The sequence below is a fragment of the Streptomyces sp. NPDC056580 genome, assembly GCF_042793175.1.
Classification (GTDB): domain Bacteria; phylum Actinomycetota; class Actinomycetes; order Streptomycetales; family Streptomycetaceae; genus Streptomyces.
In genome coordinates this window covers 1-52,507 of the sequence record NZ_JBHTVE010000026.1, presented here as the reverse complement: position 1 = coordinate 52,507, position 52,507 = coordinate 1, and the positions used below count along the sequence as shown (strand labels likewise).

The 52,507-nt window shown below is 71.1% G+C and carries 43 protein-coding genes, 1 tRNA gene and 3 pseudogenes; 25 read left to right on the top strand and 22 right to left on the bottom strand.

Annotation, left to right across the window (positions count from 1 at the left end):
- The first annotated feature begins 1,046 nt into the window (after window positions 1-1,046).
- Window positions 1,047-1,331: a hypothetical protein gene (locus tag ACFQ9Z_RS36800; RefSeq protein WP_383030461.1), complete on the top strand. Its 285-nt coding sequence runs from the start codon at window positions 1,047-1,049 to the stop codon at window positions 1,329-1,331.
- A 371-nt stretch (window positions 1,332-1,702) separates the two neighbouring features.
- Here the strand turns inward: ACFQ9Z_RS36800 and ACFQ9Z_RS36795 are convergent, their stop codons facing one another.
- The 8 genes from ACFQ9Z_RS36795 to ACFQ9Z_RS36760 all read right to left on the bottom strand — a co-directional run bounded on the left by ACFQ9Z_RS36795 (window position 1,703) and on the right by ACFQ9Z_RS36760 (window position 11,190).
- The gene (locus tag ACFQ9Z_RS36795) at window positions 1,703-2,671 is read right to left on the bottom strand and encodes an electron transfer flavoprotein subunit alpha/FixB family protein (protein ID WP_383030458.1); all 969 of its coding nucleotides are present in this window, start codon (window positions 2,669-2,671) and stop codon (window positions 1,703-1,705) included.
- 34 nt (window positions 2,672-2,705) lie between these two features.
- On the bottom strand, window positions 2,706-3,491 hold the full coding sequence (locus ACFQ9Z_RS36790; RefSeq protein WP_383030456.1) for an electron transfer flavoprotein subunit beta/FixA family protein: 786 nt from the start codon (window positions 3,489-3,491) through the stop codon (window positions 2,706-2,708).
- A 173-nt stretch (window positions 3,492-3,664) separates the two neighbouring features.
- Window positions 3,665-4,672, bottom strand: coding sequence for an ABC transporter permease (locus tag ACFQ9Z_RS36785; protein WP_383030453.1), 1,008 nt, complete (start codon window positions 4,670-4,672; stop codon window positions 3,665-3,667).
- 172 nt (window positions 4,673-4,844) lie between these two features.
- A complete protein-coding gene (locus ACFQ9Z_RS36780) occupies window positions 4,845-6,416 on the bottom strand; it encodes a sugar ABC transporter ATP-binding protein (protein ID WP_383030450.1) in 1,572 nt (523 codons plus the stop codon).
- Window positions 6,417-6,421: 5 nt separating this feature from the next.
- Complete coding sequence (locus ACFQ9Z_RS36775; protein WP_383030447.1) at window positions 6,422-7,483, bottom strand: sugar ABC transporter substrate-binding protein; 1,062 nt, start codon at window positions 7,481-7,483, stop codon at window positions 6,422-6,424.
- Window positions 7,484-7,926: 443 nt separating this feature from the next.
- Window positions 7,927-8,889 carry a 1-phosphofructokinase gene (gene pfkB / locus ACFQ9Z_RS36770; RefSeq protein ID WP_383030445.1) on the bottom strand — a complete coding sequence of 321 codons (963 nt, stop codon included), beginning with the start codon at window positions 8,887-8,889 and terminating at the stop codon, window positions 7,927-7,929.
- Window positions 8,886-9,698 carry a DeoR/GlpR family DNA-binding transcription regulator gene (locus tag ACFQ9Z_RS36765; protein WP_383030443.1) on the bottom strand — a complete coding sequence of 271 codons (813 nt, stop codon included), beginning with the start codon at window positions 9,696-9,698 and terminating at the stop codon, window positions 8,886-8,888. The genes pfkB and ACFQ9Z_RS36765 overlap by 4 nt, the downstream gene beginning before the upstream one ends.
- 157 nt (window positions 9,699-9,855) lie before the next feature.
- Window positions 9,856-11,190 (bottom strand): L-fuculokinase, encoded by a 1,335-nt coding sequence (locus ACFQ9Z_RS36760; RefSeq protein ID WP_383030440.1) that lies wholly within the window; start codon window positions 11,188-11,190, stop codon window positions 9,856-9,858.
- A 170-nt stretch (window positions 11,191-11,360) separates the two neighbouring features.
- Here ACFQ9Z_RS36760 and ACFQ9Z_RS36755 point away from each other — a divergent pair, with 170 nt between their 5' ends.
- The 7 genes from ACFQ9Z_RS36755 to ACFQ9Z_RS36725 all read left to right on the top strand — a co-directional run bounded on the left by ACFQ9Z_RS36755 (window position 11,361) and on the right by ACFQ9Z_RS36725 (window position 19,930).
- A complete protein-coding gene (locus ACFQ9Z_RS36755; protein WP_383030438.1) occupies window positions 11,361-12,203 on the top strand; it encodes a class II fructose-bisphosphate aldolase in 843 nt (280 codons plus the stop codon).
- Between the two features lie 651 nt (window positions 12,204-12,854).
- Window positions 12,855-13,898 (top strand): LacI family DNA-binding transcriptional regulator, encoded by a 1,044-nt coding sequence (locus tag ACFQ9Z_RS36750; protein WP_383030435.1) that lies wholly within the window; start codon window positions 12,855-12,857, stop codon window positions 13,896-13,898.
- A gap of 411 nt (window positions 13,899-14,309) precedes the next feature.
- Complete coding sequence (locus ACFQ9Z_RS36745; RefSeq protein WP_383030432.1) at window positions 14,310-15,395, top strand: nitrilase-related carbon-nitrogen hydrolase; 1,086 nt, start codon at window positions 14,310-14,312, stop codon at window positions 15,393-15,395.
- 86 nt (window positions 15,396-15,481) lie between these two features.
- Window positions 15,482-16,489, top strand: a complete 1,008-nt coding sequence (locus ACFQ9Z_RS36740; protein WP_383030429.1) for an alcohol dehydrogenase catalytic domain-containing protein — start codon at window positions 15,482-15,484, stop codon at window positions 16,487-16,489.
- 99 nt (window positions 16,490-16,588) lie between these two features.
- Window positions 16,589-17,749 carry a Gfo/Idh/MocA family protein gene (locus ACFQ9Z_RS36735; protein WP_383030427.1) on the top strand — a complete coding sequence of 387 codons (1,161 nt, stop codon included), beginning with the start codon at window positions 16,589-16,591 and terminating at the stop codon, window positions 17,747-17,749.
- A 244-nt stretch (window positions 17,750-17,993) separates the two neighbouring features.
- The gene (locus ACFQ9Z_RS36730) at window positions 17,994-19,493 is read left to right on the top strand and encodes a GMC family oxidoreductase (protein WP_383030422.1); all 1,500 of its coding nucleotides are present in this window, start codon (window positions 17,994-17,996) and stop codon (window positions 19,491-19,493) included.
- Window positions 19,490-19,930 (top strand): hypothetical protein, encoded by a 441-nt coding sequence (locus ACFQ9Z_RS36725; RefSeq protein WP_383030418.1) that lies wholly within the window; start codon window positions 19,490-19,492, stop codon window positions 19,928-19,930. The genes ACFQ9Z_RS36730 and ACFQ9Z_RS36725 overlap by 4 nt, the downstream gene beginning before the upstream one ends.
- Before the next feature lie 213 nt (window positions 19,931-20,143).
- On the opposite strand, the pseudogene ACFQ9Z_RS36720 reads toward ACFQ9Z_RS36725, so the two are convergent.
- Window positions 20,144-20,301 (bottom strand): annotated as a pseudogene (locus ACFQ9Z_RS36720) (IS1380 family transposase); the annotation flags it as partial.
- A 39-nt stretch (window positions 20,302-20,340) separates the two neighbouring features.
- Between ACFQ9Z_RS36720 and ACFQ9Z_RS36715 the strand changes: the two are divergent.
- Window positions 20,341-21,318, top strand: coding sequence for an ImmA/IrrE family metallo-endopeptidase (locus tag ACFQ9Z_RS36715; RefSeq protein WP_383030416.1), 978 nt, complete (start codon window positions 20,341-20,343; stop codon window positions 21,316-21,318).
- Window positions 21,319-21,786: 468 nt separating this feature from the next.
- Here the strand turns inward: ACFQ9Z_RS36715 and ACFQ9Z_RS36710 are convergent.
- Window positions 21,787-21,860 (bottom strand) — tRNA-Met (locus ACFQ9Z_RS36710).
- Between ACFQ9Z_RS36710 and ACFQ9Z_RS36705 the strand changes: the two are divergent.
- Together ACFQ9Z_RS36705 and ACFQ9Z_RS36700 are read left to right on the top strand one after the other, a co-directional pair.
- A pseudogene (locus ACFQ9Z_RS36705) lies at window positions 21,824-22,192 on the top strand (hypothetical protein); the annotation flags it as partial. The gene ACFQ9Z_RS36710 and the pseudogene ACFQ9Z_RS36705 sit on opposite strands and share 37 nt — an antisense overlap.
- 27 nt (window positions 22,193-22,219) lie before the next feature.
- A complete protein-coding gene (locus ACFQ9Z_RS36700) occupies window positions 22,220-22,396 on the top strand; it encodes a hypothetical protein (protein ID WP_383030465.1) in 177 nt (58 codons plus the stop codon).
- A gap of 1,487 nt (window positions 22,397-23,883) precedes the next feature.
- On the opposite strand, the gene ACFQ9Z_RS36695 is transcribed toward ACFQ9Z_RS36700, so the two are convergent.
- Window positions 23,884-25,233: a hypothetical protein gene (locus ACFQ9Z_RS36695; RefSeq protein WP_383030463.1), complete on the bottom strand. Its 1,350-nt coding sequence runs from the start codon at window positions 25,231-25,233 to the stop codon at window positions 23,884-23,886.
- Window positions 25,234-25,468: 235 nt separating this feature from the next.
- Between ACFQ9Z_RS36695 and ACFQ9Z_RS36690 the strand changes: the two genes are divergently transcribed.
- The 6 genes from ACFQ9Z_RS36690 (at window position 25,469) to ACFQ9Z_RS36665 (ending at window position 29,129) form a co-directional block, all read left to right on the top strand.
- Window positions 25,469-25,888 (top strand): ATP-binding protein, encoded by a 420-nt coding sequence (locus ACFQ9Z_RS36690; RefSeq protein ID WP_383030413.1) that lies wholly within the window; start codon window positions 25,469-25,471, stop codon window positions 25,886-25,888.
- Complete coding sequence (locus tag ACFQ9Z_RS36685; RefSeq protein WP_383030411.1) at window positions 25,885-26,292, top strand: DUF6415 family natural product biosynthesis protein; 408 nt, start codon at window positions 25,885-25,887, stop codon at window positions 26,290-26,292. Before ACFQ9Z_RS36690 ends, ACFQ9Z_RS36685 begins: the two co-directional genes overlap by 4 nt.
- Window positions 26,289-26,666, top strand: a complete 378-nt coding sequence (locus tag ACFQ9Z_RS36680) for a hypothetical protein (RefSeq protein ID WP_383030408.1) — start codon at window positions 26,289-26,291, stop codon at window positions 26,664-26,666. Before ACFQ9Z_RS36685 ends, ACFQ9Z_RS36680 begins: the two co-directional genes overlap by 4 nt.
- Window positions 26,667-26,851: 185 nt before the next feature.
- A complete protein-coding gene (locus ACFQ9Z_RS36675) occupies window positions 26,852-27,073 on the top strand; it encodes a hypothetical protein (protein ID WP_383030406.1) in 222 nt (73 codons plus the stop codon).
- A complete protein-coding gene (tgmB, locus tag ACFQ9Z_RS36670; protein ID WP_383030404.1) occupies window positions 27,070-28,050 on the top strand; it encodes an ATP-grasp ribosomal peptide maturase in 981 nt (326 codons plus the stop codon). Before ACFQ9Z_RS36675 ends, tgmB begins: the two co-directional genes overlap by 4 nt.
- Window positions 28,047-29,129 carry a hypothetical protein gene (locus ACFQ9Z_RS36665; RefSeq protein WP_383030401.1) on the top strand — a complete coding sequence of 361 codons (1,083 nt, stop codon included), beginning with the start codon at window positions 28,047-28,049 and terminating at the stop codon, window positions 29,127-29,129. The genes tgmB and ACFQ9Z_RS36665 overlap by 4 nt, the downstream gene beginning before the upstream one ends.
- Before the next feature lie 232 nt (window positions 29,130-29,361).
- Here the strand turns inward: ACFQ9Z_RS36665 and ACFQ9Z_RS36660 are convergent, their stop codons facing one another.
- The 4 genes from ACFQ9Z_RS36660 to ACFQ9Z_RS36645 all read right to left on the bottom strand — a co-directional run bounded on the left by ACFQ9Z_RS36660 (window position 29,362) and on the right by ACFQ9Z_RS36645 (window position 32,310).
- A complete protein-coding gene (locus ACFQ9Z_RS36660) occupies window positions 29,362-29,505 on the bottom strand; it encodes a hypothetical protein (protein ID WP_383030398.1) in 144 nt (47 codons plus the stop codon).
- Window positions 29,506-29,515: 10 nt separating this feature from the next.
- Window positions 29,516-30,451: an ADP-ribosylglycohydrolase family protein gene (locus ACFQ9Z_RS36655; RefSeq protein ID WP_383030396.1), complete on the bottom strand. Its 936-nt coding sequence runs from the start codon at window positions 30,449-30,451 to the stop codon at window positions 29,516-29,518.
- Window positions 30,452-30,679: 228 nt separating this feature from the next.
- Complete coding sequence (locus ACFQ9Z_RS36650) at window positions 30,680-31,042, bottom strand: hypothetical protein (RefSeq protein WP_383030394.1); 363 nt, start codon at window positions 31,040-31,042, stop codon at window positions 30,680-30,682.
- Between the two features lie 14 nt (window positions 31,043-31,056).
- Window positions 31,057-32,310, bottom strand: coding sequence for a helix-turn-helix transcriptional regulator (locus ACFQ9Z_RS36645; RefSeq protein ID WP_383030391.1), 1,254 nt, complete (start codon window positions 32,308-32,310; stop codon window positions 31,057-31,059).
- Between the two features lie 245 nt (window positions 32,311-32,555).
- Here ACFQ9Z_RS36645 and ACFQ9Z_RS36640 point away from each other — a divergent pair, with 245 nt between their 5' ends.
- Window positions 32,556-32,987: an ATP-binding protein gene (locus ACFQ9Z_RS36640; protein WP_383030389.1), complete on the top strand. Its 432-nt coding sequence runs from the start codon at window positions 32,556-32,558 to the stop codon at window positions 32,985-32,987.
- 688 nt (window positions 32,988-33,675) lie between these two features.
- Here ACFQ9Z_RS36640 and mobF read toward each other — a convergent pair.
- A complete protein-coding gene (mobF, locus tag ACFQ9Z_RS36635; RefSeq protein WP_383030385.1) occupies window positions 33,676-38,472 on the bottom strand; it encodes a MobF family relaxase in 4,797 nt (1,598 codons plus the stop codon).
- A 561-nt stretch (window positions 38,473-39,033) separates the two neighbouring features.
- Between mobF and ACFQ9Z_RS36630 the strand changes: the two genes are divergently transcribed.
- Window positions 39,034-39,567 carry a hypothetical protein gene (locus ACFQ9Z_RS36630; RefSeq protein ID WP_383030382.1) on the top strand — a complete coding sequence of 178 codons (534 nt, stop codon included), beginning with the start codon at window positions 39,034-39,036 and terminating at the stop codon, window positions 39,565-39,567.
- Window positions 39,568-39,943: 376 nt separating this feature from the next.
- Here the strand turns inward: ACFQ9Z_RS36630 and ACFQ9Z_RS36625 are convergent, their stop codons facing one another.
- Window positions 39,944-40,096: a hypothetical protein gene (locus ACFQ9Z_RS36625; RefSeq protein WP_383030380.1), complete on the bottom strand. Its 153-nt coding sequence runs from the start codon at window positions 40,094-40,096 to the stop codon at window positions 39,944-39,946.
- A gap of 168 nt (window positions 40,097-40,264) precedes the next feature.
- Window positions 40,265-40,600 (bottom strand): methyltransferase domain-containing protein, encoded by a 336-nt coding sequence (locus ACFQ9Z_RS36620; protein WP_383030378.1) that lies wholly within the window; start codon window positions 40,598-40,600, stop codon window positions 40,265-40,267.
- Window positions 40,601-40,642: 42 nt separating this feature from the next.
- On the opposite strand from ACFQ9Z_RS36620, the gene ACFQ9Z_RS36615 reads away from it, so the two are divergent.
- A complete protein-coding gene (locus ACFQ9Z_RS36615; protein WP_383030375.1) occupies window positions 40,643-40,981 on the top strand; it encodes a hypothetical protein in 339 nt (112 codons plus the stop codon).
- A gap of 311 nt (window positions 40,982-41,292) precedes the next feature.
- On the opposite strand, the gene ACFQ9Z_RS36610 is transcribed toward ACFQ9Z_RS36615, so the two are convergent.
- Window positions 41,293-41,580: a hypothetical protein gene (locus ACFQ9Z_RS36610; RefSeq protein ID WP_383030370.1), complete on the bottom strand. Its 288-nt coding sequence runs from the start codon at window positions 41,578-41,580 to the stop codon at window positions 41,293-41,295.
- Between the two features lie 723 nt (window positions 41,581-42,303).
- Window positions 42,304-42,426: a hypothetical protein gene (locus ACFQ9Z_RS36605; RefSeq protein ID WP_383030368.1), complete on the bottom strand. Its 123-nt coding sequence runs from the start codon at window positions 42,424-42,426 to the stop codon at window positions 42,304-42,306.
- 1,201 nt (window positions 42,427-43,627) lie between these two features.
- Here ACFQ9Z_RS36605 and ACFQ9Z_RS36600 point away from each other — a divergent pair.
- The gene (locus ACFQ9Z_RS36600; RefSeq protein ID WP_383030365.1) at window positions 43,628-44,104 is read left to right on the top strand and encodes a hypothetical protein; all 477 of its coding nucleotides are present in this window, start codon (window positions 43,628-43,630) and stop codon (window positions 44,102-44,104) included.
- A 192-nt stretch (window positions 44,105-44,296) separates the two neighbouring features.
- Here ACFQ9Z_RS36600 and ACFQ9Z_RS36595 read toward each other — a convergent pair whose 3' ends face one another.
- The gene (locus tag ACFQ9Z_RS36595; RefSeq protein WP_383030363.1) at window positions 44,297-45,241 is read right to left on the bottom strand and encodes an EamA family transporter; all 945 of its coding nucleotides are present in this window, start codon (window positions 45,239-45,241) and stop codon (window positions 44,297-44,299) included.
- Window positions 45,242-45,327: 86 nt separating this feature from the next.
- Here ACFQ9Z_RS36595 and ACFQ9Z_RS36590 point away from each other — a divergent pair.
- A pseudogene (locus ACFQ9Z_RS36590) lies at window positions 45,328-46,940 on the top strand (PLP-dependent aminotransferase family protein).
- 222 nt (window positions 46,941-47,162) lie between these two features.
- Here ACFQ9Z_RS36590 and ACFQ9Z_RS36585 read toward each other — a convergent pair.
- A complete protein-coding gene (locus tag ACFQ9Z_RS36585) occupies window positions 47,163-48,614 on the bottom strand; it encodes a PucR family transcriptional regulator (protein ID WP_383030361.1) in 1,452 nt (483 codons plus the stop codon).
- 103 nt (window positions 48,615-48,717) lie between these two features.
- Here ACFQ9Z_RS36585 and ACFQ9Z_RS36580 point away from each other — a divergent pair, with 103 nt between their 5' ends.
- The 3 genes from ACFQ9Z_RS36580 (at window position 48,718) to ACFQ9Z_RS36570 (ending at window position 52,189) form a co-directional block, all read left to right on the top strand.
- Entirely contained in the window at window positions 48,718-50,253 is a 1,536-nt protein-coding gene (locus ACFQ9Z_RS36580; protein WP_383030359.1) for a purine-cytosine permease family protein, read from the top strand.
- Between the two features lie 78 nt (window positions 50,254-50,331).
- Entirely contained in the window at window positions 50,332-50,733 is a 402-nt protein-coding gene (locus ACFQ9Z_RS36575; RefSeq protein ID WP_383030357.1) for a nuclear transport factor 2 family protein, read from the top strand.
- 16 nt (window positions 50,734-50,749) lie between these two features.
- Window positions 50,750-52,189, top strand: a complete 1,440-nt coding sequence (locus ACFQ9Z_RS36570; RefSeq protein ID WP_383030355.1) for a gamma-aminobutyraldehyde dehydrogenase — start codon at window positions 50,750-50,752, stop codon at window positions 52,187-52,189.
- Window positions 52,190-52,507: the final 318 nt, after the last annotated feature.

Below are 52,507 nucleotides of genomic sequence, written 5' to 3'. Positions count from 1 at the left end.
GGAAGATCTTGGTCGATCCCCTGGATAGCAGAGGCCCGTCTCACGTCGCGGTCGTGCTTGACAACGTCAACTGAGCCTTAACTTCGTGGCATTGGTCGGTCAAGTGTGGCTGGCAGTTCCGCAGGCTGGGTACCGCAGGCGCGCGCCATCTGGTCGAGCTCGCCAAGGCCACTGCTGGATTCCGGGTCAGTGTGCGCTGCAAGATACACGCTGGCCAGTTGAGGCAGTGCTCCGACCGCCCCTGCTGCATAGGAGGAGCCGGCGCGCAGTGCCCAGTCCGCGGCATGCCTTCGGTCGGGGCGGGCTGGCTTGGCCCAGCAGAGTGACATCGAGCAGTTCAGCGGCGATCTCGTTGGCCGCGTTCCCGGGGGCTCTACGCAGCCATCGCGCCTGCTCCAACTCGCGCCAAGGATCTGGGGCGGCGTTGAGGCGGAGGCTGCGCAGCACGCCCTTGGGCAGCCGGACTTGCATCCTGGTGTTCATGCGGAACGCGCACTGCAGCGCGAGCAGGCGTGCGGCGGCCGAGGTGCCTGCCGGGAGCGCAGCGGCGAGGTAGCTGAGCATTTCGCAGACTCGGATCTTCTCACCCGGCCCTTTGGGGTGCCTGTGCCGCCGTGTGGTTGCCGGCTGCAGTGGTGCGTGGGCGAGGGCGGTGTCGGGTACGACGGCGGCCTGTGCTGTTGCTACGGCGCAGGCGCTGCAGGCGTCGACGAGCCGCCACAGCCGTCCGCCGCGTTCACATGCGAGGAGGAGACGGATGGGGCCGACGCATCCGCGGTGGCGGGAGTGCCAGCGGCAGCCGCGTTCGTGACACTGGCAGATCCGCAGGTGCGGGGGACGCAGGTCACCTCGCGCATGCCGTGCGAGGTGGGCCAGGGCAGCCGAACGAGCAGAGACTGCGGTGACCGGCGACGGGCGGCCGGCCGCCGTGCTTGCCCTTGCGGGCGGCGCTGACCGAGGACCTCGGCCCCGGGGAGCGTCATGATCTGGGGTTGGCGCTGTGTGTGAGGGCCCTGGACGGGAGCGCGAACAAGGACTGCCTCCCCGTGGCCGCCCTGCCGAAGGGCGGTGTGCTGGTGTCCTGGCTGCTCAGATCCAGAACCGGTGCTTCCGCACAGCTCACCACCGCCACCGGAGTACGCACCTCCCCCCTCACCTCGTCGTGTCGCGTCCTCGGCGGCACCCTGGCGCTGGAGGAGCAGTTCCCCTACCCGAGCAAGAAGAACGTCGTGTTGTCCGCGCACGCCTGTCTCGCCTCACCGGACGACGTGGTCGTCGACCAGACCATCGCGGTGCTCAACTCGAGCCACCTTAGGGGCGTCAGGGGCTGATACCCGCCATATGCGGGCACCGCTCGGCCGCCTCCCCTCACCGGCGCCACTATGCCGGCCGGTGTGCGGCCGTCCTGCCGGGCACCGCGGGCACCAGGCGCGTCACGGTCCGGATGTGACGGTCCGGATGAGGCGGCCCTGAGCCGGTGTCCGGCGGGGCGGTCGGCGGCCTGGGACCGCGGACGATGGCACGCGTACCCCCGGCAACGCCCCAATCACGGCACATGCCGAGCGGGCGGGCGTACACCGGCCGGCTACGGGGGCGTTCGTGCGGCACGGGCTGGGTCAGCCTTGCGCCCCGGTGGGCGCACCACGCCTTCCGGCCCCCTCCGGCACCGGCTTCCCGGGCCTGGGCCGACGCCCCGGTCCGGTCAGCCCTTGCGTGCCTTCACCTCGGCGGTGAGCTGCGGCAGCACCTGGAAGAGGTCGCCCACCACGCCGTAGTCGGCCAGGTCGAAGATCGGTGCCTCGGGGTCCTTGTTGACGGCGACGATCGTCTTGGAGGTCTGCATGCCGGCGCGGTGCTGGATCGCCCCGGAGATGCCGCAGGCGACGTACAGCTGCGGGGAGACGGACTTGCCGGTCTGGCCGACCTGGTGGGAGTGCGGGTACCAGCCGGCGTCGACCGCGGCGCGGGAGGCGCCGACGGCGGCCCCCAGGGCGTCGGCCAGCCCCTCCACCACGCCGAAGCCCTCGGCGGCGCCGACGCCGCGGCCGCCGGAGACCACGATGGCGGCCTCGGTCAGCTCGGGGCGGCCGGTGGAGACCCGCGGGGTGCGGGAGACGACCGTGGTGCCGGTGGCGGTGGCCGAGAACTCCACGGAGACGTTCTCCACCACGCCCGCGGCCGGGGCCGCCTCGGGACTGGTGGCGTTGGGCTTGACGGTGATCACCGGGGTGCCGTGCGTCACCCGCGAGGTGGCCTGGAAGGAGGCGGCGAACACCGACTGGGTCGCGACCGGGCCGCAGTCGCCAGCCCGCAGGTCCACGGCGTCGGTGATGATGCCGGAGCCCAGGCGCAGCGCGACCCGGGCCGCGATCTCGTTGCCCTCGCCGGAGGAGGTGACGAGCACCGCCGCCGCGCCGACGGCCTTGGCGAGCTGCGTCAGCGCGTCGACCTTGGGGACGACGAGGTAGTCGGCGAACTCCGGTGCGTCCGCCACGTAGACCGTGGCGGCGCCGTACTCGCCGGCCTTGGCGGCGATGCCGGCGGCGGCCTCGCCGGCGCCGAGGACCACGGCCGAGGGCTCGCCGATGCGGCGGGCCAGCGTCAGCAACTCCAGAGCCGGCTTGCGGACCACGCCGTCGACGTGGTCGACCAGGACGAGAACCTCACCCATTGCTTCGTGTCTCCTGAAATCTCGTGGTCGGCCGTCAGACGAGCTTCTGCGCGGCGAGGAAGGCGGCCAGTCGCGTGCCGCCCTCACCCTCGTCCTTGACGACGGTGCCGGCCTGGCGCGGCGGGCGGGCGGCGATGGTCTCGACGGCGGTCCAGGCGCCGGTCAGGCCCACCTCGCCGGCTTCGATGCCGAGGTCGTCCAGGTCCCAGGACTCCACCGGCTTCTTCTTGGCGGCCATGATGCCCTTGAAGGAGGGGTAGCGCGCCTCGCCGGACTGGTCGGTCACCGAGACCACCGCGGGCAGGGACGCCTCAAGGTGCTCGGTGGCCGCGTCGCCGTCGCGGCGGCCCCTGACCACTCCGCCCTCGACGCGGACCTCGGACAGCAGGGTGACCTGCGGCACGCCCAGGCGCTCGGCCACCAGGGCGGGGACCACTCCCATGGTGCCGTCGGTGGAGGCCATGCCGGCCACGACCAGGTCGTACCCGGTCTTCTCGACGGCCTTGGCGAGGATGGCGGAGGTGCCGATCACGTCGGTGCCGTGGATGGCGTCGTCGTTGACGTGGACGCCCCTGCCGGCGCCCATGGACAGCGCCTTGCGCAGCGCGTCCCTGGCGTCGTCCGGGCCGACGGTGAGCACGGTGACGTCGGCATCGCCGGATGCCTCGGCGATGAGCAGGGCCTGCTCGACCGCGTATTCGTCGAGTTCCGACAGGAGCCCGTCAACGGTCTCCCGGTCGGTCGTCGTGTCGTCCGCGAAGCGACGGTCGCCGGTCGCATCGGGCACGTACTTCACCAGGACAACGATTCTCAGGCTCACGGCCTGTCTCCCTCTTTACCGACTGGTGTGCAACGTTGGCGGCGGACACCCGCCGGACAGCTCATCGACGCGGCTCGGGAAGCCGGTGGCCGACGGGACCGCGCCCCGGGTTCCGCCCCGGACAGGCTCGGCCGCCGACGACGGGGCGCGGTCCCGGAAAGGGCGGCCACGGGTCACCGTGCGTCCTCGGTGCGGCCCGCTGCTCCGGAGGGCACCGGGCGGCGGACTCGCTGGAAGGCCGCCTGCAGCAACCGTCCCATCAGACGGTGACCGACACCGCTGGTGAAGAAGACCGCGACCAGGATCACCGCACCCTTGACGACGAGCTGCGGCTGGGCCTGGACACCGAGCAGATCCATGATGTTGAGGATGGTGCCGATGGTGAGGCCGCCGACGACGGCGCTAATCGGATTGCCGGTGCCGCCGAACAGCGACGCCCCGCCGACCACCACGGCGGCGATTGAGTTGAGCTCGTAGCCGTCGCCCACGATGGCGCTGCCCTCGGTGAGCTGGGCCGCGATCATGAGCCCGGCGAGGCCGGCGAGCAGCGCGGAGACCATGTAGGCCGACATCACGTCGCGCTTGACGGGCAGGCCGGACAGCCGGGCGGCCTCCGCGTTGCCGCCGATGGCGTACAGCCGCCGGCCGAAGGGGGTGAAGGCCATCACGAGCGCCGCTACCAGCATGACGAGGAAGGCGATGAGCACCGGAGAAGGCAGGGCTCCCAGGTCACCGTCGAAGACGGAGAGGAATCGCTGGTTGGAGATCGCGACCAGGTTGCCGGGCTGGACGATGTAGGCGATGCCGCGGGCGATGCTCATCATCGCCAACGTCACGATGAACGGGGTGATCCGGGCGTATGTGACGCACACGCCGTTGATCAGGCCGATGAGGGCCGCCACGGCCAGCGCGCCGAGGCCGGCGACGACGAACGGCTGCCCGTCCTTCAGCATGATCGCGCCGACGACGGAGGACAGTGCCGCCACCGAACCGACCGACAGGTCGATGCCGCCGGTGACGATCACCGTGAACTGGCCCACCGCCAGGACGGAGACGACGGACGCCGTGATGAGGACGGACAGCAGGTTCCGGCTCGTCAGGAAGTACGGCGACAGGCCGTTGCCCACCACGAGGACGGCGATGAGCACGACGAACAGGTAGGACTTGGAACCGAGTGCCACGGCACTGTCCCGTAGACGGGCCACTGGTGAGCCCGGGCCGCCATCGTCGGACGGTGCGGGACCGTGGGGCGGCCGGGAGATCCGGTCATCCCTCGACGGCGTGGCCGCCGGCGAGTCGACGTGCTTGGTCACGGTGGAATCGCGCTCAGACATGATCTCACTCACTTCTCGTTCAGGAGCACAGGTTCAAGATCGCCGACTCCCCGTCGCGATCGAGTTGGTCACGGTCCACGACTCCCGCCACACGACCGCGCTTCAGGACGACAGCCCGGTCGCACATGAGCGCTTCCTCGAGTTCGGACGTGATGATCAACACGCTGCCGCCATCGTGGACGAACCGGCGGATCAGGTCATAGATCTCCACCTTGGCGCCCACGTCGACGCCTCGGGTGGGTTCGGCGATGATCAGGGTCTTGACGCCGCTGATCAGCCACTTGGCGAGGACGACCTTCTGCTGGTTGCCTCCGCTGAGGTTGCCCACGGGCTGCGAGACGGTACTGGTCTTGATCGACAGTGACTCGCGCATCCGCAGCGCCGCGCGCCTCTCCGCCGGGCGCTGCAGGACGAAGTTGCGGGTGAACTGGCCCAGCGACGCCATGGTCACGTTGCTGCTGATCGACATTCCCAGGACCAGCCCCTGGCTCTTGCGCTCCTCCGGCAGCAGGCCGATGCCGAGGCGGATGGCGTGTGCCGGGCTCTTCAGGCGCCGTTCCTCGCCGTTGACCAGGAACCTGCCGGTGGTCATCGGGCGGGCGCCGAACAGGCAGGCTGCCAGTTCGGCCTGGCCGTTGCCCGCCAGTCCGGTGACGGCGAGCACTTCGCCCGCGTGCAAGCGCAGGTCGACGCCGTTGAGGACGCTGCCGTCACCGAGGCCCTCGGCCGCGAGGGTCACATCGGCGAGCGGCTTGCCGGCGCTCAGTGCCCGCATGCGGATGTGGCCCGGGTCGGCGGTGTCGACGGTCTCGGTGACCATGCGGCCGAGCATCGCCCTGACCACGGTGGCCGGTTCGCTGCCCGCCACGTCGTAGGTTCCGACGCGGCGCCCATCGCGGAACACCGAGACGCGCTGGCATATCTCGTACAGCTCGTCCATGCGGTGCGAGATGTACAGCAGCGTGATGCCGCGGGCCTGCAGGTGACGCAGCACCACGAACAGCCGCTCGACCTCGGGCTTGGACAGCGTGGCGGTCGGTTCGTCCAGCAGGATGACCTTCGCATTGCGGCCCACCGCCTTCGCGATCTCCACGGCCTGGCGCTGGGCCACCGGCAGGGCCTGGACGGGCGTGCGCACGTCGAAGTCGAAGCCGAGCGCGCTCAGCTCCTGACGGGCGCGGGCGCGCGCCGCACGCCAGTCGACGGCGCCCCAGGCGGTCCTGGGCAGGTCGCCCATGCAGATGTTCTCGGCGACCGACAGGTGCGGCACCAGGCTCAGCTCCTGCCAGACGGTGAAGATGCCGGCCTTCTGCGCGCTGTGCGGACTCGGGAAGTGAATGGGGGCGCCGTCGACCTCGATGACCCCGGAGTCGGGCTGTTCGGCTCCGGACAGCATGCGGATGAAGGTGGACTTGCCGGCGCCGTTCTGCCCGACGATGCCGTGAACCTCGCCGGGCATGACTGCCAGGTCCAGGTCGGTCAGTGCCCGGGCCCCCGGATACGTCTTGCTCAGACCGTGCACGGCGACGCGGGGCACCTGCCGGCCGTCCGGGCGGGCCGGGCCCTCGGGCATGGGGGTAATCGGTGTCATGGCTCTCATCCCTTGCCGTTGCCGCCGGCGAAGGCGAGCGAGGGGTCGACGAAGTTCTTGGCGTTCTGCGGGGTCACGACGAGCGGGGGGAGCACGCGTTCGGCCGGCGATCCGTTGCACTGCCCGGTCTTCTTGCCCTGGGCGGCGGCGATCGCCTCCTGCACGGCCATGGCGGCCTGCGTCGGGGGCTGGTTGAGACCGTCCGCGACCATCGGCGCCTTCGGATTGTCGGCCATCGAGCGGACCACATCCATCCCGCCGTCGAAGCTGGCGAGGATCACGTTCGTCGACCCGTCGGGCTTCATCAGTCCCGCGTCCTTGAGGGCCTGCTGGACCGCGGGGGTCACCACGTCGGTCTCGTTGAAGATCACGTTGACGTCGGGGTGAGCGGTCAGCGTGTTGCGCATGGCGGTCAGGGTCGCGTCGGGCAGGGCCTTGCCGTAGTTGTTGGGGATCAGCACGGTCTTCGGTCCTGGATGCTGCCGGAAGTAGCGGTTCCAGCCGTTCATGAAGCCGTTCTGGCGGGTCTCGGTGACCAGCTCCTGCGGGAAGAGCGCCTGCACGTACAGCTTCACTGTGTCGCTCGGCTGGTGGCGGGCGGCGACCGCCTTGGCGGTCGTCTCGCCCACCAGTTCCGCGGTGGCGGCGGCGTCGTCGTGGATGTTGCAGGCCACCCGCTTGGCGAGGTCGGGAGCGACCTGGTCGTTCACCATGATGACCGGAACGTGCGCCCGCTCGGCCTCCCGGATGCCGCCGGCCACCGCCCGGTCGTCGACGGGCTCGACGATGACGGCCTTGGCACCCTGGTTGATGAAGTTGCGGATCTGCTCGATCTGCTGCACGGCGTTGCCCTGGGCGTCCGCCGTCTGCACGCGGTACCCGCGCTTGGCGCCTTCGCTGGCGGCGCTGTGGGCCAGCGTGGCCAGCCAGGAGTTGCCGGCGATGAACCGATTGGTGAAACCGATCATGGGTCGGCTGTCCGCACGGGCGCCGGCGCCGCAGCCGGAGAGGGTCAGGGCCAGGGCCATCAGGCCGCAGACAGCCGTTGTTTTGTGAAGTCGCTTCATTGCGCTCTCCCTCCCTCGTCGAGGAAAAGGTGGGTGGGCCAGGCAGTGGGTGTGCGCACAGCGCAGACGTTCCTGCAGCACGAGCCGACGGCTCGGGGCGGTGTGGATCCAGCGCAGCGGTCGCCGTCAGCGCTGGGCACGTGTAGCAGTCCGGTCCCGTGGACTGTCCACACGGCGAATGGTGGGTACTCGCCGTCCTCTCAGCGGTGGCTCTCGAGGGGGGAGGTAATCGATGTCACAGAAGGTGCCTCACAACCTAGGCACGGCCTTGGGGAGTGTCAAGGGGTCTGCGCCAGGGCTTCGTCGCAGGTCATGGCCGTAAAAGCCGCCGGTGGGACGCGGCTGTAGGTGGCGCGGGGCGCGGCGGAGCCGTCCAGGTCGGCGCAGGCTCGACTGCGCTCCTGGAGCAGGCCGGATCCGGGCCGCGCGTCCGTCCGGGTCCATCAGCCCGGAGGGACGGGCCCGTAGCCCACGGGCTCGGCCAGCGGGCGGTCGCGGTCGATGTGGTCATGGATCAGCACGGGGACGGCCGGGTCGGCGCCGGTGAGCAGGGTTCCCTCGTGCTGGACGGCTGCCGCGGCCCAGCTCAGGGCCTGCCGCAGCGCGCGGTGCCCGCTCCCCCCGGCGGCCAGGAAGCCGGCGAGCAGGGCGTCGCCGGCGCCGACCGCGCTGACCACCCGCGTCACGGGGGCTTCCGCATGGAACACGCCGCTGTCGTCGACCAGGACGGCACCGTCGGCGCCCAGGCTGGCCAGGACGCAGCCGGCGCCCCGGGTGCGCAGGTGCCCGGCGGCGTCGACGACGTCGCCCAGGCACCGCAGGTGGCGTTCGGCCACCTCGGCGAGCTCGTGGGCATTGGGCTTGACGAGGTCGGGGCGGCCGCGCAGCGCGGCGCGCAGCGCGGGGCCGGAGGTGTCCACGGCGACCTTGACGCCCTGGCGGCGGGCCTCGTCGGTGAGCCTGGCGTAGAAGGTCTCGGGCACTCCGCCGGGCAGACTGCCGCCGCAGGCGAGCCAGGCGACGTCGTGCGTCTCCTTGAGCGCCGCCAGCATCAGCGCTTCCGCCTCGGCGGGGTCCAGGGTGGGCCCCGCCTCGTTGATCTTGGTGACGGTGCCGTCGGGTTCGACCAGGCTGATGTTGCTGCGGACGTCGTCGGCGATGGGCACAGTGCGGTGGGGCACGTCGGCGCAGCGCAGCATCTCGGCGAGCTGGGCGCCGGCGGGCCCGCCCACGGGCAGTACGGCGAGTACCTCCCGGTCGTGGGCGCGCAGGGCGAGGGCGACGTTGACGCCCTTGCCACTGGGCTCGCTGCTGCTGCGCCGGCTGCGGATGACGGTGCCCCGGGGCAGGGCGTCGACGAAGACGGTGCGGTCGACGCTGGGGTTGGGGGTGACGGTGATGATCATGTTTGTTCCACCTGGAGGCCCGCGGCCCGCAACGCCTTCAGCTCGGCGGGCGGCAGGCCGTTGTCGGTGATGAGCAGGTCGATGTCGGACAGGTCTGCGTGCTTGCACAGGCTCACGGCGCCCACTTTGCTGTGGTCGGCGAGCAGGATGCGGCGGCGGGCGCTGGCGGCCATCAGCCGCTTGACGGCCGCCTCCGCCGGGTCGGGGGTGGTCAGGCCCCGCTCGGCCGAGATGGCGTTGGTCCCGAGGAAGGCGACGTCGACGTTGATCTCGGCGAGCGCGCGGGCCGCCCAGTCGTCGACCTCGGCGAGCGTCACGGGCCGGACCCGGCCGCCCAGGGTATGGACGGTGAGCAGCGGGCGGTTGATCAACGAGAGCGCGATGGGCAGGGTGTTGGTGTAGACGGTGAGCTCACGGTCGCCGGGGATCAGCTCGGCGAGCCGGGCGGTGGTGGAGCCCGCGTCGATGAGGACGGCTCCGTGGGCCGGGAGATGGGCCAGCGCCGCCCGGGCGATGCGGGTCTTCTCCTCGGAGTAGTACGTACGGGAGGACACGGCCGGCTCGAAGGCGAGCTGCTCGACGGGGACGGCGCCGCCGTGCACGCGGCGCAGCAGCCCCTGCCGTTCGAGTGCGATGAGGTCCTTGCGGACCGTCTCCTTGGTGACGTCGAGGTGGGCGGCGATCTCGGCCGCGTCGACGCGCCCGGCGGCGCGCAGCCGGGTCAGGATGGCCTGCTTGCGCTCGGCGGCGTAGGGGGCGCGTCCGGACGGTGCGCCGGGGCCGTCGGACGACGGGACGGGGGGAGTCATCGGTGCTCCGGGGTCGGGGCGGGAAGGAACGGCGGTCGTGCCGTGGGCGCGGTGACCGGACCGGTGCGGATATGGCAGGTGCTCACCACGACCTGGTCCTTTCTCGCGGGCGGCGGTGGGGGCTCCGGTCTCGGGAGGGGCCGGAGCCGGGCGCGGTTCAGGGGAGAGCCGGGAAGTCCTCCGTGCCGGCGTAGACGCCGGCGGCCAGGCCGGCCAGCAGTGCGGCACCACGTGCGCCGGCCTCCTGGACGCGGGCGGTACGGAGCGGGCCGAGGACCCTCCGCTTCACGTCGAGCAGTCCCTGGCTGCGGGACCAGCCTCCGGTGACGACCAGTGCCTGGTGGTCGCCGACGGCCGCCGACATGGCCTGGTGCACGTGTGCGGCCTGGGCGGTGACCGCCTCCAGGGCCGCCCGCCAGACGTCGGCCGGACCGAGCCCCTGGGCGATGCCGGTGATGCTCAGGGAGTCGTCGTCGACGCCGGTGACGCTCAGGGCGCGCGGGTCACGCGCCAGCGCCTCCCTGTCCAGGTCGGGCAGGTCCTCCCTGGTCCGCCCCAGCAGGGCGAGGACCCGTTGGAGCGCCAGTCCGCCCTGCGTGCCGCCGAGCAGACACCACCGGTCCTCCAGAACGTGCCAGCCGGTGGTGATCCCGGCCCGGGCCAGCGTGCTGACCGCCGAGGGGGAGAGGCCGGCAGGGACCGTGCGGACCAGCGCCTCCGCGGTGCCGCAGGAGTCCAGCTCGTCCCCCGGGCCGCAGGCGTCGGCGCCGACGGTCGCGGCTTGGTGGTCATGGCCGGCGACGGTCACGGTGGCGCCCGTGAGGCGGGGAATGCCAGCGATGTCGGTGACGGTGCCCAGCGGCGTGCCAGCCGTGACGAGATCGGGCATCAGCGAGCGGTGCGCGCCGGACCACTCCAGGGCGGTGGGCCACCACTGCCGCGTGCTCAGCTCGAGCCAGCCGGTGCGGGAGGCCAGTGACTGCTCCGCCGCCTCCTGCCCGCCGAGCCCGCGGACCACCCACTCGGCGATGTTGAGCCGGCGGACCGCGGACTTGGTCTGGGGGTGGTGCGCCAGCAGCCAGCGGTGCTTGGTCAAGGACCACTGGCCGCGCAGCGGAAGTCCGGTGCGGGCGGCGAAGTCGTCATCCCCCACCGCCGCCCGCAGGTCGGCCACCTCCGCCTGGTCGCGGCTGTCGTGCCAGGCGATGACGGGGGCCAGCGGGGCGCCGTGCGCGTCCAGCAGGACTCCGGACTCGCCCATGCTGGTGACGCCGACGGCGAGAACGGGTCCCTGCGGTGCCTGGGCCACGGCTTTCGCCAGCGCCTCGCGGGCTGCCGTGAGCAGGGCTTCGGCACTCATCTGGGCCCCGTGCTCGGTGAGCGTCCATGGTGTGGCCGCGTCGGCCTGACCTACGGGACGGCCCTCGGTGGTGAAGACGACGGCCTTGCTGGTGGTCGTCCCCACGTCCAAGCCGACGAGCAGCGCAGTCATCCGTCCCGCCTTCACTTGTGATTGCTCACTTGGTATTCGATGGGTATCGTTGCGTTTCGTTGGAGGCGTGTCAAGGGCCGTCGTGACGTGCACCGTCCCGGCCCACACGCAGCCCGGCGCCGACCTCTGGCGCAGCGCCCGCGCGCCCGTCCCTCACTCGGAGGCAGGACATGCCGCTTGTTCCTACCCAGGTCATCGTTGACAAGGCCCGCGCCGAGGGCGTGGGGGCAGGAGCGTTCAACGTCATCACGCTGGAGCATGCCGAAGGCATCGTCGCCGGCGCCGAGCAGGCCGGGGCGGCGGTGATCCTGCAGATCAGCCAGAACGCGGTGGCCTTCCACGACGGCAGGCTCGCCCCCGTCGCCGCGGCCGCCGCCGCCGTCGCCGCCCAGGCCACCGTGCCGGTCTCCCTGCATCTGGACCACGTGGAGGACACCGCTCTGCTGCATCAGGCCGCCGACGCCGGTCTCAGTTCGGTGATGTTCGACGCCTCCAGGCTGGACTATGAGGCGAACGTCGCCGCCACCCGGGCCGCAGCCCGGTGGGCCCACGAGCGCGGCCTGTATCTGGAGGCGGAACTGGGCGAGGTGGGCGGCAAGGACGGCGCCCACGCTCCGGGCGCGCGCACCGACCCGGCGCAGGCCCGTGCCTATGTGGCCGCCACCGAGGTGGACGCGCTCGCCGTCGCCGTCGGAAGCTCCCACGCCATGACGACCCGGGCCGCCCGGCTTGACCACGCCCTCATCGCCGAGTTGCGGGAGGCCGTGCCGGTCCCGCTGGTGCTGCACGGCTCCTCTGGCGTCGGCGACGGGGAGCTGCGCTCCGCGGTCGCCGCCGGCATCGTCAAGGTCAACATCGGCACGCTGCTGAACGTCGCCTTCACCGCGGCGGTGCGCGAGACATTGGGCGATACGGCTGTGGTCGACCCCCGCGCCTACCTCGCCCCGGCCCGCGCGCAGCTGTCCGCGGTGGTGCGGGACCAGCTGCGCGTGCTGAGCTCGCGGCCGGCGTGAGCCCCGGCGGGCGGCGCGATGGCCGCCGACCGGCTGCGGCGCGCGCCGACGCCGGACACAGCACGCGACGCGCGCCGACGCCGGGCACGGCCTGCGCCGGCCCGTGCGAAGCCGCGCCGCAGGGGACGGCGGCCCGCCGGGCCGAGACCGGCGGCCAGGCCCGCAAGCGATCCGCTGAGCCCGTATCAGCAGGCCCTGCCCGCACGCCGCGCAGTGCGGGCGGCGGCTGGGGCGGCTCGGCATGCCCGGGGCCCGTGTCCGGCCACGAAGGCCGCACCGGCCCGGCGGGGCGCGAGCCTCGGCGAAGTGGCCCGAAGAGCCTTGACACCTCCCAGGGCCGTGCCTACGTTGTGTCCACCTTTTGACATCGATTACCTACCCGCGACGCACCCAGACGAGAGGAGGCGAGTCGCTTGATCCGTACCAGTGCGGACAGCCGGCTCAGCCGGACTGCCGCTGCGATCTTGGCGGCCGCCTGATGGGGGTGCGGGAACTCGCGGCGGTAGCGGCGGTCCTGCGCGGGACACGATCCGCGGCGCCGGATGCCATGGGCCGGGCTGCCCGCCACCGGGTTGGCGGCACGCCCACGATCCTCGGCGGGACGCGTGCGGTGGTACGGCGGCCAGGGCCGACGTGGAAGGGTGGGACGGCATGAACGCCGGCAGACCGGTGCGGCTCAAGGACGTGGCCGTGGCCGCGAACACGAGCAGCAAGACCGCTTCCCGGGTGATCAACGGAGACCCGCGGGTCGCCGCCGAGACGCGCCGGCGCGTCGAGGAGGCGGTCGACCGGCTCGGGTATCGCGTCGACCCGCTTGCCAGGTCGCTGCGTCGGGGTGTCGACGACACGATCGGCGTCATCGTCGAGTCGATCGCCGACCCGTTTTTCGCGGCGGTCATCAGTGAGATCGAGACCGCCGCACTGCAGCGCGGGCTGAACGTGATCGTCGCCAGCAACCGGCGCATTCTCAACCGGGAGAGATCGATCGTCGACACTCTTCAGCAGCGCCGCGTGGCAGGGCTCATCATCACTCCGCACACGGTTGAGTCGTCGTTTCCCATGCCCATTGCGACGCCCGTGGTTTTTCTCGACCGCCATCCGAAGGATTACCCGGCGGATGTCGTCGTATTCGATGACAGGGGCGGCGCGCGGACGGCCGTGCGCCATCTCATTCGCTATGGGCACCGCAGAATCGCCTTCATCAGTGACGACCTGTGCATCGAGACCTCCCGGAACCGGCACGCCGGGTATCTGGACGCCCTCGCCGAGGCGGCCCTGCCCGTCGTCCCGGAGATCATCGCGACGGACTGCGCCGACGCCACCGACGCGGAGAACCGCACCGACGGGCTGCTGGATCTCCCCCAACCGCCGACCGCCGTCTTCAGCGCCCGCTCCGAGACGTCGCTCGGCGTCGTGAAGGTCCTTCACCACCGCAGACGCACGGACATCGCCTTCGTCTCGTTCGGTGACTTCGCCCTGGCCGACGTCCTGTCGCCGGCCGTCACGGTCCTCGAGCACCCCCCGGAGCTCCTAGGACGGCTCGCCGCCGAACGGCTCTTCGCCCGGCTTGACGGCGACCAGAACGATCCCCTCAGCACGGTCATCCCGCTGCGCCTGATCCCCCGCGGGTCCGGCGAGATCCCGGTCGTGCCCGCGGCCACCGTTGCGGACCACCCACGAGTGGGCGGGCCATGACGCCCTCCTTTTCCGTCCCTTCGACGCGGCCAGACGCCACGTCGAAAGGGAAAAGGGAAGTTCCGGCATTCCGAAGCCGGCCTTCATCTCGCGTTATCCGGGCACTCGGACCGTGGGCAGCGTGCCGTTCGGTCGAATCCCAAGCTCGTGCTGCCATAAGCAATCTGTCGGGCTGTCAGACTTCCTGAAAGGGTTGACAGTCCCCAAGGCTGCTGCATAGCGTCAAGTCAGATTTGACATCGATTACCCAGAACGGGCCGGCAATCCGCTCGACGGTCGTCGCCAGTTGAGCGACCGACCGTGTGGCCCGCACTTCCCAGCCTGGTGGCGCCCGCACCGCACGCGGCGCGAACCGACATCACCGAAATGAGCCGGGCCGAGCAGCCCCGGTGCAAGCAGGAGGAATCAGCAATGGTTGACCCGTACGCAGTGGTGGCGATCTCGCCGCGCATCGTCACCATGAAGAAGCGTGAGGACGCGCTGGAGAACGCCAAGCGCATCTGCGACTTCATGGACCCGGCAGTCCAGGTCGCCGCCACCGAGGGTGCCCCGGTGAAGCTGGTCGTCCTGCCCGAGATGGCCATCCAGGGCATGCCCATGGACTTCGCGGCCGGCAACCGGGCGGCGCACGAGGCCTTCGCCCTGGACATCCCCGGCCCGGAGACCGACGTCCTCGCTCAGAAGGCCCGCGAGCTCAACACCTACATCGCCGCCGAACTGCTCATGGTGCGTGACCCCGACTTCCCCGGTCACCTGTTCAACGTCGCCTTCCTCATCAGCCCGGAGGGCGAGGTCGTCTACAAGCGGGCCAAGGCCACGAGCGACGCCTACGAGGGCGGCGCGCTCGGCACGACCAACCCCCACGACATCTACGACGAGTGGGTGGAGAAGAAGGGCAAGGGCAACGCCCTCGACGCCATCTTCCCCGTTGCGAAAACCGAGATCGGCAACATCGGCTACATCATCTGCCACGAGGGCGCCTACCCGGAGATCTCCCGGGGCCTGGCGATGAACGGCGCGGAGATCCTCATCCGGTCGACCCTGATCGACCCGCAGGTCAGCCACGGCATGTGGGAGCTGCAGAACCGTGCCCACGCCATGTTCAACCAGGTCTACGTCGTCTCTCCGAACCTCGGCCCGCAGATGAACGACGACGGGCACATGTTCGACCTGTTCGGCGGCCGGTCGATGATCGTGGACAACAAGGGCCGCATCGTCACCCGCCAGGAGGGCCTCAGCGCGGGCGACTCCTTCATCAGCACGGTCATCGACGTGGAGGCGCTGCGCCGCTCCCGCATGCTCAACGGTGTCACCAACTGGTTCAAGGACCTGCGCACCGAGCAGTACGCGGCCATCTACGAGCAGCCCATCTACGAGAAGAACCAGTACGCCGAGGAGCTGCCGCAGGAGGGCTGGCTCGCGCGCGAGGCCGTCCGCCGCAGCAAGAACATCGAAAAGCTCGTGCAGCGCGGCGTTCTCACGCCCCCCTCGGCCTGACGCCACCGCCTCCGCCCGGCCCTTGGGCAGCGCGTCCGTTCCAGGGCCGGGCAGCACCTCACCACTGTTCAGGAAGAAGCAGGCAGATGAAGGCAGCCGTACTCGAACAAGCAGCCCCGATCGAAGACAAGCCGCTGCGACTGCGGGAAGTCGCCGAGCCGACCCCCGGCCCGAGCCAGATCGTCATCAAGGTCACGGCGTGCGGCGTGTGCCGGTCGAACCTGCACATGGTCGAGGGAGACTGGCTGCCGGCCACCCCGGCCCGCCTGCCCATCATCCCCGGACACGAGGTCGTGGGAACGGTCTCGGCGGTCGGCAGCGCCGTGGGCCACCTCTCCCTGGGAGACCGGGTCGGGGTCCAGCCCATCTGGTCCACCTGCGGCGGCTGCGAGTTCTGCCTGTCCGGGCGGGAGCAGCTCTGCCGTGCCAGGCAGATCACCGGAGAGACCCTCGACGGCGGCTACGCGGAGTACATGCTGGCCGAGTCGGCGTACGCGCACCCGATCCCGGAGGGTCTCTCCGACGCCGAAGCCGCGCCGCTGTTCTGCCCCGGTATCACGGCCTACGGCTCGGTGAGCAAGGCCGCCCTGTCCCCCGGGCAGAAGGTCGCCGTCCTGGGCGTCGGCGGAGTGGGCCACATGGTGATCCAGATGGCCCGTCTCACCGGGGCCGACGTGTACGCGGTCACGCGAAGTGCCGTGCACCGGCAAGTCGCCGAGGAACTGGGCGCGTTCCGGTCCCACAGCCCCAAGGGCACCCAGGGCAGCTTCGTCCCCGACGCCGCCCTCGACGCGGCCATCGTCTTCGCTCCCTCCGCCGCCTCGGTCGCCGAGGCGGTGCGCATCACCAAGCCGGGAGGCCGTATCGTCCTCGGTGTCGCCGAGCGCGTGCCCGACCCGATCGACATCGGAGACGAGAAGGTCATCGTCGGCTCCGTACTCGGCAACCGCCGGCAGATGCGCGAGGTGCTTGACCTGGCCGCCGCCGGCAAGCTGCGCAGCATCCACGCCGACTTCCCGCTGGACGAGGCGAACGACGTGCTGCGGATGCTCAAGGCCGGCGAGATCCGGGCGCGCGCCGTCCTCGTTCCCTGAGATTCGCTGAGATTCCCCGGCATTCCCTGATCGTTCCCTGACCACTTCCTGAGCGTTTCCCGATCCCCACCGTCGTTCGCAAGAGATGCGAGGTCGAGCGTGTCGGTCACGTCCGATGGCGAGCCCCCGGGCCCGGTCCGCTACGGCATCGTCGGCCACGGCTGGCGCGCCGATTTCTACCTTCGCCTGGCCCGCCAGGTACCGGAGCGTTTCCAGTGCGTCGGCGCGGTGACCCGCCGAGCCGACGCCGGCGCCCGACTGGAACAGCGGTGGGGCATCCCGACCTACCGGCGTCCCGAGGACCTCGTCGCGGCCGCGGCCCCCGAGGTGGTCGTCACCTCGGTGCCGAGGCAGGCGAACCCGGACGTGGCCGCCGCGCTGGTCGGGCTCGGCACGGCGGTGCTGTCGGAGACGCCGCCCGCCGCCGACGCTGACGGGCTGCGCCGGCTCTGGGCCGGCGTGGGCGGCACCGACCTGGTTCAGGTCGCCGAGCAGCACCCGTATCTGCCGGTCGTCGTCGCGTTGCGGACGCTGATCGCGGACGGTGTGCTGGGGCAGATCAGCTCCGCGCAGGTGTCCTGGACGCACGACTACCACGCCGTCGCACTGCTTCGGACCCTGCTGGGCGTGGCGGCCGAACCGGCCCGGGTGAGTGCCGTGCGCACCACCAACCCGCTGCTCGAAGGTCCCGACCGGGGCGGCTGGCCGGCGACGCAGCGGACGTGCCCCGCCGACCACACCATCGCGGTGCTGGAGATGGCGGGCCGCACCGGCGTGTACGACTTCAGCGACGGGCAGTGGTTCAACCCCTGGCGCCGCCGGCAGGTGATCGTACGGGGCAGCCACGGCGAGATCGTCGGCAACGAGGTCACCTGGAGCGCGGAGAACGGCACGCCGGTCAGCGCGTCGATCGTACGTCGGCACACCGGCCTGGACGGCAACCTGGAGGGCGCCGGCCTGGACACGCTGAGCTGGTCGGGGCGTGTGCTCTACCGCAACCCGTACCCCGGAAGCCGCATGTCCGACGAGGAGATCGCCATCGCCACCTGCCTGGAGCAGACCGGCCTGTGGCGGCGCGGCGCCGCTCCGGCGCCGTACCCGCTGGCCGACGCGTGTCAGGACCACCTGCTGGCCCTGGCGATCCACGCCGCCGCAGACGCCGGATCGCCGGTCACCACCGGTGTCGAGCCGTGGGCGGCGGCCGTCCGGCCGACCGTGGGGAACGCGCCCGGCCGCCGGGCACTCGTGGCCGGGGGGTGACAGAAGTCAAGCGGGTGGCAACCTTCTCTCCGTTTTGCTAGTAATTCCCGGTTTGCCAGACGAACCGGTATCTCGGTGGCCTCGACGCAGGAGGCCGCGACGCCGCACAGGAGTGGTTGGTGTGGGTTCCAGTAATGATCACGCAGATGTCCTGATCGTCGGAGCGGGGACTTCCGCGGGCATTGCCGCCAGGCATCTGGCCGAGGCGGGGTTCAAGGTCGTCTGCCTCGAACAAGGGGGGTGGGTGGATCCGGGGAACCTGCCGGGCAACAAGCCCGAGTACGAGTTGGCCGGATCCAAGGACTGGCACCCGGACCCGAACGTCCGTGGCCGCCAGGAGGACTACCCGGTAGACCACAGCGAGTCGGACCTGCCGGTGTGGATGTACAACGGCGTGGGCGGCTCGAGCGTGCTCTACGGCGGCATCTGGGCACGGGCCCTCCCCTCCGACTTCCGGGCACGCACGCTCGACGGCGTGGCCGACGACTGGCCCCTCACCTACGACGAACTCCTCCCGTACTACCAGGCCGTCGAGCGGGAGATGCGCGTCGCCGGTCTCGCCGGAAACCCCGCTTACCCCGCGGGGTTCGAGCCGCCCCTGCCGGCCGCACCGATCCACCGCACCGGCCGGACCATGGCTGAGGGCATGAACAAGCTCGGTTGGCACTGGTGGCCCGGGACCAACTCCATCCCGACGGTGAACCAGGGCAGGGAGGGCCAGTGCGTCCGCTACGGCGTGTGCCGGATGGGCTGCCCGGAAGGTGCCAAGTCGTCCACCGACGTCACCCACCTGCCGGAGGCCGTGACCCTGGGAGCGAAGGTCATCACCCGCGCCCGGGTCGCCCGGGTGACGCTCGACGAACGCGGTCGCGCCAACGGAGCCGTCTACCTGCGCGACGGCCACGAGCACTTCCAGTCCGCTTCGCTGGTCATCCTGGCGGCCGGCGGCATCGGGACTCCCCGGCTGCTCCTGATGTCGGCCTCCGGCCGCTACCCCGACGGCCTGGCGAACTCCTCGGGGCTGGTCGGAAAGCGGCTCATGCTGCACCCGTACGCCGCCTCCGTCGGCGTCTACGAGGACGACCTGGAGAACTGGCTGGGGCCGGCCGGCGAGCACATCGCCTCGATGCAGTTCTACGAATCCGACCCGTCGCGCGGGTTCGTGCGCGGCGCCAAGTGGTCGCTGCTGCCCATCGCGGGGCCCCTGGAGGCTGCGGAGAAGTGGACGCACCCCGGAAGTCTCAGCGGCGAGGAGTTGTGGGGTGAGGGCTCGGCGGCGAGGATGAAGGAGTTCGTCCGGATGCTGCAGTGGCACGTCGTCCCGGAGGACCTCCCGGAGGAGACCAACTCCGTCTCACTGCACGCCTCGCTCACCGACTCCGACGGGCTGCCGGCGGCCAAGGTGCACTACCGGGTCTCCGAGAACACGCGCCGGATCGTCGACTTCAACCTGGCGAGGAGCCTGGAGGCGCACGAGGCGGCCGGCGCGACGAGGGCCTGGGTCGCCGGACGCGACTTCATGACCGGGCACAACACCGGCACCGCCAGGATGGGCGACGACCCGGGCACCTCGGTCGTCGACCGCTTCGGCCGGGCGCACGACGTGCCGAACCTCTACATCATCGACGCGAGCGTGTTCCCCACCTCGACGGGTGTGAACCCGACCGCCACGATCTGCGCCCTGGCGAAACGTACCGCCAGCTTCATCGCGTCCAAGGCCCGGGAACAGGAGGTGGCGTCGTGACCGCCCCAGACCTTTCGACCGAACTCGGGGACGCCTCGCGGGTCCGCCTCGCGGACCTCGCCGACGTCCTCCTCCCCGGCGGACCCGGCCTCCCGTCTGCCAGTGAGGCGGACGTGGCGGGCCAGTGGATCAATCGGGCGCTGGCCGCCAACCCCGACCTGGCTGGCGCCGTCACCCGGGTGCTCGCGATTCCCGGCGCCCCCGACCGGGTACTCCGGGATCTACGGCTGGACCATCGCGAGGTGTACGACACATTCGCGTTCGCCGTGGCCGGCGCCTACTTCATGAACCCCGCCGTGCGCCGTGCCCTGGGTTATCCGGGCACCGCGCCACGCCGACTGCCCGCGGCCGAAGGAGAAGCCGACTACTACCTCGAGGACGACGTTCTTGGACCGGTCATCGCTCGGGGGGCGATCTACCGCCGAGTGCCGAGATGACGCCGGCGTCCGCTGCCCCGCCCGTCAACTGACCGGCCGGGCAGGGGCTGGTGCCGCCTGGGGGTGACCGCAGGTCCGGTGCTGTTTCCTGGACGCCGTCAGCCACACCCCCGGGTACAGCCGGGGCGTCGACCCCGCCGACGCCCGCACGGCGACGGCAGGATGCCTGGATGCCCGCCGCCGGTGTAGGCGCCCTGGGACCGTCTTTCGCGACGGGCAACCGTCACCGGCCAACTTCCAGACGTGTTCGCGTACTTCGGCCCGAACCGTGCGCAGCGCGGCCAGACCCGTTTCCCTCCTGCGGCCAGCTGGCCGACCAGGCGGGAGACCGTCGGATCGGAGGCCACTGGCCCGAACACGGCCGGCTCCGCCAGGCGTCCGGCGGTGACGCGGCGGTGTCCCAGGGGTGTGTGAGCCGCGCCCAGAGCGGCCGGTTGGTGGTCTCGGGAGCGCGGCTGGAGCTGTACGCGGCGGCGCTGGGATATCCGCCGGATCTGCTATGTCTGGATCCGCAGGTACACGGGGTCGGCGTAGGGCTCGTCCACCACCGCAAGCGTGCGTCGTTGACCGTCTCCGCCCTCCGGCGCCAGCATGCCCATCTCGCCCTGACGCGGGTTCAGTTGCAGGGCATCGCCGCGTGCCGATCCGGTCTCGGTGTGCGGACTGCGGCCATCCCCACTGTCGAACTCGACGCCCTGACCACGGCCAAGGACGCCGCCCGGCAGGTTCGCAAGGCCTGGGGTATGCCGCCGGGCCCGGCGGCGGACATGACGGCATCGCTGGAGGCGGCCGGAACGCTGGTAGTCGCGCGTGATCTGGGCAGCGCCCGGCTCGATGCGGTCAGCCAGTGGGACGGAACGCAACCGCCGCTCATTCTGGCCAACGACCACGCGCCCGCAGACCGCTACCGCTTCAGCCTGGCGCACGAACTGGGGCACCTGGTCCTGCACCGGTCTCCCGGCGACAGCGCCGTGCAGGAGCGGCAGGCCGACGATTTCGCTGCCGAGTTCCTCATGCCCGCGCGTGACATCCGCTCCGCCTTCACGCCTCGCGTCGACCTGGAACTGCTGGCCCGGCTGAAGCGGGAGTGGAAGGTGTCGATGGGTGCGCTGCTGCGCCGGGCGCAGAGTCTGAACATCGTCACGGACTGGCAGTACCGCAACGTGATGGTGGAGATGTCCGCGCTGGGATACCGCACGGCCGAGCCGGTCGAGATAGACCGGGAACGGCCCCGGTACGTCCCCGGGCTGATCCGCTCTGCTCTGGTCGCCGGGATGAGTGAGGAGGAGCTGGCCCGCTGTGCGCGGCTGCTGCCCGAGGACTTCCAGCTGCTGTACGCCCCGCGCCAAGGCACGGCGGTGAATTCTGCTTCGAAGGTGAGGCCATGACTGAGCCGTTCCCCTCCCCGCGCCCGGCCGCCGGTTTTGATCCCGCGGAGCCTCCCGACCCTCCTCTCACCCAACTGCCGTCTGTACTTGGCAGTTGCGGGGCCGGATGCTGCTGCAGGCTGGGGTGAGCCGGGTCGGTTACATCCGCGCGCAGCTCGATCCGCTGTGCAGCGGGCTCGTCGTCAGCGGTCCCGGGGCGGCGGTGAAAGTCCGCAAGCTGCGCGAGGAGGGGTTTACCGCATACATGGCAACCCTGCACTGTACGCAGACGCCAGCCATTGCGATCCGCGCACCGTCACCGACGACTCCTCCGTTCGCCGCAGAGCGTCCAGCGAGAACGGCCTGAGATCGATCACCTCGAGCAGGCAGCAAGGACGGCCAGGCCTCCTGCCGGGCAGGAGTCAGACGTGAGCTCGTGCCGGGAACGCGAAGAGGCCCGGATCGCGTAGATCAGGGCCCCTTCGGCAGTAGCGGGGACAGGATTTGAACCTGCGACCTCTGGGTTATGAGCCCAGCGAGCTACCGAGCTGCTCCACCCCGCGTCGGTATCCCCCACCGTACGCCATCCCAACAGGCGCCCAAGACCACCTTCCGGCGCAGGGCTCTATGCGGCGAAGCCGACGTTGGTGACGTACTCGTACTAGCCCCGAGCTGGAGAACGAACTCCTTGAGCTCGCCCGCCAGCAGATCCCGACCTCCTGGAGTTGCTCGGCGTCGGTGCAATCACCGCAGCTCAGATCCTGGTCAGCTGGTCACACCGGGCAGGTTCCGTTCCGAGGCCGCCTTCGCTTCCTTCGCCGTGTCGATCCCAGCCTCGTCGGGCCTCACGAACAAGCACCGGCTGAACCGGGGCGGCGACCGCCAGCTGAACCGAGCGATGCACACGATCACCCTGATCAGGATGCGGCTCGATCCTGCCACGAAGACGTACGTCGCCCGTCGCATCAGCGAGGGCAAGAGCTCCCGGGACGCCCAGCGATGCCTCAAGCGCAACATCTGCCGCCAGATCTTCAAGATCCTCGAACGAAGGAACCAGCGGACGTGGAAGAGCTTCCTCAAGCGGCTTGACACGACATAGCAGCCTCGGGGGGGTCCCTCCGCCACCCGCCCGCTTACGCAGGAGTTCATCGGATCAACCGGCCCGGACCTTTGGGGGGACTCCCCCGGATAGTGAGGCAGCTGCATCCAGAGGGCCTCGAGCGACACAAAGTGGTGCGGGCGGGGTGGTTGTCAGGTGAGCCCGAGCAGCGGCGGGGCAGCGCCAGGGGCCGGCGCTCCGCTGCCTCTGAACCTCAACCGAACATCCTGTGTACCAACCGCGTGCAGGGGGCGATCCTCAGCACGGCACAAGCGGGCGCCAGTAAGAACGGCCTCGGCCCGTACGCGAGCCGGGCGGCCGACGCCCTGACCTACTCCCTAGCAGACACGGGGACGACACTGGCGGCCCCCGAAAGGTTGAGCGGCGCCATGCGGAGCTACCCGCCGCAGGCGCGAGACGACGTGCAGCCGGTGTGCCGAGTTACCTCCGCGGTGCGGGGGCGACTACTGCAGCAGGGGTTTCCTACGTTGATCCAGTTGTCAAGGAAGCGACGCCACTTCGAGCGAGAGTTCATTCGAAGAGGTGGCGAATGGTGGCGCATATGCCGGAGCAACCGAAAAGGCCCCCGTGGCGCAACCGTGGCGAATACGCTCCTGCTTGGACGGTGTACCTCGCGTCGCCGCAGCGTCTCCCTCGCCGCAAGTGCACGGTTGTACGAGAGGAGACGCAGTGGAAGAAGACGAGCAGGGCAAGCCGTTGTGGAGGAGGCTGCGCAGGGCCCCTAGCTGGGTTCTCGCGGCTGGTTCATTCCTGGTCAACACGACTCGACTGGTACTCGAGATCGTCAGGAGCGGCCACGGATCCTAGCTAGGGGTCCATCTCGCGGGCAGGGGGCGTGCTGGTACAGGCGTCCCCTGTCTCGTTCGTGCCCTTGATCAAGGGTACGAACGTGATATCACCAACGTAGACCACAGCCACGATTCGCGGATGGTGATTTCACTTTGGCGCCCCGAATTGGTGGCGCTGTAATCTACGGCGGACCCAAAGTTGCCGGACCATCGCTGCTCGACCAATGCTGGCGCGGCAAAGCTGGCCGACCAAAGCCGCGGACGAGTCATTGCCGACGGCGCAGCCGCTGGTCGCCATAGCAGGTCGTACCAAAACCCTGCTGGGCTGGATCTGCCGCTTGCCGAAGAATTCGAACACCTGCTCTAGCCGTGTGACCTTGCCGCAGCACCGGACGGCGGATGATGCTGGACGCCCTCTGCCCTGCTCGGCGCATATCGCACGGAATATGGGCGCAATACGTTCGTTCCGGGTCCGGCAGCGCGTCCCGGCGTTGGCATGGAGTGGCAGCAGCGCCGGCCGGGAGCTGACGGGCAGCCAAAGTGACGGGCCGCCCCTGCAGTCATCGGCCGGAGGATCCGTTAGGTAAGCCCCGGATCATCGTCTTGTCCAGCCACGTCGCCGAGTAGGCCGCATCGTGGAGGGGTGCCTCGACAGCTCCCCCGGAGGCGCCCCGCGTTTCAGGCCTTGGCCGCTGCGACCTTTCGCATGCGGCCGGTCAGCTCCCGTACCGCGCCCGTTCGAGCGTACGGGGCTAGGTCGGAGCGCATCGTGGCGAAGTGGTCGTCGCCGCGGACGGACGAGATATGTTCGTACTCGTCGAGGAACCGTGCCCACGACTCGCATGAAGCGTCCAGGTGTCCGTAGCGCAACTGCCGTTGTGCGAGCACCGCGTAGGCGTGTGCACGGCCTTGCCGCTCCTGCGCTGGCTGCACTCGGATCGACTGCTTCATCGTGCGAATGCTGCCCGCCAGGTCGCCCTCCTCCTTCAGCACATGGGAGACGTGAAAGAGGTAGGCGGTCCGGTCGTATCCGCCGATGGCGTCCCGCCGGTTGTCTGCGCGTCCGAGTGCCTCCTCGGCCTCGCGCAGCCGGGTGTGGGCCTGGTGGCGGTCGCCCACCATCGACGCCGCGTGCGCCTGTTGCCCGCGCAGGAAGGCCACCAGGCGGGGACCGGCTGACGGTGCGGCTTCGGCTGCGGAGTCTGCCAACTGGAGCGCCATCCTCCCGTGGCCCAGGTTCGAGGCCTGCAACGACATGCCGCGCAGCGTCCGGCAGTAGGTGACGTGGTCGCCGGCCTCGTCGGCGAGTTTCAACGCCTTGGCGTAGTACGTCTGCCCCAGGCCGTGGGCTTTCTCGTACATGGCCATCCAGCCCGTGAGGTACGTCAGGTCGGATGCGGCGGCGAGCATGTCCCGGTGCACGGTTTCGGAGGCCTGCGCCCGCAACCAGGGCCCGACCGTATTCACGAGGAACGCGGCCGCCATCGGCCGGGCGTGACCAGCTCCGAACTCGTCGAGGATGTCCGCGATCCGCTCTGTCATCGACCGAACCGAGGCGACTTGTGAGGCCCCGATCCGGGTGGTGGCCTTGCCCGGTGTCACCGGGTCGTCGGCGGCCCGCGCACTGCGTTGAAACACGGGAACGGACATGGCAGCAGAGAAGACGGTTGCGGCCAGGACGCCGCGGCGGGATGGATCCATGTCCGCCCTTCCTAGGTCGATCAACTCCTCGACTGTGTCGACTGATTGAAGGGTGTCACCGGGCCGGCCCGGTTGAAGCCCGGCTTCCGCATGGGTGATCGGTCGCCCTAGTCGTGCGGACAGTGCCTCGAGAATCAGCGGCCTGACCGCGGGTTTCGGCGGCGTACCGGCGATCCAGTGCGCAACGGCCGTGCGGTCGTAGGTCAGATGCAATCCCGCCTGGGGGCCGAGCCGATTGACTTGCTGCGCCAACTGCGTGCGAGTCCATCGTGCCTGTTCAAGCAGCCTGTCCAGGGCGGGGTTGGGCGTGCGTTTCCTCGTGGCCATGTCCTCAACTCCCGACAGCTCCATGGCGTTCACGGTGTTCACGGTCCCACCTGCTCACCACGGTACCCGCAGACAGTGACCGCGCGATTACCTCTTACAAGGAAAGCGAACGATCTCGGCCCAGGGAGCAGCGGTGACGAGCGCACCACCCTTGAAGACTGGCTTCGCCACACCATCGGGTGATCTCGGCGGCGGCGAGCGCAAACACCTCCGCCCGAGCCTGGCCGCTGACCTGATGAGCGTCAGCTTCGCGGTGTCCGTCCGTCCCGCCGGGGGAAGCGTCGACGAGGCCGACGCGCGTCGCGTGAGGATGGCCCGCCTGGTCACGGCGGCCCGGCTGCGGTACTGCGGCCTGGACGCGCTGATCGACGACGCGGCACTCATCGTGTCCGAGCTGGTCACCAATGCGATCCTGCACAGCGGCGGCACGCAGGTCACGTTCACCATGGCGGTCCGTGATGGCGTGCTGCACCTGGCCGTGCACGACGAGGTGCCCGGCGGGCCGGCGGTCTGCGCTGCGGACAGCGAATCCGAGCGCGGCCGCGGCCTGTTCCTCGTCGACGCCCTCGCCCGCGAGCACGGCGGGAAGTGGGGCAGCACCAACGAAGGCGCGACCATCTTCTGTGATCTCGCGCTGACGGGAGCCGCGCAGTGACCGCGGTCGGGGCGTTACCGAGGTACCCCGCCGAGCGGTGGGCGCCACCCGACATCGACCTGGAGATGCTGCTGGAGAAGCTGCAGCAGTGGCAGCCGTTCGCCGGCGACGCCTTCCTGGACGACGTCACGGCCATCCTCGAGGACTCGCCCGCCGAGGAACTGGTGGAGTACCTGGTCGAGCGCATGCGCGGCTACTCGATGAGCCTGGTGGACATTGCGCTCACCCACGCCCCGCAAAACGACACCACCACGGAGCTGATCGCACAGGCCCGCGCTGTGCGCTCCGAGGAATTTCCCGGCGACTACCGGCAGGCCGTGGGCTTCCTGCGGCGGATGGCGTCCATCTTCCTGGAGCTGTTCGAGTACCTGGTCGCCACCAGGTGCGTGCGGGAGGCCTCATGAGAGTTCCCCCCAGCATCGACGCCGGCCACTTACGCCGCACGTACAAGACCGTGATCGGCGAGACGCGGATCGGCCGCCGAGACCTGAACGAGGAACACGAGGCGCACCGTGCGCACTTGGGCGGTCTCTTGCGAGGGCAACTCCAGCTTCTGCTCCGGGACCTCGAGCCACGCGTCCCCAAGATGCGCCAGGATCTCCGCGCGACCGCCCTGCACGTCGTCACCCGCGCCAGTGGGGCTCTGTCGCTGAGCCTGACCGAGGCGCGGGACCCTGCCCACCTGTACGACATGGCGGTCCTTGTGCGCTCGCTCCTCACGCTGTACCAGTTCCCGGCTGCGCACTCCCCGCCGGTCACAAGCTCCGCCCGCAGTTGACCCGGCGGTCGGCACGGGCGGAAGTGCGGCGCTGGGGCCACGCCCCCGACGGCTTCAGCGCCGCACGTAGATGGCGCGCTGCGCCTTACCCCAAGACTCCCGCACCGGCTCACCTGGGGAAGCCCCCAGGACGGTACGGGCGGCCCGGCCAGCACCCGGGCATCACACAGATCACTGGAGGAACCATGACCGCAACACTCATCCCGTTCGGCGCGCAGGCCGCCGCGCCTCCGTGCCTGGTCACGACGTCGATCGAGGGTGTGGCCTGGAACGAGGAGCTGCAGCTCAACCTACGGGCCGACGGCACGCCGTGGCACACGTCCGACCTGGCGGCGTCGACCACCGACACCAACCAGGACGGTAAGGGCGACGACGTCTCCGACCCGTACTTCGCGCCTGCGTCATGACCGCCGCCGCCCGCCCTGTGCTCGTCGTCGCTGAACAACTCGACCCGTCAGCGGACATGGTCGTGGACCAGCTCAACCAGCGCGACGTTCCCGTGATCCGTTTCGACGCCGCCGAGTTCCCCCAACAGCTCACGCTCACCGCCGGCCACGCGCCGACAGAGTGCGGCTGGACGGGAATCCTTGACGATGGGCGCCGGACGGCGCGGCTTGAGGACGTCCGGGCCGTCTACTGGAGGCGGCCCGGACGCCCCGTCATCGCCGACGCCGTTCCCGAGCCCTACGCCACCTGGGCGCAGAACCAGGCCGAATGCGCGCTCCTCAACGTGGTCGCGGCTCTGCCCGGCGCCCGGTGGATCAACAACCCGCACCACGACCGGATCGCCTCCCACAAGCCCCAGCAACTCGCCGCGGCCACACGCTGCGGTCTCCGCGTGCCCCGCAGCCTGATCACGAACGATCCGGAAGCCGCACGTGACTTCGCCAAGCAGGTCGCCGGCCCGCTGATCTGCAAGCCAGTCCTCGGTGGACGCCTGCCGGTGGACGAGAGCCGAGAACTCATGGTGGCCACCCACTACATCGACCCCGCCACGTTCGACGGCACTATCCGCACCACCGCCCACTACTTCCAAGAGGGCATCGAGAAGGACTACGAGGTGCGGCTCGTCGCCGTCGCTGGCCGGGTGTTCGGTGGCACCCTGCATACGTCCTCGGAGAAGGCACGCACCGACTGGCGCACCGACTACGAGCACATCGCCTACGGCACGGTCGACGTGCCCGAGGAGATCGCCACAGGTGTACGGCGCTTCCTGGACTTCTACGGCATCGTGTTCGGCAGCTTCGACTTCGCCGTGACTCCGGCTGGAGAGTGGGTGTTCTTCGAGAACAACCCTGCGGGAACCTGGGCCTGGGTGGAGAACCGCACCGGGCTCCCGATCGCCGCCGCACACGCCCACTACCTGCGAGGAGCCTGCGAATGACCTGGCTGGACAATGACACCGCGGCCGCGTTGCGAAAGGACTTCGCCAACGCTCTCGCCCCCGCCCACACCAGCACGTGGCGGGACGCATTCGCCTCTGTCCCCCGCCACGTGTTCGTGCCCTCCTTCTACGCCCAGGGCCCAGACGGCGCCTGGGCGCAGGTGGGCCCCGGTGACCCCGGACATCTGGAAGCCGTCTACTCCGACCGCGCACTGACGACCCAGCTCGATGAGCGGGGCATCCCCACCAGCTCCTCCAGCGAGCCGTCCGTCATGCTCGCGATGCTCGACGCACTCGACGCCGCCGAGGGCGACACCGTTTTCGAGCTGGGCACCGGCACCGGCTACAACGCGGCCCTACTCTCCCACCGGCTCGGCGAGCCGAACGTCACCACGATCGACGTCGATCCGGACCTCACCGGAGCAGCCACGCAACGCCTGGCCGACGCCGGCCTGCACCCGTTCGTCGGCACCGGTGACGGCGCCGGCGGATGGCCGGACCGCGCCCCCTACAAACGGTTCATCGCCACGGCCGCACTTCGTGCGATCCCGGACGCGTTCCTGAAGCAGGCCGCGCCCGGCGCGGTCATCGTAGCCCCGATCGGGTACGGCATCCTGCGGGTCACGGTGACCGCCCCCGGACACGGCACCGGATGGTTCCTGCCGACCCCGGCCCACTTCATGCCGCGCCGGACGTCGTCCGCCCCGCCCGCGTTCGCTGAGGTGGAGGCAGCGGAGCCCAGCACCACCGCCACGGCGCCGGGCGACGTCCTGGGGCGAATCCGGTTCCCTCTCTCACTCGCGCTGCCCGGGCACACCACGTGTTCGTGGCGCGGCGAGGGGGGCGAGCTGGCTGCCGTCGGTATCTGGACGGAGGACGGGTCGACCGCGACGGCTCACGTGTCCGGCACGGTACGCCAGGTTGGGCCGCGCCGCCTGTGGGACGTCGTCGACACCCTCGCCGAGACCTTCACAGATGAACCGGAGCGGCAGGAGTTCCACGTCAGCATCACACCTGACCGTCAGACCGTCTGGTATCGGACGCAGGATGGGCCCACCTGGGACCTTCCGAAAACCTGATTTCCAGCCCTGACCGGCCCCGTCTGTCCGTTCCCCCCGTGACGGATGGGCGGGGCTTTTCCCGTGCGGGGGGCTGCAGGTACCGGTGCGCGGGGTGGGCGAGGGTCGGCATACAAGGACTCACTGCTGTAGGACCATCAGGCGCGACCTCGGTGATGCGGTCGTCGACGCCGTCGGCGATCAGGCGACCCCGCCGGGTCCACCGTCGCCTGGTGGGCCCCGGCGAAGTGCTTCACCGCCTTCGACCAAGGCGCGAACGGTGCTCGGCGAGCCGCAGCGCGCCCGCGCCGCGGCGCTGCAAGCGGCCCTGCAGCCGCTCGAACGCCAGACGGCCCGCGTCCCACACGACCCGCTCCCCGTTTATGCGGTCTACCACGCCTGTCTCATCAGCGGCCCTCTACGAGGCGGTGTGCAAGGTGGAGCAGGTCTGTCAGGTGCAGGACCCGTCCGTCGAAGCCTGGGAGGGGGACATGGAGTGGCTGGGTCCAGCGGGTGGGGATTGCGTCCAGCCCGTAGTACGCCCCTGCGAGGCCTCCGGTCACCGCGGCGACTGTGTCCGTGTCACCGCCGAGGTCGATCGCCGCGCGTATCGCGTCTTCGAAGCTGGTGGTGGTGCGCAGGGCCCACACGGCGGAGCCCAGGCAGGGCCAGACGGCACCGTTGAACTCGGTTGCCTGATCGGGATGCCAGTCGGGCGCGAGGACGGCGGCGTAGCGGCCGCGGTGGTCGGGATGGACGAGAGCCAGGATGTCCGGGAGCGCGGCGAGGGGGTCGGTGTCCTCGAACGTGACGCGGATGAGTTCGTGGAAGATCGCGGTGCCTTCCCAGGCCGCGCGGTCCCCGTGGGTGAGAGCAGCGATGCGGCGCGCAGCGTCCATGGTGGCTTCTTGGCCGGCGGCCGCGAAGTGGACTGCGGAGGTCGATGCCCGCATCAACGCGCCGTTTCCCGCTGCTCGTTGGCTGACCTGGAAATGGATCGCGGCGGCGAGGTCCCAGGGCATGCCGTTGGTCAGGACGTCTTCGGTCTGCAAGCCGATGTCCTTCGGTTCTGCGGCTGCCCACCGCTGGAAGCGGGCGAAGATGTCCGGCAGATCCAGTCCGCCTTGTTCCAGCAGCGACTCCGCGACCAGGACGGCCATCTGCGTGTCGTCAGTGGCCTCGCCGGGGTCCCAGCCACCGCCTCCGCACATCTCTCCACCGACACCAGGCGCGGGAAACCGAGCGGAGAACGCCCCCTGGGGACCGAACTCGAAGGGACCACCAAGCGCGTCACCCACCGCTGAGCCGACAACCGCGCCAGCGGCCCACTGCATCCGCTCCATCCGCGCAGGCTATCCGTGCCGCGCCGACGGCCGCGCGGCCTTATTTCATCCTTGGGCTCCCCGACCCATCGGCGACGAACGTGTGTCGTCTACAGAGGTGCACCACCTGAGACGCCGCCCGGCCCGCACCCAACTGTCGGGCCGAGGCAGTGAAGGCGCGGACGTCCCCAAGGGCGGCTCTGAAACACGCACGCCCCGCTTCCCACACAGGGAAGTGAGGCGTCGTGATCAGGACAGTGAGTCGGCGATGGCCTCGAAGATGTCGGAGTCGGTCTCCTGCTGCCACTGGGGCAGGTCGGGCCAGTCGGCCACGTATGCCGGCTTGGGGTCACCGAAGTGCTTGAACATCTGCGCCGTCCAGCACGTGGCGACGAAGCGGCCCCGCTGCTCACGAGAGAGCCGGGAAGCGTTGCCATCGCTCTCCTCGACGAATTGGACGACTTGCCGGTACACGGCGCCGGCCGCCTCCTTCTCCCAGTCGGGGGTTTCCTCCCACGGGGTGACGTAGCTCGGCTTGGGCTCGCCGGGGAAGTGCTTCCTCACCCCGTCGATCCACGCTTCACGAAACAGTCGAGCGCCATCGGCCGTCATGCCAATCCTTTCCGTCACGTCGTGCACAGAACACCGATCTCGGCGTCCAAATCGGCCACACGACGGTCCCCACCCAGTAAGCCGAGTTCCGCCCGCAGCCTCTGGAGTCTACGAGCGACATACCCCGAGCCCGACTGTCTGGCCAGCTGAAGCGCCTCAGTCCCGTACGTCAGGACCTGTTCCGTGTCATGCCGCTTCGCGCCGATGGCGGCCAGGTCCGCCAGCACAACACCGCGGCGGCGGAACGAAGTGCCATTCCTGAGGGCGCCGGAGTCCAGGGCGTTCTTCAGCGCGTCCTCTGCGAGGTCCAGTCGACCGAGCTGTACGTACCGGGCGCCGCGCTCCTCGGCGAGCCGTGAGCCGTCGAAACGGAGCCAGCCGGCGTTGTGCTCGGGCGTCGGCAGGCTGGCCACCTCCTGCGCCTCGTCCATCACGCGCTCGCAGGCGGTGAGGTCGCCGAGGTTCGCGTACGCCTCCGCTTGAACGGACGCCACCCAGTACCTGGTCGACAGGGAGCTGTCCCCTCGGGCGGCCACTCGTCGCGCCACGTCGAGCGTGTCGGCGGCCTCCGAGAACCGGCGGGCGTAGAGGTCCACATACGACTGCCGGACCAGCGCGCACGCCCACAGGTCGAAAGACCGGGCTTGCGTGCTGGCGGAGGCAGCGAGGGTATAGGCCGCAGCGGCGTCCATGTACCGGTTCTCGTCGAACGCCAACTCGCCGGCCAGTTGGAAGAGGTCACTTGCGGCCGTGCAGAGGCTGTCGGTGTACCTCGAAGGTGCCGACTTCAGGGCGTCGTTGAGCGCGGAGAGCTGCTCCTGCACGACTGCGGTGACGGAGCGCTTGGACCGGGCTAGTTGATACACCTGCCACAGGTGCCCGTTCATGAGGTGAAAGTCATCGGTGGAACCGCGGTCGGCGGACTCCGCAATCGCCTCTGTGTCAGCTTCGAGGGCCGTGAGCGCGCCTGTTACCGCCAGCAAGCGCAAAAACTCGCGTCGGATCATGTCGTCGATTCCCCCGGAACCGTTGGGAGGACTAATCGGCGACGCCGCAGACTCCGGAGGCTCGGCTTGGGGCGGGGTCAGCAGTGCGTCGAGTGCAGAGAGTTCCATGCCCAGCGCATGCGCAATCTTGGGGCGCTGCTCGGGTGTTGGCTGTGTCTCTCGGCGCTCCCAGCGGCCGACCGTCGTGCGGTCTACGCCGAGAGCGTGTGCGAACGTCTCCTGACTGTAGCCCAAGGCTTTGCGCCGCTCAGCAAGACCCACGCTGGTTGCCTCCCCGCTTGGCCAGGGGTTTATCCAGGCGGCGCACCCCGTGCATCAAAGGTGCATCCAGGATGCCTCATGGATGCCGTTGTTCGCCCGGATCTTCAGCGGTTGGCTATTCACCAGCCGCACGGAGCTACCAACACCACCATGGTTCCCCCCTCCCTGCGGAAAAGGAAAGCCCGGCCCTGGGGCGTCACAGCGCAGGGCCGGGCGACCCAAGCCCCCCACGGAGGGACGACCTCGTGACGACGACCGCTGTCAGATTCTCTGGGACGGACGTTCCCAGCTTCTCGGAGACGTGGGACTGCCAGCCCGAGTCGGCAGCGAAGGCACGCCGGCTCATCACGGCGGCTCTTTCCAAGTGGGGCATAGAGGGACTCACGGAGATCGGCGCCCTCGTCACCTCCGAACTCGTGAGCAACGCCATCACGCACTCCGGATGCCGTCGCTTCCGCCTCCGCATCTCGCGCACCGACGCACGGACCGTCCTCATCATCGTCTCGGACACCAACCGGCTGGTGCCTCGACTGCGTGAGGTGCGAGGGGACTCGGAAGGCGGACGCGGGCTCCTCCTGGTCGCCGAGATGAGCAAGGACTGGGGATACGACCGCAAGGTGTGGGGCAAGGCGGTCTGGGCACTGCTGGAGCAGCCGGCGCATCAGGAGGTGTCCTGATGTCCCAGGCCGCGTTAAGTCTTCCTCCGGACCCCGCAGCGATCCCGAAGTGGAAGCCGCCCCTGGCAGCCGGACAACTGCGCGACGCCCTGTCGAAAATGGCGCGCTGACATCCACTGGGCCTGGACGCCATGTACGACGACCTGGAACAGCTCCTGGAAGAACCCGCCCGCCACACCGTGCGGGCGACTGTTGACGGCCCGGCCCACCCCTGAGGTTCCCACAAGGCGCGGAGGGACCGAGCTGGCCACAGATTATCCATGCTGTCTACACGCGCCCATCCACGAGCCCTGTGCGGCCGAATCGCTCCAGCACTGCCCGCACCTCCGCGCTGGGGCTGTGGCCGCCTGGGTGAAGAACGCCCTGCCGTGGGGGGTGGCCGGCATCGAGTACAACCCCCTCACGCTCGCTCCGATCCCCCCTGCCCGCAAGGACGAAGAGCTCATCTTCGTGCCCTACGAATCCCCGCGACTGCTGTGGACCATCCCTGCGCGCGAAGACCGCCGCCCTCTTCCCCGACCCTGCCCGGCTCCGTTACCCGGAGAACGGCTCTGAAGACGACTTCGCCGTCCTTTTCACTCCGGCCGGCGTGCTCATACGCGGCTTCGACCACGAGTCGCCCATCAGGGCCGCCGCGACACCGGGGCCCCAGGTGGCGTCGAAGGTGCACTGACGGAACCGCGAATCGTCACCGATCGCCCCGTCCAGGACGGCCAGGGTGCGGCCCGCCAGTGGGATGCGGCCGGGTCCGGATGTGAAGTGCATGCTCACCTTGTTCAGCGGGTCGGGGCCGGTGACCGGGCCGGTTGGGCCCGGGCGGGGGCTGCTGGCGCTGCGGCGAGGTGGGTGGCAGCAGGGCGGCGCGTTCGGCGGCGGTGCGGGCCCGCATCTGTTCAAGGCGGTGTTGGACGCGGGCGTGGGTGTAGAGGTCGATGGCGTCGGTGAGGTGGTCCCACTCGTCGCCGTCCAGGCCCGCCGGGCGTGGCCCGAGGGGGCCGGGGCCGGCGCGGTGGTGTCGGCGTCGGTAGTCGCTGATGGCGGTCAGCAGCCGGGTGTAGGTCCGCTGCTCGTCCTCGTCGTCCGTTCCGGGGGCGGTGATCTCCTCCATCCACGCCTCCGGCAGGGGCTCACCGGCGAGGACGGCGGCCAGAGCGCGCCGCGCGAGACGCGCGTCCAGTGCTGCGTAGGAAGCGGAGGCGATGCCGAGGGGGTCGCGCAGGGCCGGGTGGTCGGGCAAGGGCCCGCCGGGCGGCGGCGCGTCGAGGTGGTCGAGGGCCGCGGCGATCATGACGGAGGCGGGCGCGTCGGACGGCGGAAGGTGCAGCGGGCGACGCCGTCCGCTCAGGGCGCGCACCCGGGCATCGAGGTCGTCCCACGCGGCGGCGTCGCCTAGGTCGGCGGGGCGCGAGCCCAGTCCGGGCTCACCGGTGATGGCGTGGCGGGTGCCCCACAGCTCCACGAGGGCGGCCGTGGTGGCCCAGACATGGCGGCGTCGGGGCGTGCGGGTGGATGGTGGCGGGCCGAGGGGGCGGGCCCAGGCGGGCGGGTTCGCGGCCAGGGTGTGGCCGCGGTCGGCGAGCGAGCGGACCAGGATGCGGTGGCGTTCGGCGAGGTGTGTGCGCCAGTGGGCGGGGGTGTCGGGGTGGGTCAGGGCGTGGGAATCGGCGACCCAATCCGGTATCTCACCGCGGTGGTTGGGCCGATAGGGCAGGTGGTCGGGCAGCCGTTCACGGAAGCGGAGTTCGGCGTAGATCTTGTCGGAGACGGCGTCGGCACGGGCCAGCGCGGCACGCGCCCACCGCCGGCGATGATGCGTGGCGGTCTGCCGTGTCTTGAGGGTGCGGCGGATCGCGGCCAGGGAAGTGGCGCCGGGAGCGGCCTTGCGGGTGGCCTGTTCGCGTTGGAAGTCCTCGCGGGCCAGGTCGCGCCAGGTCAGGGCACGGCGCAGTTGGGACTCGCGGGTGAGGTCGGTGATGTGGTGCCGGGCGGCCGCCGACAGCTCGGTCCTGTCGGCTTGGGCGTGGCGGAGTTGGGTGCGGACGGTGGCCAGTTGGGCGGCGAGCTCGCGGCGGGAGAGGCCGCCCATCGGCCGCTGATCCCATGCGGGATGGGTGTGGCCGGCGCGGGTGGTGACAGGGGCGGGCAGGTGGGTGAAGGCGGCGTCGGCCGCTGTGAGCGCTTCACGGGCCACGGCCCGGTGGGAGGCGGAGAGCCGGGTCAGGGTGTGCAGCTGGGTCAGCGTGAGCGCGGCCAGAGGACGGGGCCGGTCATCCTGCTGGGCTTCGGTGGCGTCCTTGAGGTGCTGGCGCAGCCGCCAGGTCAGCAGCGCCGCCGGATCGTCGGCGTCGGTGAACCCGCGCGCGGGCACGGTGCGGTTCAGCAGCCGGGGCAGGTCGAACCCGGCCCGCTCGGCGTCGGCCAGCGCGCGTATCAGGGCGGGGTAGGCGTCGGCGGCCAGGAACGTCGCGGCCCGGTCCGGGCCGAGGGCGTCTTCGAGGAGGCCGGTCAGCCGGGCGGTAGTGGCGCGTTCGGCGACGTCGGCGAACTCCGCCGACAACGTGCCGGGCGCGCTGATATCGCGCTGCAGCGCGGCGATCGACTCGGTCGCCGAGACCTGCACGCGGCGCCGGGCAGCGATCGACGCGAGAACGTCGTCGAGGCGGTCGCCGTCGTCGAGGGTCACGTAGAGCCGGTTCGTGCGCGCCCCGCGAGTGAGCTGGACGTAGACGCCTTCGCGGGTGGAGCGGGCGGAGGCCAGCGCGTGGGAGGTGTCGACCGTCATGCCCTGGGCGCGGTGAATGGTCGAGGCGTAGCCGAGCTCGCACTGGCTCGCGAGGTAGTCGGCGGGCAGCCGGATACGGCCGCGGTGCCGGGTCTGGCGGACTATCGCGTCACCGTCGGGCAGGATCTTGGTGACCCTCCAGGTGTCGCCGTTCTTCACGAAGTCCCGTCCGCCGCGCACGAGCATGCGCCGCCGGTTGAGACGGGTGACGATCACGTCGCCCACGTGCGCATGTTGGCTGGCGCGCAGGGGCGCGGCCTGACTGGTGTCGACGGTGCCGGCGGCGATGTGCCAGGCCTGCGCCCGCTGGTTGAGGGCGGTCACGGTCGCCGTATCGGCGGCCGTCATCAGCGAGGACAGTCCCTTGGCGAGGTCGCTGGCCCAGGCGGTGAAGACGGCATCGGACATAGCGTCGTGGTTTCCGGCGACGATCCGGCCCTTGTCCCGGTACCACGCGAACGCGGCCCGAGGCTCTGGGCCGTCCCGTAGCACCAGGGAGGCGTCGGCCTCGCCGGGGACGCGGAAGCGGTGCAGCCGGTCGAGTTCCACCGCCGAGCCCGCCCGGGAGATCAGCCGGAGCGCTCCCCCGGCCTCGACGGCGGCAAGCTGATGCGGGTCACCGAGCAGGCGCACCACCGCCCCAGCGGCCGCCGCGTCGGCGAGGACCCGATCGAGCAGGAGGGTGCCCGCCATGCCCGCCTCATCGACCAGGACGACGTCGCCGGGCTGGAGCCGGAAGTCCTCTGTGCCCTGCCTGTCGTTGACGGACCGGGTGCGCTGGTGGAGCCAGGAGTGCAGAGTGTGAGCCCGCAGCTGGAGGTCGTCGCCGAGGACTTTCGCCGCGCGGGAGGACGGGGCGAGGGGGATCAAGCGTCCGCCGGCCGCGTCGACGGCCGCGGCGACCAGCCGCATCGCGGTGGTCTTCCCGGCGCCGGCCGGGCCGAGTCCGGCCAGCAGCAGCTGCTCGGAGCATGTGAAGGAGGAGGCCAGTGCGCGCTGCCCGGCGTCCATGGGGCCGCGGTGCAGGGCGGCAACGCGGGCGAACGTCCCTCGGCCCACCGGTGGGATGACGCTGGTGCGGGCGGCGGCCAGGAGCCGACTCTCGGCGGCCAGCAGGGAGCGGGTGGTGAAGGTCTGCGAGCCGATCGGCCGGTAGACGGATGTGCCGTCCGCACGCTCCAGATCGGGGTGCGGGGGGTTGATCTCGGGCGGGGTGATGTCCACGCAGTCGCCGTGGGTGAGGACCCTATCGGTGATCCGCTCCGCCGCGCCGGGCGGGGCGGTGGCCCCGGCCAGGGTCCGCATCAGGTAGCGGCGGGCCTCGGCCAGCACGTGGCGGCGGCGGAACGTCGTCCGCCGCCCGGCGACCACCGCAAGGACGTCCTCGACCGCCGCAGCGACCTCGAACACGGCCGGCGCAGGCCGAGCTTGGGCCCGGGCGTGGGCGGCGGCCTGCGCGGTGGCGAGCAGTTGATCGACGGTGGCACGGTCGGTGGCGGCGATCGCACGGCGCCGCCACGCGGCCAGGAGGTCATCCAGGCAGCGCGCCTTGCGCTTGGCCGGGCTGCTCTGGGCGCGTGCCCGCTCAAGCAGCGTGTAGCGGGCCGCGCCGTGCGGCTGGCGTCCGTGGCGGCGCCGGTAGTCGTCGAAGAGGGCGTCCGCCGCGGTCCGTACGGCGTTGCCCCGCTGCGCGAAGGTGGCACGCAGCCGCGGGTCGATCCCGGCGATACGCATCACCGGCCGCTGGCCGGCCGTGACCTCGACCTCCTCGGTGACAAGGCCCAGCCGGGAGCAGACGAGCTCGAGGGAGCGCTGGTTGAACAGCTCACTGGCCGCCACGACATCACGCAGCAGGAGCCGGGAGTCCAGGTTGCGCCAGCGCCCGTCCGGTCCCTTGACGCGAGGGGAGATGACCACGTGCTCGTGCAGCATCGGATCGCCCGCCCGGGACTCGTAGTGCAGGTAGACCGTGGCCAGCAGGCCCGGCTCGGCCCGTAGTTGGGCCGTGCCACCGGGGCCGGTGCGCACCGCGAGCGCGTTGTGCTCTATCCAGGCCAGGGTCTCCGAGCGTGCCTGGGCCAGGACCTCGAGGACGGTCCTGCGTACGTCGGGACCGCCGAGCGCGAACAGCAGCGACAGCTCCTCGGAGGAGAAGGTGAGGTCGTAGCCGGTCAGGGCGCGGCGCTGGGGGCCGGTACGGGCGGTCAGGAACCGTCGGAGTTCGGCGCCGTCGGCCGGGGCGCGGTGGTACTCGGCCTGGTAGGCACGCGCCGCGCACCGCATCCGCACGTCCCTGGTCTCGGCCTTCGTCAGCGGCCGGCACAGCTGCTCACTGACCTCCTCGAGGACCTCCTCGATCTCCCTGTCAAGCGGCGAGAAGTCGGCCAACTGCGGTACGGCCGGGCCGAGCTTGGCCGCCCTCATCGCCTGCTTGAGCGAGGCGCCCTCACCCAAGCGCTGGGCGACGATCGCCACGGCATCGGGATGCATGCCGAGCCCGAACAGGGCCCGCATCTGCGCGTCGCTGACGATGCCGGACAGACCCAGAGCAGCCGCGGCCTGTCCGTGCCAGACGCCCGGCGGGACTCCCGGCACGCTGGAGGACACCGTCAACTCGGTGCCCCGGGCGCCGTCGCCAAGGGCGATATCGCGCCGGTAGTAGCGTTCGCGTCCCGCTGTGATCGCCTTCGCTGCCATACCCATAACCGCCAGAAGACCACCGCCATGCGAGTCGATGCGGGCATCATCCGGCGCGGAGCCCCGAACCTCCCACAGCCCTGAATACGATCTTCCAACGCGTCCCGCCGGGAGGGACATCGGCCCTGGAGGCCAATGCGGGGGCGCCAGTGCCAGAGGTACTCGGCAACCGTCTGCCCCGGGGCCGGTGGCAGACGGTTGCCCAGCACCGACTCTCACCCGGCAGCTCCGGCACCCGTGGCGTCCACGCACCACCGGCACCGCGCCCGGGCCCCTCCCCCGTCTCCAGCAGAGCCGCACCTGCTGGCACCCCGCGCCGGACTTCCCCCGCCCGGCGCGGGGTGCCATTCCGGCAGCAGGATCAGGCGCGTTGGTGGGGTTCTACGACTTGGGACACGGACGGCGCCGCCAGTCGGTGCAAGGGGCGGGCGGCTGTGACTGGCCGCGTGGCGGCCCGCGACCGGCGGGCCCTGACGGCCGGGAGGTGGCTTTCGGTGACGGCAAGCGAAACCAGGAGCAGGGGCAAGAGCGGCGGGGTACTGGCGCGGCGAAAGGCGGCGTTGGAGCGTGCCGCGGCGCGGGTGGCGGAGCAGCGGGCGTGCCGCGGCGGAACGGCTGCGGCGGGAGGCGGCGCTCGACGAGCAGGCGGCCGACTTCGAGTTGGCGCTGGAGGACGAGCAGGCGGTGGCCGCAAAGGTGGAGGAGGAAGTGCGTCGAGTGCGGGAACGCGGTCGGGTGCGGATTGAGGCGGCACGGAGCCAGGCGGCGCGGGTGGTGTGGGCGATGGGTGAGGCCGGGGAGACGGTGGCCGGGTGCGGACACCGTCTCGGGGTGGGGGTGGAGCGGATCAAGGAGCTGCGGCGGCTGGCCCGTGAGGCAAGGGCCGGGCAGGAGCCGGGCGCGGAGGGGGCCGGGGCTGTTCGGGGGACGGCTGCGGGCGGGGAGCAGCGACGTGATGGGGTAAGTGCGGCTGGTCCGGCGGGCGAGGAACGGGTGGTTACTCCCCCGGCGGGCGCGGCGCGGGTGGCCGGGTCGGCCGAGGGTGCGGAGTCGCCTGGTTCGGTGGACGAGGCGCGGCCGGAATGGCCGGAGGCGCGGTGAGGCGCGGTGGGGGTAGGGAGCGGCGGCGGGTAGCGGGGTGGTGTGCGCGTGGCCGGTCTGGCAGGTGCCGGGCCGGTGGGTGCCTGGGCAGCCGTTCCCGCGCTGGTGCCTTCCCCTCTGACGCCTCCCCCTGCCGCTGCCCCGACGGCGTCGTCGGCCGGGCCGGGGACTCCTACGCCGGTGGGTGTGACGCGGCCGGGGTGGCCGGAGTCTCGGTGAGGTGTGGGCGTGGGGCGGCCCCCGTTACCTCGGGGCCAGGGTGCGGGGCAGGGCCGGGGCCGGGCTTCCGCGGTGGGGCCGCTGGTTGGCCCAGGGGGCGGCGAGGTGGAGGGAGCAGGCAGTAGTCCGGGGCGTGCTCCTTTGGAGTCTGGGGTTCTCAGGCGGGGCGCTTGGCCATGACGACCACGCACGGCCCGCTCCACTCATCCGCGGGGAGCCGGAGTTCGGCGACCGGGTGTAGTCCGGCCTGTTCGGTCAGGTCCACGAGCTGCTCCGGCCGCCACTTGTGCGTGGTCCAGCGAACGGGCACTCCTCCGTATGCCCCGTGCGCACCGCGTCCTCGTCGCCGACGTGTGTGCCGGTGATGAGGTGCCCGCCCGGTCTCAGGGCGTACGCGAAATGGGCGAGGACCTGGGGAGGGACATCGCGGGAGAGGTTGAACAGGGACCACCACCCGAGTACGCCTCTGAGGGAGGCTTCAGCGAGGTCGAGGTCGGTGGCTGAAGCGGCAGTGCGGTTGGAGACGGCGTGCGTTCTCGATCATGCGGGCAGAGAGGTCGACCCTGGATACGTCGAGTCCGCGTTCGGCGAGGTAACCGGTCACCGTGCCGGGGCCGCAGCCGACATTGAGGACGGGCCCAAGCTCGCCCACGGTGTCGGCGAAGGCGTCGATCGACGCCTTGAGCCAGGGATGGCGACGGATGTCGCCCCTGCCCGTTGTCACCACCATGTGGGCGTAGTTATCGGCCACCTGGTCATAGGAGTCACGGACGACGTCGAGATCGGCTGGACGGACAATAGGGTGCGCGCGCATCGGCCAACGATAGGGCGGTGGCCTTGTGGAAGCCGGGGATACGTGACGGTCGCTCTGCCCGGCACGGGCACGGCAGCCTGCGGCCCCGGTCATCTGCGTGCCCACGGGCGGCCCGACGCGTACATCGCCCGCGAGACGGGCCTGCGCCTGGACCCCGTACGGATGGCTCGACCGCTTCGCCGGCTGCCGACCCTGGCCGACCGCGGGTGCTCGGGGTGCCCGGCCCGTTTCACCCCCGTACAGGTCGCCGAGGCGGGGCGGCAGACGGCTGGAGGGCTGGCTGCGGGGCCGGTGGATGCCCTTGGCAGCCGCTCCCCCACTGGCACCTTCCCCGACGGCTTCGCCGGCCGGGCCGTCGAGGGCGCCTGGGCCGGTGAGTGAGGCGCTGCCAGGGTGGCCGGAGTCGCGGTGCGGGGTGGGCGTGACGTTCGCAGCGGTGGTCGATACGGGCCGAGCTGGTACCTGGGCGGGCGCGGGTCGAGCTCGGCCCTGCGCCGGGGTGCGGCCGAGCCCCCGCCCGGCGCAGGGCCGGGATGAGGCCAGGGTGGGCCGTGGCGGCGGGGTCCCTCGCTGGGCGGTGGGTGGGCGCGGGACCGGGACGTGAGCAGGGGCGCGCGGGTCGGCCCCGGCGCGGCACGGGGCCGAGGTCGCCGGAGGGTCAGCTGATGGTGGGGGTGATGCCCGGGCCGGGGTCACCGTCGACCGTGCGGCCAGGGACGTGGGCTGGGGTGCGAGCCGATGATGGTGCGGATCGCGGCGGCGGACCGCTCGGCGAGAGCGTCGAGTCCGTCGGCGGCGTTGGCGAGCTCGAGGTAGACGCCTTCCTCGTACCTACACGCGCCCTCGGGTAGTTCCGAGCTGTCGGGGAAGTCGTCGCGGGGGTCCGCCCGGTAGCTGATGCACAGATCGCCCTCGTAGTCCACGGTGAACTCGAAGACGGTTCGGTGCGTGCGGGGAGCCTCCGCCGGCAGTGACGCCACAGAACCCGACCTCTTGCCATCCAGCCGGGTCGAGGAGCCGCGCGGTGGTGCGGGCGACGTCGGAGATGGCGAACGGGTACTCCGGCCTGGGGTCGGTGCGCCGACGTGCAGCGCGCGGGGTGCTCGGCGCGGCGTACGGCGTGCGAGTGCCGGGGCCGCGTGGCCATTGGTCGTGGGTCAGCGGCGGCTGCGCCGGGGGCGCTGGGAGTGCTCGCCCGCTGAGGGCCCTCTTCCGGCTGGGCACGGTGAACTTCCTGGTGGCCAGGTCGTAGACCACCCAGGGGGCGTAGGCGTGCGCGCTGATGTAGGGCTGGTGCTGCCGGTCGTTGTTCGGCCCGTACAGGTTGAGGAAGTGCGGGAACTGCCCGGCGCCTGCGAGAGAGTTCAGTGTGTCGGTGAGGTTCTGCCCCAGCACGTCTGCCCCGGCGGCCGGGCCGGGGGTGGTCGGGTCGGGAGTGGTCACAGCATGGGGCCTCTTGTGTGAGCTGCTGGCGTGCGGGGCGCGCCGGGCTACACGGTCCAGGGCTCGGGGGGTTAGGGCGGCAAGCGGCGACGGCGGTTCGTCGGCCCCCGTCCCCCGGACCGTGGGACTGGGGGACGGGTGGGGTGGTGCCGGGGGCGGAGGCCGGGGGTGGGTGCCGGGTGAGTCAGTCGAGGAGGCCGGTGACGGTCGTGACTCCGCGCTGGGAGGTGAAGGTGACGGTGGGGTCGAGCGGCGTACTTTCAGCCCAAGTCGTAGTGGGTGAAGAGCCCGAAGGACGGCAGGTCCATGGCGAGCCGCGGGAGGCTGGTGTAGCCGTGGGACGTGAAGAAGCGTTTCCTGTCGTGTTCTTGGCGCAGCGTCAAAGCCCGGTATCCGGCGTTGCGGAAGTCGGTCTCGACGCGGGCCAGGGCTGGACGCGATGCCTTGACGGCGGTGGTCGGGGTGGACGGCGATGGTGTTGATGTTGGAGACCCGCTCGATGAGAGCGCGCCGGGTGTGGGTGGGGATCTGCCGCTCCAGCATCCATCGGGCCCGGCCGGCGTGGACGGCGCCGGCGGGGGTGCTGTCGGCGTGACGGCGAACAGGAAGTGGTTGAAGCCGTGGGAGAACGGTCCCCTCTCGTCCTCCAGGGCCTGTCCGATGGTGTCCTTCAGAGCGTGGAGATGGTCGGCGGCCAGATGGAGGTCGACGAGCAGGGTGAGGGCGAAATAGGTGTCGAGCTCGTCGGCCCGCGCGGGGCGGATCGTGATGGCGGGAGAGTGCGGAAGGGTGGTTATACGGGGATGCCCCTTTTCGGTCCGGGAGAGCGGGGGCCGGACTCGCCTTGAGGGGGGCGGGGGTCCGGCGGCGTCCGAACCGTGGCGGGGTCGGGGACGGCGGCGGCACGCGGGCGGGCGTGGGGGCGCGGCAGGGCAGGGCGGGACGCGGTGTGCCCGGCGCGGTGGGGCGGGGTCGGGACACGGTGTACGGGCCCGCGCCTGGGGGCCGGGGAAAGAGGCAAAGGGGCCGGTGATGCCACGGGGCAGGCGATCCCCGGCCGGTGGCGGGCGGTTCGCCGAGTACCTCTGGCACTTTGTGCGTGATGGCGGTGTGCGCGGTGAGCCGGTGGTGAGTGCGGTGCCGGGACGCGGTGTACGAGGCCGGGGCTTGTCGCCCCTGCACCCCGTGAAAGGGGGCCGGGGAACGCGTCGGGGTGGGCGCGGGGCTGCGACGGAACGTGGTGTCCCGGCGCGGGACGGGTGGTGGGGGCTGGGAGTCCATGGCTGTTCAGGGTGTCGGGGCCGGGTGGCCGCTGGCGGAGGGTCAGCGGCGGCCGCGCCGGGGGCAGTGCACCACTCCGGATCGTGCGTGATCTCCGGTGACTCCGGCGGCCCCGTCTACACCGTGAAGTCGAACGGCCACGTCAACGCCAAGGGCATCATCTCGAGTGCTGGCTGCGACTCGGTGAGCGACGACAGCGAGTGCAGTGACGGCTGGGACGGCAAGTGCACGGTGTTTCTTCACGGACATCGCTCTGGCAGAAGAGGCGCTTCCCGGAGGGGTCAAGAAGTGGTGAAACGAACGGTGAGACTCACAGTCCTCGCCGCCGTGTCCGTCGTGGCGATGACCGCGTCGGCGTGCAGCAGCTCCAAGCCGTGCGCCGGAGTCGGCGTCACCTCGCAGATCGGCGTGATGTTCCTCCAGCGGGGCTACACCGACCTGGCCGGCGCCTCCTACGAACTCTGCGCAGGAGGCAGATGCGGCAAGGGCCACTTGGAACAGGAGGACATCACCCGGATCAGCCTGCGCCTTCCCGACGACGTGGATGAGCACCTTGGCACAGTCCGCTTCCGCGTCACTCCCAAGGGGAGCACCCGTCCCAAGATCGACGCGTCCACCGACGTCAAGCTGACCCGCCAGCCCGACGGCTGCGGTGGCGGCGCCTACAGCGAAGGCCTCGCCTTCACCAAAGAAGACGGCCTGACCACGAAGATCCCAAGCGTGAGCGCGGCCTGGCGCAGGCACCTCGATTCACTGGCCTCGCCCTCCGAGTCCTTCTGACACGCGCTCCTCTCCACAGCCGGTAACCGGCTGTGGAGAGGAGCTGACAGCCAGATGCGGTGCCCGCCACTCGCCGGCGAGCCACGGACACCGAGGAAGCCGCACCGCTCCTTTGAGAGATCACGACCGATAACTGCTTACCGAGGCAGCAGCTACCTGGAGGGCAAGCGTTGTCGGCCGTCGCCCCTGTGCCTACCTGGAGCGCGCCGACGTGGGCGAGGGTGCGGTCCGGGGCGCGGCGTCCACGGAGGCGGCTGCGCCGTGAGCCCGAGACGCCCGCAGCCCCCCGGCCAGTCCCCCGATCACCACCGCGATCCCCAGCCACACCGAGGGTCCCGGCAGCCCCGTGCCCGTCGCCGTGCCGGTCGCTGCCGCCGCGAGCGGGGCGATGCCTGTGAGGAGGCCCGCGCGGCCGGCACCGACGGTGCGTACGGTCGAGTACCAGAGCACGAAGGCGACCGCGGTGACCAGCAGTGCGAGGTAGCCCACGGCCGCCCACTGCGCTCGCGTCAGCTCTCCCGCCGCCGTGGGACCTTCGCGTGTCACGCCGAGGACGGTGAACAGCACCGCGCCCAGCCATGACGCGTGCACCGACACCCCCCACGGCGTGTGCCGGCCGAGCACGGGTACCGCCAGCAGCGTGAACGCCGCCTCGCAGCCCAGGGCCAGGGCCGCCCAGGCCACCCCGGCCGCATCCGTACGGCCCGTGCCTTCCACCAGGACCGCGCCCGCCACCACCACGGGCGCCGCCAGCAGCACCTGCCGGCTCGGAGCGCGCCGTTCCAGCAGCGGGCCCAGGACCCCGAGGACCACCGGCACCGACGCCACCGCGACCGCGATCACCGCGGGCTCCGCGTGCGCGACCCCCCGCACCACGGCCACGTTGAACAGCACCAGCCCCGTCACCGCGAGTCCCGCCAGCCACAGCCACTCCCGGCCGCGCGGCCGGACCGGGCGGGTTCCGGCGAGCCGGGCGAGGAGCAGCAGGATCGCGGTCGCGGCCGCGTAGCGCACGGCCTGGGCGGTGAACAGGGGCGCATCGACGAGCGCGTGCGACACGCTGACGCTGCTGCCGACCAGCACCATCCCGAGCATGCCGGGGACCAGGGGCGCGAAGGATGCGGAAGGGGTGTCCATGGGTCCACCCTGGTCGCACAATGGACGCCATGGGCAGGTCCAAAGAGCCGTCGGTCGAGGGGTCCAAGACCGCCGCAGCGGACGCGATGGGGAGATCGGCCGGTACGGCTTGCGGGGCCGGCGGCGCGGCCGACGGCCGTCCGTCTCGGCCCGGTGCCTCCCTCGGTTCCGACTTCCTGCAGCTCGACGTCGCCGACGCGCCCCCGGGCGGGCGGACCGCCTGGCTCGCCGACCGGCTGCGGTCGGCCATCGCCGACGGCCGGCTGCCGGTCGGGACGCGGCTCCCCGCCAGCCGCGTGCTCGCCGAGGAGCTCCGGGTCACCCGGGGCGTGGTCACCGAGGCCTACCGTCGGCTGTCGGAGTCGGGCCAGATCGCCGGCCGGGGCGCAGGCGGCACGGTGGTCGTCGCCGCCCCGGCGCCCGCGGCGTCTTCCTCAGCCCTGCCCACAGCCTCCTCCGCATCCGGCCCTCCCTCGTCCTCGTCACCCCCCGCCGCCGGGCATCGGGCCTCCCACCCTCGCACCCCCACCCCCGTTCCCGACGCCTTCTTCGCCTCCCCCACCGCGACGGCCTCGTCGACGCCCTGCGCGGCCTGCCCTGCCGGATCGACCTCTGCCCGGGCGTGCCCGACCTCGCCGCCTTTCCCCGGACCGCCTGGCTGCGCGCCGAACGCGCCGTCCTCGCCGCAGTCACCCCGGCCGACTTCGGCTACGGCAGCCCCCAGGGCGCGCCCGCGCTGCGGCGGGCCGTTGCCGGCTGGCTGGCCCGCAACCGCGGCATCCGCGCCGAACCGGACGAGGTCGTGGTGGTCGCCGGTGTGGCGCAGGCCCTGGGGCTGCTCGGGCAACTGCTGCGTGCCGAGGGCGTCGACAGTGTCGCCGTCGAGGACCCCGGCTCGCTCGGCGCGCGCCAGCAGCTGGAGTACGGCGGCCACACGACCGTCCCCGTCCCCGTGGACGCCGGCGGCCTGGACGTCGACGCGCTGCGGGTCTGCGGGGCCCGGGCGGTGCTGATGACCCCGGCGCACCAGTTCCCCACCGGCGTGGTCCTGGACGGGGAACGCCGGCGCGAGCTGCTGTGCTGGGCGGCCGAGGGCGGCGTCGTGATCGAGGACGACTACGACGCCGAGCACCGCTACGACCGGCCCCCCGTACCGGCACTGCGCTCGCTCCTGCCCGACGGGGTCTGCTACGCGGGCAGCGTCTCCAAGCTGCTCGCCCCCGCACTGCGGGTCGGCTGGCTCCTGGTTCCGCCGCGTCTGCGCGACGCCCTGGTCACCGCCAAGCGGTACGCCGACCTCGGCAACGGCATCCTCACCCAACTCATCCTGGCCCGGCTCATGGACTCGGGCGAGCTCGAACGGCACCTGCGCCACGTCCGGCGCCGCCACCGCAGGCGCCGGGACGTGATGGTGCGGGCCGTCGAGGCACACCTGCCCGGCGCCCGCGTCCACGGGGCGGCCGCGGGACTGCACCTCATGGTCACCTTCGCCGACGGGCCCGGCAGCCGCGTCCGCGACACCGACCTCGCCGCGGCCGCGCTCGCTCGGGGTGTGAAGGCCCACCCCCTGTCCTGGCACCGCCTCACCCCCGGCCCGCCCGGCCTGGTCCTCGGCTACGCGGCGGGCGCCGCCCACGAGATCGAGGAGGGCATCGCCCTCATCGGGGAGGCGCTGCGGGCCCTGCCCGCTGCCGCCTGACCCCGCCGCCGCCCGGGCCACCCATCCAAAACGCCGCCGCGCACCTGCACGGACTGCTGGACGGCAGGCGGGCCGGGAACCGGTGACAGCGCCGAAAAAAGGTGCACGCTCACCCGGCCCCCGGCGACGGATCGTCCGGTGACGTCAGGCGTCGTCGCCCCGCTCGCCCTCCGCTTGGGACGGCTCGCTGCGCTCTGCCCTCCCGGCCTGCCGCGAACGTGCTCAATCGGTCAGGCCAAGCGCCCCCGCTGCCTGGATCGCCAGCCAGACCTCGGTCAGGGCTCCCGTCGATGTCAGATCACGGTCGGTGAGAGCAGCGAAACGGCGTAGCCGGTAGGCGAGGGTGTTGGGGTGGATGTGGAGCGCCGCCGCGGCCGTCTCGGTGCGGCGGTCGCGCTCCATCCAGGTGCGGGCGGAGACCAGCAGCTGGGAGTCGTGGGTTTCGTCGTAGCGCAGGACCGCGCCAAGCACGTACTCGACCAGCGCGGTCAGGGCAGCGGGGTCGTCGGGCAGCCACCGGCCCGTCGCGTCGTCGCCGTATCGGACGACGGGGCGACCCGACTCCACGGCCTTGGCGACCGCCCAGAGCGCCTCGCGCTGGGCGACCTTCAGCGCGGCGCCCGGCAGGAAGGGGCGGCTGGCCCCGGCTGCCCCGGCCTGAAGCTCACCGACGGCCACCGCCAGTTCCGACGGCCCGAGGACGTAGCGGTCCTCACCGCGGGTGAGCAGCAGATGGGGTTGGTCCTGCAGACAGGACAGCAGCGCCTCGTCGGTGGTGTGGCGCACCACGAGCAGTACGGTGTCGCCCTCGATGGCGTGCCGGGCGAGCCGGCGGCGCGCCACCTCCGGCTCGAGCGCCTCCTGCAGTAGTTCGGCCAGTGTCTCCGCGCCCTCGCGGCGCAGCGTCTCGCGCTCGTTGCGTATCATCGCCAGCCGCAGCGCCGCCACCGTGGCGATGTGCTGGACGACGGCGAGTCCCGCGGGCTGGGCGCCCTGACGCTCGTATGCGACCAGAAATCCCGCCGGGCCGCCGGGCGCGGGCACCGGGAGGACGAATCCGCCGGGGATCGTCGGCGGGGCGTCGGTGGAAGCGGGCAGGACAGCGGGATCCGGCACGGGAATACCGGGCAGGAGCGGGTGGCCCTGCGGTGTGCAGAGATAGACGTCGTAACCCGACAGGTCTTCGAGGCGGCGCAGAAGTGTCGGCGTGTCGAGATCCTCGGCGACCAGCCAGCGCAGCGCGCCGAAGACCTGGAGCTGCGCGCCCAGCCGGTGCCGGGCGTCCTCCTGGGCCGCGGCCGCGACTTCCTGGGCGACCGCGATGAACGGGACGGCGAGCGGCACTTCGAGGACCGGGAAGCCCCGCTCCTCCGCCGCCTGGAAGAACGCATCGTGCAGCGGGGGCATGTGCAGCTGCGCGGAGAGGGCGAGAGCGGATACCCCGGCGTCGTCCAGCCGCTCCAGGTAGGCGCGCTGTCCGGCCGCAGTACGGGGGACCGCCAGGCCCGCCGTCATGATCACCTCGGCGCCCAGGAGCCAGGGAGTGGGATCGGCAAGCTCGCTTGCGTGCGCCCAGGAGACGGACCGGTCCAGACCGGCGCTGCCGGCCTTCACGGAGAGCTGGAGCGCCGGGAAGGAGAGCAGATCGCCGACGGTGAGTTTGTTGCTGGCCACACAAAACAGCGTACGGCTCTGTGGCAGACACAATTGTCGCTGGTCATTCGCGGGCCGCACACTGTGCACCGTCGCCCCTGCACGACCAGAAGGTGGAGCACCCATGACGGCCTCGGTAACCGAGATAGAGACCTATGGTGTCGAGCGGATCCCGGACAAGGACCGTTCAGCCCGCCCGATCGATCTGTTCCGGCTCGCCTTCGGCGGTGCCAACACCTTCGCGACCTGTGTGCTGGGCGCCTTCCCGATCCTTTTCGGCCTCTCCTTCTGGCAGGGGCTCGCGGCGACCGTCCTCGGTCTCGTGGCAGGTGCGCTCCTGCTGGCCCCGATGGCGCTGTTCGGCCCCGCCAACGGCACGAACAACGCTGTCTCCTCCTCCGCGCACCTGGGTGTGCACGGCCGGGTCGTCGGCTCGTTCCTCTCCCTGCTCACCGCCATCGCGTTCTTCTCGATCTCGGTGTGGTCCTCGGGGGACGCGCTCGTCGGCGGCGCGCACCGGCTCGTCCACGTCCCGGAGTCGGACCTGACATACGGCATCGCGTACGCGATCTTCGCCGGGCTCGTCCTGGTCGTCTGCGTCTACGGATTCCGGTTCATGCTGCTGGTCAACAAGATCGCGGTGCTGGCGGCGTCGGCCCTCTTCGTGCTCGGCGCCTTCGCCTTCGTGGGCGACTTCGACCCCGGTTACCCAGGAGCCTTCGCCTCCACGGCCGACCCGCTGTTCTGGCCTTCGTTCATCGGCTCCGCGCTGATCGTGCTCTCCAACCCGGTCTCCTTCGGCGCGTTCCTCGGTGACTGGTCCCGCTACATCCCGGCCGGGGCGCCGCGCCGCCGGGTGATGGGGGCCGCGTTCCTCGCCCAGATCGCCACCCTGCTGCCGTTCCTCTTCGGCCTGGCCACCGCGTCGATCATCGCGTCGAAGGCCGAGAAGTACGTCGACCCTGCCGCCCCCAACTACGTGGGCGGACTGCTCGCGATCTCACCGGGCTGGTACTTCCTGCCGCTGTGCCTGATCGCCCTGATCGGCGGCCTCTCCACCGGCACGACGTCCCTGTACGGCACGGGGCTCGACTTCTCCAGCGTCTTTACGCGCTTCAGCCGCGTCCAGGCCACCTTCTTCATCGGTGCGCTGTCCATCGCGTTCATCTTCGCCGGCCGCTTCGCGCTCAACCTCGCGCAGTCCATCTCCACCTTCGCCACGCTGATCATCACCTGCACCGCGCCGTGGATGATCGTCATGACGCTCGGCTACGTCACCCGGCGCGGCTGGTACGACGCGGAGGCTCTGCAGGTCTTCAACCGCCGTCAACGCGGCGGCCGCTACTGGTTCACGCACGGCTGGAACTGGCGCGGCATGTCCACCTGGCTCGTCTCCGCCGTCGTGGCGCTTCTCTTCACCAACCTGCCCGGCCAGTTCGTCGGCCCGCTCGGCGATCTCGCGGGCGGCACGGACATCTCGCTGCCGGTCGGCCTCGCCCTCGCGATCGTGCTCTACCTCGCCCTGCTCGCTGTGTTCCCCGAACCGCGCGCCGTGTACGGGCCGGCCGGGCCCCGATTCGTGCGGGCGTCGGATACCCCGGTGCCGCCGATCACCGGCGACACCGAGGAGACCGCCACCGAGCCCGCCGCGGCCCACTGAGGCCTCGCCGTCACCTACGTAACCGAACGCCTTGCGTTCCGGCCTCGACCGCCGAACGCCCGTGACCAGGAGCCGTGCATGAGCACCACCACCGTCCAGGAGGTCCGGACCGCTGCGGACGCGCTTGTCGCCGCCTTCGCCGAGGGCCGTCTCGACGACTACTTCGGCGCCTTCGCCCCCGACGCGACCTTCGTCTTCCACACCACCCCGCAGCGGCTCGGTTCCACGGCCGAGTACCGGGCGCTGTGGCAGCAGTGGGTGGAACAGGACGGCTTCCGGATCCTCGGCTGCACTTCGTCCGCACAGCTGATCCAGCACTTCGGCGACACGGCCGTCTTCAGTCACGACGTCGAGACCCGGGTCGCCACCCACACCGGCGAGGAGACGGTCCACGAACGGGAGACCATCGTCTTCACCCGCGCCGACGGCGGCCGCTGGGTCGCCGTCCACGAGCACCTGTCCGCCCGTGCCGCCGTCTGACCAGGGGATACGTTTCATGAGCACCACCTTCCGCAACTACATCGACGGTGCGTTCGCGGACGCCTCGGACGGCCGCACGCTCGATGTGGTGGACCCCACCACTGGTGACGTCTACGCGACTTCCCCGCTCTCCGGGGCCGCGGACGTGGACGCTGCGATGGCGGCCGCGGCCTCGGCGTTCCCCATCTGGCGCGACACCACACCGTCCGTACGGCAGCGCGCACTGTTGAAGATCGCCGACGCGATGGAGGCACGGGCCGACGAACTGGTGGCCGCGGAGAGCCGGGACACCGGCAAGCCGCTCCACCTCACCCGCAGTGAGGAACTCGCCCCCGCAATCGACCAGGTCCGCTTCTTCGCGGGCGCGGCGCGCATGCTGGAGGGCCGCTCGGCCGGCGAGTACATGGAGGGAATGACCTCTGTCATCCGCCGCGAGCCGGTCGGTGTGTGCGCCCAGGTCGCGCCATGGAACTACCCTCTGCTGATGGCGGTGTGGAAGTTCGCCCCGGCGCTCGCGGCGGGCAACGCAGTGGTCCTCAAGCCCTCGGACACCACCCCGGCCTCCACCGTTCTGATCGCCGAGATCATCGGCGGTGTCCTGGAGGAGCTGGCACTGCCCCGCGGAATCTTCAACGTGGTCTGCGGTGACCGTGAGACGGGCCGTCTGATGGTGGAGCACCCGACCCCCGCGATGGCGTCCATCACCGGTTCGGTACGCGCCGGCATCCAGGTCGCCCAGAGCGCCTCGAAAGACGTCAAGCGGGTCCACCTGGAACTCGGAGGCAAGGCCCCGGCCGTGATCTTCGAGGACGCCGATCTGGCGAAGGCGGTCGAGGGCCTGGTGATCGGCGGCTTCTTCAACGCCGGGCAGGACTGCACGGCCGCCACCCGCGTCCTGGTCCACGAGACGGTCCACGACGAATTCGTCGCCGCCCTCGCCGAAGCAGCGGCCGACACCAGGACCGGGCTGCCGGACGACGAGGACGTGCTGTACGGACCGCTGAACAACGCGGGCCAGCTGGCCCAGGTCAGCGGCTTCATCGAGCGCCTCCCCGAACATGCCAGGATCGAGGCGGGCGGCCACCGGGTCGGCGAACAGGGCTACTTCTACGCCCCGACCGTGGTCTCCGGCCTGAAGCAGGACGACGAGATCATCCAGAACGAGGTCTTCGGCCCGGTCATCACCGTCCAGTCCTTCACGGACGAGGACCAGGCCGTGCGGTACGCCAACGGCGTCGACTACGCGCTGGCCTCCTCGGTGTGGACCAAGGACCACGCGCGGGCGATGCGGATGTCGAAGAGACTCGACTTCGGCTGTGTGTGGATCAACACCCATATGGCCCTGGTCGCCGAGATGCCGCACGGCGGGTTCAAGAAGTCCGGCTATGGCAAAGACCTCTCCGCGTACGGCTTCGAGGACTACACCCGGATCAAGCACGTCATGACGTCGCTCTGAGGTCCGGCAACTCGTCGGCCGCCCCGGGCTGTCCCGGGGCGGCCGAGGGGTCCACTCATCAAGCCTGGCGTAGGGCGCGGGCGCGCAGAGACACTCCCGGGCTTCCTGGGGCAACCGCTCCAGCATGATCGGCCGACCTCCACCACGAGGCCGCTCACACCCCGGGTCGGCGGCACCGGCGCGGCGCGGCGCGGTGGGTGTGAGACGGAGCCCGTGTGGCGCTCGTGACAGTAACCGTCACCTTCGTCCCGGCCGGGGCCTGGGCCACCTTCGGCGTGACGGCCGGCTACGAGGTTCCCGGCGACCCGGGCACGCCCG

Coding starts and splice junctions, on each gene's coding strand:
- pfkB (WP_383030445.1), bottom strand. CDS start 8,889: ATGATCATCACCGTCACCCCCAACCCCAGCGTCGACCGCACCGTCTTC.
- ACFQ9Z_RS36575 (WP_383030357.1), top strand. CDS start 50,332: ATGAGCACCACCACCGTCCAGGAGGTCCGGACCGCTGCGGACGCGCTT.
- ACFQ9Z_RS36745 (WP_383030432.1), top strand. CDS start 14,310: ATGGTTGACCCGTACGCAGTGGTGGCGATCTCGCCGCGCATCGTCACC.
- ACFQ9Z_RS36655 (WP_383030396.1), bottom strand. CDS start 30,451: ATGGAGCGGATGCAGTGGGCCGCTGGCGCGGTTGTCGGCTCAGCGGTG.
- ACFQ9Z_RS36665 (WP_383030401.1), top strand. CDS start 28,047: ATGACCTGGCTGGACAATGACACCGCGGCCGCGTTGCGAAAGGACTTC.
- ACFQ9Z_RS36675 (WP_383030406.1), top strand. CDS start 26,852: ATGACCGCAACACTCATCCCGTTCGGCGCGCAGGCCGCCGCGCCTCCG.
- ACFQ9Z_RS36570 (WP_383030355.1), top strand. CDS start 50,750: ATGAGCACCACCTTCCGCAACTACATCGACGGTGCGTTCGCGGACGCC.
- ACFQ9Z_RS36780 (WP_383030450.1), bottom strand. CDS start 6,416: ATGACACCGATTACCCCCATGCCCGAGGGCCCGGCCCGCCCGGACGGC.
- mobF (WP_383030385.1), bottom strand. CDS start 38,472: ATGGGTATGGCAGCGAAGGCGATCACAGCGGGACGCGAACGCTACTAC.
- ACFQ9Z_RS36795 (WP_383030458.1), bottom strand. CDS start 2,671: ATGGGTGAGGTTCTCGTCCTGGTCGACCACGTCGACGGCGTGGTCCGC.
- ACFQ9Z_RS36680 (WP_383030408.1), top strand. CDS start 26,289: ATGAGAGTTCCCCCCAGCATCGACGCCGGCCACTTACGCCGCACGTAC.
- ACFQ9Z_RS36695 (WP_383030463.1), bottom strand. CDS start 25,233: ATGGCCACGAGGAAACGCACGCCCAACCCCGCCCTGGACAGGCTGCTT.
- ACFQ9Z_RS36700 (WP_383030465.1), top strand. CDS start 22,220: ATGCGGCTCGATCCTGCCACGAAGACGTACGTCGCCCGTCGCATCAGC.
- ACFQ9Z_RS36760 (WP_383030440.1), bottom strand. CDS start 11,190: ATGACTGCGCTGCTCGTCGGCTTGGACGTGGGGACGACCACCAGCAAG.
- ACFQ9Z_RS36740 (WP_383030429.1), top strand. CDS start 15,482: ATGAAGGCAGCCGTACTCGAACAAGCAGCCCCGATCGAAGACAAGCCG.
- ACFQ9Z_RS36765 (WP_383030443.1), bottom strand. CDS start 9,698: ATGACTCCCCCCGTCCCGTCGTCCGACGGCCCCGGCGCACCGTCCGGA.
- ACFQ9Z_RS36620 (WP_383030378.1), bottom strand. CDS start 40,600: ATGCGCGCGCACCCTATTGTCCGTCCAGCCGATCTCGACGTCGTCCGT.
- ACFQ9Z_RS36755 (WP_383030438.1), top strand. CDS start 11,361: ATGCCGCTTGTTCCTACCCAGGTCATCGTTGACAAGGCCCGCGCCGAG.
- tgmB (WP_383030404.1), top strand. CDS start 27,070: ATGACCGCCGCCGCCCGCCCTGTGCTCGTCGTCGCTGAACAACTCGAC.
- ACFQ9Z_RS36580 (WP_383030359.1), top strand. CDS start 48,718: ATGACGGCCTCGGTAACCGAGATAGAGACCTATGGTGTCGAGCGGATC.
- ACFQ9Z_RS36775 (WP_383030447.1), bottom strand. CDS start 7,483: ATGAAGCGACTTCACAAAACAACGGCTGTCTGCGGCCTGATGGCCCTG.
- ACFQ9Z_RS36650 (WP_383030394.1), bottom strand. CDS start 31,042: ATGACGGCCGATGGCGCTCGACTGTTTCGTGAAGCGTGGATCGACGGG.
- ACFQ9Z_RS36750 (WP_383030435.1), top strand. CDS start 12,855: ATGAACGCCGGCAGACCGGTGCGGCTCAAGGACGTGGCCGTGGCCGCG.
- ACFQ9Z_RS36690 (WP_383030413.1), top strand. CDS start 25,469: ATGAGCGTCAGCTTCGCGGTGTCCGTCCGTCCCGCCGGGGGAAGCGTC.
- ACFQ9Z_RS36595 (WP_383030363.1), bottom strand. CDS start 45,241: ATGGACACCCCTTCCGCATCCTTCGCGCCCCTGGTCCCCGGCATGCTC.